At 66.5% G+C, this 57671-nt stretch carries 53 protein-coding genes and 2 pseudogenes (1 of these 55 running past the window's edge); 36 read left to right on the top strand and 19 right to left on the bottom strand.

Features of this window, described 5'->3' with window-relative positions; all coding sequences use genetic code 11:
* The coding region (locus AC5Y3Z_RS17055) for a PPE family protein (protein ID WP_500001813.1) at window positions 1–609 on the bottom strand (609 nt) is incomplete at its 3' end.
* Window positions 610–1606: 997 nt separating this feature from the next.
* On the opposite strand from AC5Y3Z_RS17055, the gene AC5Y3Z_RS17060 reads away from it, so the two are divergent.
* Both AC5Y3Z_RS17060 and ctpC read left to right on the top strand, forming a co-directional pair.
* Window positions 1607–1888, top strand: coding sequence for a DUF1490 family protein (locus AC5Y3Z_RS17060; RefSeq protein ID WP_463828108.1), 282 nt, complete (start codon window positions 1607–1609; stop codon window positions 1886–1888).
* 8 nt (window positions 1889–1896) lie between these two features.
* Complete coding sequence (gene ctpC / locus AC5Y3Z_RS17065) at window positions 1897–4134, top strand: manganese-exporting P-type ATPase CtpC (protein ID WP_463828109.1); 2238 nt, start codon at window positions 1897–1899, stop codon at window positions 4132–4134.
* A 272-nt stretch (window positions 4135–4406) separates the two neighbouring features.
* On the opposite strand, the gene AC5Y3Z_RS17070 is transcribed toward ctpC, so the two are convergent.
* The gene (locus AC5Y3Z_RS17070; protein WP_463828110.1) at window positions 4407–5369 is read right to left on the bottom strand and encodes a cation diffusion facilitator family transporter; all 963 of its coding nucleotides are present in this window, start codon (window positions 5367–5369) and stop codon (window positions 4407–4409) included.
* A 386-nt stretch (window positions 5370–5755) separates the two neighbouring features.
* Between AC5Y3Z_RS17070 and AC5Y3Z_RS17075 the strand changes: the two genes are divergently transcribed.
* Entirely contained in the window at window positions 5756–6130 is a 375-nt protein-coding gene (locus tag AC5Y3Z_RS17075; RefSeq protein ID WP_463828111.1) for an ArsR/SmtB family transcription factor, read from the top strand.
* 769 nt (window positions 6131–6899) lie between these two features.
* Here AC5Y3Z_RS17075 and ligD read toward each other — a convergent pair.
* Both ligD and AC5Y3Z_RS17085 read right to left on the bottom strand, forming a co-directional pair.
* Window positions 6900–7865 (bottom strand): non-homologous end-joining DNA ligase, encoded by a 966-nt coding sequence (gene ligD, locus AC5Y3Z_RS17080; RefSeq protein ID WP_463828112.1) that lies wholly within the window; start codon window positions 7863–7865, stop codon window positions 6900–6902.
* Between the two features lie 525 nt (window positions 7866–8390).
* The gene (locus AC5Y3Z_RS17085) at window positions 8391–8603 is read right to left on the bottom strand and encodes a hypothetical protein (protein WP_463828113.1); all 213 of its coding nucleotides are present in this window, start codon (window positions 8601–8603) and stop codon (window positions 8391–8393) included.
* Between the two features lie 194 nt (window positions 8604–8797).
* Between AC5Y3Z_RS17085 and AC5Y3Z_RS17090 the strand changes: the two genes are divergently transcribed.
* Window positions 8798–9226, top strand: coding sequence for a hypothetical protein (locus tag AC5Y3Z_RS17090; RefSeq protein WP_463828114.1), 429 nt, complete (start codon window positions 8798–8800; stop codon window positions 9224–9226).
* 60 nt (window positions 9227–9286) lie between these two features.
* On the opposite strand, the gene AC5Y3Z_RS17095 is transcribed toward AC5Y3Z_RS17090, so the two are convergent.
* Both AC5Y3Z_RS17095 and AC5Y3Z_RS17100 read right to left on the bottom strand, forming a co-directional pair.
* A complete protein-coding gene (locus AC5Y3Z_RS17095; protein ID WP_463828115.1) occupies window positions 9287–10111 on the bottom strand; it encodes a ParB/RepB/Spo0J family partition protein in 825 nt (274 codons plus the stop codon).
* Window positions 10111–10827, bottom strand: coding sequence for a nucleotide-binding protein (locus AC5Y3Z_RS17100; RefSeq protein WP_463828116.1), 717 nt, complete (start codon window positions 10825–10827; stop codon window positions 10111–10113). Before AC5Y3Z_RS17100 ends, AC5Y3Z_RS17095 begins: the two co-directional genes overlap by 1 nt.
* 849 nt (window positions 10828–11676) lie before the next feature.
* Here AC5Y3Z_RS17100 and AC5Y3Z_RS17105 point away from each other — a divergent pair.
* A complete protein-coding gene (locus tag AC5Y3Z_RS17105; RefSeq protein WP_463828117.1) occupies window positions 11677–12471 on the top strand; it encodes a ParA family protein in 795 nt (264 codons plus the stop codon).
* The gene (locus AC5Y3Z_RS17110) at window positions 12464–12850 is read left to right on the top strand and encodes a hypothetical protein (protein WP_463828118.1); all 387 of its coding nucleotides are present in this window, start codon (window positions 12464–12466) and stop codon (window positions 12848–12850) included. Before AC5Y3Z_RS17105 ends, AC5Y3Z_RS17110 begins: the two co-directional genes overlap by 8 nt.
* A 206-nt stretch (window positions 12851–13056) precedes the next feature.
* Here AC5Y3Z_RS17110 and AC5Y3Z_RS17115 read toward each other — a convergent pair whose 3' ends face one another.
* The 3 genes from AC5Y3Z_RS17115 to AC5Y3Z_RS17125 form a co-directional block, all read right to left on the bottom strand.
* The gene (locus AC5Y3Z_RS17115; protein WP_463828119.1) at window positions 13057–14976 is read right to left on the bottom strand and encodes a hypothetical protein; all 1920 of its coding nucleotides are present in this window, start codon (window positions 14974–14976) and stop codon (window positions 13057–13059) included.
* A gap of 6 nt (window positions 14977–14982) precedes the next feature.
* Window positions 14983–15681 (bottom strand): WhiB family transcriptional regulator, encoded by a 699-nt coding sequence (locus tag AC5Y3Z_RS17120; protein ID WP_463828120.1) that lies wholly within the window; start codon window positions 15679–15681, stop codon window positions 14983–14985.
* A gap of 659 nt (window positions 15682–16340) precedes the next feature.
* On the bottom strand, window positions 16341–16502 hold the full coding sequence (locus tag AC5Y3Z_RS17125) for a hypothetical protein (RefSeq protein WP_463828121.1): 162 nt from the start codon (window positions 16500–16502) through the stop codon (window positions 16341–16343).
* Here AC5Y3Z_RS17125 and AC5Y3Z_RS17130 point away from each other — a divergent pair.
* The 5 genes from AC5Y3Z_RS17130 (at window position 16497) to AC5Y3Z_RS17150 (ending at window position 20557) form a co-directional block, all read left to right on the top strand.
* Window positions 16497–17795 carry a DUF4226 domain-containing protein gene (locus AC5Y3Z_RS17130; protein ID WP_463828122.1) on the top strand — a complete coding sequence of 433 codons (1299 nt, stop codon included), beginning with the start codon at window positions 16497–16499 and terminating at the stop codon, window positions 17793–17795. The genes AC5Y3Z_RS17125 and AC5Y3Z_RS17130 overlap by 6 nt on opposite strands.
* On the top strand, window positions 17796–18107 hold the full coding sequence (locus AC5Y3Z_RS17135) for a hypothetical protein (protein WP_463828123.1): 312 nt from the start codon (window positions 17796–17798) through the stop codon (window positions 18105–18107).
* Window positions 18108–18188: 81 nt separating this feature from the next.
* Window positions 18189–18494 (top strand): type VII secretion target, encoded by a 306-nt coding sequence (locus AC5Y3Z_RS17140; RefSeq protein ID WP_463828124.1) that lies wholly within the window; start codon window positions 18189–18191, stop codon window positions 18492–18494.
* Window positions 18495–18510: 16 nt separating this feature from the next.
* Complete coding sequence (locus AC5Y3Z_RS17145) at window positions 18511–20235, top strand: PPE domain-containing protein (RefSeq protein ID WP_463828125.1); 1725 nt, start codon at window positions 18511–18513, stop codon at window positions 20233–20235.
* A complete protein-coding gene (locus tag AC5Y3Z_RS17150) occupies window positions 20222–20557 on the top strand; it encodes a hypothetical protein (RefSeq protein WP_463828126.1) in 336 nt (111 codons plus the stop codon). The genes AC5Y3Z_RS17145 and AC5Y3Z_RS17150 overlap by 14 nt, the downstream gene beginning before the upstream one ends.
* A gap of 713 nt (window positions 20558–21270) precedes the next feature.
* Here the strand turns inward: AC5Y3Z_RS17150 and AC5Y3Z_RS17155 are convergent.
* Window positions 21271–21684 (bottom strand): WhiB family transcriptional regulator, encoded by a 414-nt coding sequence (locus tag AC5Y3Z_RS17155; protein WP_463828127.1) that lies wholly within the window; start codon window positions 21682–21684, stop codon window positions 21271–21273.
* Window positions 21685–21912: 228 nt separating this feature from the next.
* Here AC5Y3Z_RS17155 and AC5Y3Z_RS17160 point away from each other — a divergent pair, with 228 nt between their 5' ends.
* From AC5Y3Z_RS17160 to AC5Y3Z_RS17185, 6 genes are all read left to right on the top strand, one after another.
* Entirely contained in the window at window positions 21913–22533 is a 621-nt protein-coding gene (locus AC5Y3Z_RS17160; RefSeq protein WP_463828128.1) for a helix-turn-helix domain-containing protein, read from the top strand.
* 107 nt (window positions 22534–22640) lie between these two features.
* The gene (locus AC5Y3Z_RS17165) at window positions 22641–23285 is read left to right on the top strand and encodes a hypothetical protein (RefSeq protein ID WP_500001814.1); all 645 of its coding nucleotides are present in this window, start codon (window positions 22641–22643) and stop codon (window positions 23283–23285) included.
* A gap of 20 nt (window positions 23286–23305) precedes the next feature.
* Complete coding sequence (locus tag AC5Y3Z_RS17170; protein WP_463828130.1) at window positions 23306–24403, top strand: hypothetical protein; 1098 nt, start codon at window positions 23306–23308, stop codon at window positions 24401–24403.
* A 198-nt stretch (window positions 24404–24601) separates the two neighbouring features.
* On the top strand, window positions 24602–24871 hold the full coding sequence (locus AC5Y3Z_RS17175) for a hypothetical protein (RefSeq protein WP_463828131.1): 270 nt from the start codon (window positions 24602–24604) through the stop codon (window positions 24869–24871).
* A gap of 182 nt (window positions 24872–25053) precedes the next feature.
* Window positions 25054–25521, top strand: a complete 468-nt coding sequence (locus AC5Y3Z_RS17180; protein ID WP_463828132.1) for a hypothetical protein — start codon at window positions 25054–25056, stop codon at window positions 25519–25521.
* A gap of 46 nt (window positions 25522–25567) precedes the next feature.
* A complete protein-coding gene (locus AC5Y3Z_RS17185; RefSeq protein ID WP_463828133.1) occupies window positions 25568–27868 on the top strand; it encodes an EspK C-terminal domain-containing protein in 2301 nt (766 codons plus the stop codon).
* A gap of 68 nt (window positions 27869–27936) precedes the next feature.
* Here AC5Y3Z_RS17185 and AC5Y3Z_RS17190 read toward each other — a convergent pair whose 3' ends face one another.
* The 3 genes from AC5Y3Z_RS17190 to AC5Y3Z_RS17200 form a co-directional block, all read right to left on the bottom strand.
* Window positions 27937–28161 (bottom strand): hypothetical protein, encoded by a 225-nt coding sequence (locus AC5Y3Z_RS17190; RefSeq protein WP_499919643.1) that lies wholly within the window; start codon window positions 28159–28161, stop codon window positions 27937–27939.
* A gap of 151 nt (window positions 28162–28312) precedes the next feature.
* A complete protein-coding gene (locus AC5Y3Z_RS17195; protein ID WP_463828135.1) occupies window positions 28313–28741 on the bottom strand; it encodes a PIN domain-containing protein in 429 nt (142 codons plus the stop codon).
* Window positions 28738–29010: a hypothetical protein gene (locus tag AC5Y3Z_RS17200; RefSeq protein ID WP_463828136.1), complete on the bottom strand. Its 273-nt coding sequence runs from the start codon at window positions 29008–29010 to the stop codon at window positions 28738–28740. The genes AC5Y3Z_RS17195 and AC5Y3Z_RS17200 overlap by 4 nt, the downstream gene beginning before the upstream one ends.
* A gap of 96 nt (window positions 29011–29106) precedes the next feature.
* Here AC5Y3Z_RS17200 and AC5Y3Z_RS17205 point away from each other — a divergent pair, with 96 nt between their 5' ends.
* Complete coding sequence (locus AC5Y3Z_RS17205) at window positions 29107–30255, top strand: transglycosylase SLT domain-containing protein (RefSeq protein WP_463828137.1); 1149 nt, start codon at window positions 29107–29109, stop codon at window positions 30253–30255.
* Between the two features lie 174 nt (window positions 30256–30429).
* On the opposite strand, the pseudogene AC5Y3Z_RS17210 reads toward AC5Y3Z_RS17205, so the two are convergent.
* A pseudogene (locus AC5Y3Z_RS17210) lies at window positions 30430–30621 on the bottom strand (hypothetical protein); the annotation flags it as partial.
* Window positions 30622–30758: 137 nt separating this feature from the next.
* Window positions 30759–30926, bottom strand: a complete 168-nt coding sequence (locus AC5Y3Z_RS17215; RefSeq protein ID WP_463828138.1) for a hypothetical protein — start codon at window positions 30924–30926, stop codon at window positions 30759–30761.
* A gap of 616 nt (window positions 30927–31542) precedes the next feature.
* On the opposite strand from AC5Y3Z_RS17215, the gene lpqS reads away from it, so the two are divergent.
* The 4 genes from lpqS (at window position 31543) to AC5Y3Z_RS17235 (ending at window position 34531) form a co-directional block, all read left to right on the top strand.
* Entirely contained in the window at window positions 31543–31908 is a 366-nt protein-coding gene (lpqS, locus tag AC5Y3Z_RS17220; RefSeq protein WP_463828139.1) for a putative copper homeostasis (lipo)protein LpqS, read from the top strand.
* Between the two features lie 214 nt (window positions 31909–32122).
* The gene (locus AC5Y3Z_RS17225) at window positions 32123–33556 is read left to right on the top strand and encodes a P-type ATPase actuator domain-containing protein (protein ID WP_463828140.1); all 1434 of its coding nucleotides are present in this window, start codon (window positions 32123–32125) and stop codon (window positions 33554–33556) included.
* Between the two features lie 406 nt (window positions 33557–33962).
* Window positions 33963–34172 carry a CbtB domain-containing protein gene (locus AC5Y3Z_RS17230; RefSeq protein ID WP_463828141.1) on the top strand — a complete coding sequence of 70 codons (210 nt, stop codon included), beginning with the start codon at window positions 33963–33965 and terminating at the stop codon, window positions 34170–34172.
* A 110-nt stretch (window positions 34173–34282) separates the two neighbouring features.
* Window positions 34283–34531 (top strand): CbtA family protein, encoded by a 249-nt coding sequence (locus AC5Y3Z_RS17235; protein ID WP_499919637.1) that lies wholly within the window; start codon window positions 34283–34285, stop codon window positions 34529–34531.
* 364 nt (window positions 34532–34895) lie between these two features.
* Here AC5Y3Z_RS17235 and AC5Y3Z_RS17240 read toward each other — a convergent pair whose 3' ends face one another.
* Together AC5Y3Z_RS17240 and AC5Y3Z_RS17245 are read right to left on the bottom strand one after the other, a co-directional pair.
* The gene (locus AC5Y3Z_RS17240) at window positions 34896–35522 is read right to left on the bottom strand and encodes a cation efflux transmembrane domain-containing protein (protein ID WP_463828143.1); all 627 of its coding nucleotides are present in this window, start codon (window positions 35520–35522) and stop codon (window positions 34896–34898) included.
* Between the two features lie 98 nt (window positions 35523–35620).
* Window positions 35621–35995 (bottom strand): ArsR/SmtB family transcription factor, encoded by a 375-nt coding sequence (locus AC5Y3Z_RS17245; protein WP_463828144.1) that lies wholly within the window; start codon window positions 35993–35995, stop codon window positions 35621–35623.
* A gap of 581 nt (window positions 35996–36576) precedes the next feature.
* Between AC5Y3Z_RS17245 and AC5Y3Z_RS17250 the strand changes: the two genes are divergently transcribed.
* The 14 genes and pseudogenes from AC5Y3Z_RS17250 to AC5Y3Z_RS17315 all read left to right on the top strand — a co-directional run bounded on the left by AC5Y3Z_RS17250 (window position 36577) and on the right by AC5Y3Z_RS17315 (window position 55059).
* On the top strand, window positions 36577–37065 hold the full coding sequence (locus tag AC5Y3Z_RS17250) for a DUF4226 domain-containing protein (RefSeq protein ID WP_463828145.1): 489 nt from the start codon (window positions 36577–36579) through the stop codon (window positions 37063–37065).
* Between the two features lie 85 nt (window positions 37066–37150).
* Window positions 37151–38239 (top strand): VldE C-terminal domain-containing protein, encoded by a 1089-nt coding sequence (locus tag AC5Y3Z_RS17255; RefSeq protein ID WP_463828146.1) that lies wholly within the window; start codon window positions 37151–37153, stop codon window positions 38237–38239.
* A 33-nt stretch (window positions 38240–38272) separates the two neighbouring features.
* The gene (eccB, locus tag AC5Y3Z_RS17260) at window positions 38273–39802 is read left to right on the top strand and encodes a type VII secretion protein EccB (protein ID WP_463828147.1); all 1530 of its coding nucleotides are present in this window, start codon (window positions 38273–38275) and stop codon (window positions 39800–39802) included.
* Window positions 39799–44010: a type VII secretion protein EccCa gene (gene eccCa, locus AC5Y3Z_RS17265; RefSeq protein WP_463828148.1), complete on the top strand. Its 4212-nt coding sequence runs from the start codon at window positions 39799–39801 to the stop codon at window positions 44008–44010. Before eccB ends, eccCa begins: the two co-directional genes overlap by 4 nt.
* Window positions 44011–44066: 56 nt before the next feature.
* Window positions 44067–44363, top strand: a complete 297-nt coding sequence (locus tag AC5Y3Z_RS17270) for a PE family protein (RefSeq protein WP_463828149.1) — start codon at window positions 44067–44069, stop codon at window positions 44361–44363.
* Between the two features lie 23 nt (window positions 44364–44386).
* Window positions 44387–45553 (top strand): PPE family protein, encoded by a 1167-nt coding sequence (locus tag AC5Y3Z_RS17275; RefSeq protein WP_500001815.1) that lies wholly within the window; start codon window positions 44387–44389, stop codon window positions 45551–45553.
* A gap of 119 nt (window positions 45554–45672) precedes the next feature.
* Window positions 45673–45969 (top strand): WXG100 family type VII secretion target, encoded by a 297-nt coding sequence (locus tag AC5Y3Z_RS17280; RefSeq protein ID WP_463828152.1) that lies wholly within the window; start codon window positions 45673–45675, stop codon window positions 45967–45969.
* Window positions 45970–46010: 41 nt separating this feature from the next.
* Window positions 46011–46301, top strand: coding sequence for a WXG100 family type VII secretion target (locus tag AC5Y3Z_RS17285; protein WP_463828153.1), 291 nt, complete (start codon window positions 46011–46013; stop codon window positions 46299–46301).
* Window positions 46302–46380: 79 nt separating this feature from the next.
* Window positions 46381–47289 (top strand): ESX secretion-associated protein EspG, encoded by a 909-nt coding sequence (locus AC5Y3Z_RS17290; RefSeq protein WP_463828154.1) that lies wholly within the window; start codon window positions 46381–46383, stop codon window positions 47287–47289.
* Window positions 47290–47431: 142 nt separating this feature from the next.
* Window positions 47432–48886, top strand: coding sequence for a MinD/ParA family ATP-binding protein (locus AC5Y3Z_RS17295; RefSeq protein ID WP_499919669.1), 1455 nt, complete (start codon window positions 47432–47434; stop codon window positions 48884–48886).
* On the top strand, window positions 48883–50400 hold the full coding sequence (gene eccD / locus AC5Y3Z_RS17300) for a type VII secretion integral membrane protein EccD (protein WP_463828156.1): 1518 nt from the start codon (window positions 48883–48885) through the stop codon (window positions 50398–50400). The genes AC5Y3Z_RS17295 and eccD overlap by 4 nt, the downstream gene beginning before the upstream one ends.
* A 32-nt stretch (window positions 50401–50432) precedes the next feature.
* On the top strand, window positions 50433–52100 hold the full coding sequence (gene mycP / locus AC5Y3Z_RS17305) for a type VII secretion-associated serine protease mycosin (protein ID WP_463828202.1): 1668 nt from the start codon (window positions 50433–50435) through the stop codon (window positions 52098–52100).
* Complete coding sequence (gene eccE / locus AC5Y3Z_RS17310; protein ID WP_463828157.1) at window positions 52097–53689, top strand: type VII secretion protein EccE; 1593 nt, start codon at window positions 52097–52099, stop codon at window positions 53687–53689. The genes mycP and eccE overlap by 4 nt, the downstream gene beginning before the upstream one ends.
* A gap of 51 nt (window positions 53690–53740) precedes the next feature.
* A pseudogene (locus AC5Y3Z_RS17315) lies at window positions 53741–55059 on the top strand (EccA family type VII secretion system protein).
* Window positions 55060–55099: 40 nt separating this feature from the next.
* Here AC5Y3Z_RS17315 and AC5Y3Z_RS17320 read toward each other — a convergent pair.
* Entirely contained in the window at window positions 55100–55906 is an 807-nt protein-coding gene (locus AC5Y3Z_RS17320) for a tyrosine-type recombinase/integrase (RefSeq protein ID WP_463828158.1), read from the bottom strand.
* A 15-nt stretch (window positions 55907–55921) separates the two neighbouring features.
* Window positions 55922–57671: the 3' portion of a hypothetical protein gene (locus AC5Y3Z_RS17325; RefSeq protein ID WP_500001816.1), read on the bottom strand. 305 nt of this gene lie beyond the right edge of the window; only the last 1750 of its 2055 coding nucleotides appear in the window; its start codon lies off the right edge, out of view; the stop codon is at window positions 55922–55924.

Genomic DNA, 57671 nt, shown 5'->3' on the forward strand with positions numbered 1-57671 from the left:
CACTGCGGAGAAGGCTTGCTGGATAACGCTTTGCGCGATGCCGGTAGTCTGACCGGCCACGGCCTGGTTGGCCAAACCGCTCGGGTTGGTGTTTTGCTGCGGTGGGTTGAACGGCGTCAGTGCCGTCGCCGAGGCAGACGAGGCTGCATAGCCGTACATCGCCGCGGCGTCCTGGGCCCACATCTCTGCGTAGTGAGCTTCGGTGGCCGCGATCGCCGGGGTGTTTCTTCCGAACACATTGGTCGCGACCAGAGTCATCAGCTGACTGCGGTTAGCCGCCACGATCGTTGGCGGAACCGTCGCCAAAAACGCGCTTTGGTAGGCTGCGGCAGCGGATTTGGCTTGAGCGCCGGTCTCTTCGGCCTGGGCGGCGGTGGCTCGCAACCACGCCACATACGATGCTGCCGCAGCGCTCATCGCCGCCGACGCCGGCCCCAACCAGGGACCAGCGGTCAATCCCGATACCACCGCCTGGTAGGCATTCGCCGCCGACTGCAGGTCGGCGGCGAGCACATCCCACGCCTCGGCCGCGGCCAACAACGGTCCTGACCCGACACCGGTATACATACGGGCCGAGTTGAGCTCTGGCGGATAGCTCGCGAAATCCATCTCGTTGCTCCTTATAATGCAGTGCGGTCGTGTTGAGGAACGGCACCGCTTGTGCTACTGCGACCCGAATTTGCGGCGCTGAACCGCCGCGGCGCTACGTGGTTATGTGTCAGTGGCGGCGCCGCGACCGCCCCCGTGCCAACCCCCGGTAGCACCCGGCAGCGAACAAGCCGCTCCTTGTTTGACGTGACCCTCCGATGCACCCCGGCTGAGCCGCATACTGCTGCGGGGGGGATAGGCCACCGGTAGCGCCTGGGGCTGCTGGACCGCATCAAACTTCGCGTCGGACTTCGAAAGTTGCTCGGGCTCGCTGCCGCCGCATTCAACGCGTTGATCGACCGTTACTTCATGCCGCTGCACCGGCACGCGCGACACACAGCGCCGACACAGCAGCACCGACACCCCGATCACCGTTGCCCCGCGCTCATCCATGAGCCCTCCCTGCATCAGCGGCAACCACCCCTGCCGTCGGTGAATTATAGTAGCATGCGCATGTGTGAATCTGAATGGGTTCCGTAGTGGCCGTGTTTTTCCTCGGCACGGGCGGGTTGCTGGGATGGCGGACACTTCATGTCCGCCCACGGGCCGTTTCAGCTGTCCATTGACAGACGACGACGCCGCGCTTCGGCTTGTTCCTTCGCCAAAGACGGCGCGCGCCACCCCCAATCGTCGCCAACAGCAGGCTGGTTTTGTGGTGTGTCAGCGCGCTGCTGTGGACATGGCATTCAGGTGATCGACGCGACCATCACTGTGTCGTTGTCATAGTTCGGTACGCGGACTGGCAGGGCGAGGCGCCACGGCAGGCCGAGAACCGCCAGCAGCCGCGATTTCAAGTAGTCGGTGTGTTAGCCGGGGTCGCAACGACTCCGAATGCCGCGTGGTTGCGGGGCGGGCCTCCCGACTCCTATCCATGGCGGTATTGCAATATACTTATGTTAAGATCAAACGCAGATAAGACGACTTCAGTGTCAACGAGGACCGAACAGGAGGGGTATTGATGCTTCCGCAGGCGCTAGTGGCCAAGGCGGCAGGAACGGTGTTCACCGGGCTGGTGGGTGTGGGCGCCTATGAGGTGCTGCGAAAGGCGGCAGGAAAGGCTCCTGTGCGTCGAACCGCGGTAGCGGTAACCGAACTGGGTCTGAGGGGAACCCGACGCGCCGAGGTGGCAGCGGAGTCGGCGCGGCTCAAAATTGGCGATGTGGTCGCCGAGGCCCGTGAACGCATCGGTGAGGAAGTGCCACCGCCGGCTGCCGCCGAGGTCCACGACCACGATCACTGACCGCTGACATGACTGTTGCCATCAACGCTGTGGAGGTCGTCTCGGACGCTGCAGGACGAATGCGGCTCCTCGTTCCTTGGGTCCGCTCCAATTCGCGCCGTGCGGTCGCGGTCGAAGATGCTGTGAACAAGCAGACTGGTGTGCGGGTGGTGCACGCATACCCGCACACCGGGTCTGTGGTCGTGTGGTACTCGCCGAAACGTTGCGATCGCTCGGCCATCGTGGCGGCTATCGCAGAGGCTCGTGAGGTGGCGGCTGAGCTGATTCCTGCGCGCACACCTCGCTCGGCCGACATCCGTAACGCCGAGGTGCTGCGCCTGGTGATCGGAGGGGTTGCGCTGGCGCTGCTCGGTGTGCGCCGCTACGTGTTTCGGCGACCGCCGCTGCTGGGCCCGTCTGGTCAGTTGATTGCCACTGGCGCAACGGTGTTTATGGGTTATCCGTTCTTTCGCGGCGCGCTGCGCGCTCTGCGTTCCGGTCGCGCTGGCACCGACTCGTTGGTGACGGTGGCCACGGTGGCCAGCCTGGTGTTGCGGGAGAACGTGGTCGCCCTGACCGTGTTGTGGTTGCTTAACATCGGTGAGTATCTGCAGGACCTGACTTTGCGGCGCACCCGCCGCGCCATCGCCGATCTGCTGCGCGGTACCGCCGACACCGCGTGGATTCGGCTAGACGACGGTAGCGAGGTGCAGGTGCCTATCGATACGCTGCAGATCGGGGACCAGGTCGTGGTTCACGATCATGTGGCGATACCTGTCGACGGCGAAGTGGTCGACGGCGACGCAGCTGTCGACCAGTCGGCGATTACCGGGGAAACGCTGCCGGTCAGTATGGAGGTCGGGTCCCGCGTGCATGCCGGATCGGTGGTGGTACGCGGTCGACTGGTAGTGCGCGCCAGCGCTGTCGGCAACGAAACCACGATCGGGCGCATTATCGCCCGCGTCGAAGAGGCGCAGCTCGATCGGGCGCCGATACAAACGGTCGGTGAGAACTTCTCGCGCCGCTTTGTCCCTATTTCGTTCATCGTGTCCGCGGCCACCTTGGTGCTCACTGGCGATGTTCGCCGCGCGATGACGATGCTGTTAATCGCGTGTCCGTGCGCGGTGGGATTGTCCACCCCGACCGCGATCAGCGCCGCGATCGGCAACGGGGCGCGCCGCGGCATCCTGATCAAGGGCGGTTCCCACCTGGAACAAGCCGGCCGGGTGGACGCCGTCGTGTTCGACAAAACCGGGACTCTGACCGTTGGGCGCCCCATCGTCACCAACGTCGTTGCGCTGCACAAAGACTGGCAGCCCGAAGAGGTTCTGGCCTACGCGGCCAGCTCAGAAATCCATTCTCGTCATCCGCTGGCCGAAGCGGTGATTCGCTCGACCACAGAACGCCACATCACCATTCCCCCGCATGAGCAATGTGAGGTGCTGGTGGGTCTGGGCATGCGGACCTGGGCCGATGGTCGGATTTTGCTGTTGGGAAGCCCGTCGCTGTTACGCGCCGAAAAAGTGCGGGTTTCCAAGAAGGCGACGGATTGGGTGACCAAACTCCGCGGCCAAGCCGAAACTCCACTGCTGCTGGCCGTGGATGGCAAGCTGGTGGGTCTGATCAGCCTGCGCGACGAAGTTCGGCCCGAGGCCGCCGAAGTCGTGCAGAAGTTGCGGGCCAATGGAATCCGGCGCATCGTCATGCTCACCGGCGATCATCCCGAGACCGCCGAGGTGGTCGCTCGAGAGATGGGTATCGAAGAGTGGCGCGCCGAGGTGCTGCCGGAAGACAAACTTCAGGCGGTGCGTCAACTTCAGGACGAAGGCTACGTCGTGGGGATGGTCGGCGACGGCGTCAATGACGCCCCGGCACTGGCTACTGCCGACATCGGGATTGCAATGGGACTTGCGGGCACCGACGTTGCGGTCGAAACAGCCGACATCGCACTGGCCAACGACAACTTGCAGCGCCTGCTCGACGTACCGGATCTGGGCGCACGCGCGGTCAAAGTGATCCGGCAGAACTATGGCATGTCCATCGCCGTCAACTCCACGGGTCTGTTGATGGGTGCTGCGGGTGCGCTATCACCTGTGCTCGCCGCGATACTGCACAACGCGTCGTCGGTGGCGGTAGTCACTAACAGCTCCCGGCTAATCCGCTACCGCTTGGCCAACGGGCAATCACCGAACGGTACTGGGCTCCCGTCGACGACACCTGCAGACATCGACAGCAGGGACTTGATGCCATCCGCTGCTGGTGAATGAAACGAAACTGCGTTCCGATCGATTGCTGGCTGCTCTCAGGACGAAGCCTCGATCATCGAGATGGGCGCAGCCGAGGAAGTTGCGCAGCCGCCGGTGCTGAGGGCCGATCCGCGAACACGCACGAGTTTCACCAATGCAATGAAGAGCGGCCGCAAGGCCTGGGTGGTTTCGGAGCTCCGGGCCGCGATTAGGGTCCCGTGTCGTGACTGATGTGGATATCCCCTCGCAATTACGAAACGACACAGCCCAATCGTAATGAGGTTTTTCGCGCACTACGCGGTGGTGGAGCGATGTGTTGGACCATGGGGGTCTTCACAATGCGCAGAGGCTTCGTGTGCGCCGGGCTCGCCGTACTCGGATCGCCGATAATCAAGCTGCAACGTACTGTGCGAAATGCCGTGCTGGTGGGACAGTAAGTGCGCAAGGTCGACCCGGGTGGTGTGGCAATCCTGGCCGTCAGCGACGATCACGTGTGCGGATAGGGCCGGTTGCCCAGAGGTGATTTCCCAGATGTGCAAGTCGTGGACCTCCACCACTGAATCGTGTGCAGCCATCGCTTGACCGATCGCGGCCGGCTCCACCCCCTGGGGAGCGGCCTCCAGGAAGATAAGGCTGGCCGCACGCACCAACCCCACTCCGGCCCTGATCATCAGGGCCACCACGATCAGCGTCGCGATCGCATCGGCTCGCGCGAACCCGGTGAAAACAATCACCACGCCGGCCACCGCAGTAGCGATGAATGCGAATAAGTCGTTGAGTATGTGCTGAAAAGCGCCTTCGACATTGAGGCTGGACCGGTCAGCTCGACTGATCATCCACGTCGCAGCCACGTTGACAACCGCCCCGGCCAGCGCGGTGATCAGCACCAGCACGCCGGTGACGGGCGGCGGATCGATCAGGCGACCGATTGCCTCGTAAGTCAGCCACGCCGCCAGCACCAGCAACGTCACCCCGTTGGCCTGTGCCGAGAGGATCTCGACGCGCTTCCAGCCGTAGGTCATCCGCCCCGCCGCCGGCCGCACCGCCAGCCGAATCGCCCACAACGCCAACGCAATCGAGGCCGCGTCGGTGAGCATGTGCGCCGCATCCGAGATCAACGCCAATGACCCGGCGAGTACCCCGACGATCACTTCGCCCAGCATGAACGTCGTAATCACCGCCAACGCTGCGCCCAGCCATCGCCGGTCAGCATCCGCCGAGGTGTGCCCATGTGCATGGCTGTGGCCGGCGCTCACGGCCGTGCCCTTTTCGACCAGACCATCTCCATAAGTTATGCGTACATTGCGATATATGCAATACCCCGGTAGCGATCGGCTGCACGCGCAGGACCGTGCCGTGCAAGCGCCGAGAGCCAACGCTTATCGTGCCCCGGTAAGTCCTCCCACTACGTGAGGCACAGGCCACCGGAATTGGCCTGCGGCGGTGGTACGCGCAATGCCTCGTCGCGCATCTGCCTGCCTGCCGATGAGGAAGATCTAAGCCGCGGCTCGACCCAGCCTGCACTTGCAACGCCGAGCTTCGAACCAAACTCCGAGCCAGCACCGACGGCCGATGAAAACGAGCCGCGTAGGGTTGGCCGCCGCGCCTTCATTGCTATATAGACGACCGTTAGTATGCCAGCATGGGCACGCGGCGGGTGGACTCTTGCGACCTGGTGTGCCTGAATTTGCATGATGCAGAGTCCATTCGAACGTCACTGCCCGGGTCGGGCCCGTGTCAACGGGCCGCATCCCAGGCGCGGGCCTTCGGTGACCCCACCCGGTTGACGATCGCGACGGCGCTACTGCGTGGCGACGAGTTGTGCGTGTGCGATCTGGCGTGGGTGGTCGGACAGGCACAAGGCTTAGTGTCCTATCACCTTCGCCAACTCAAGACCGCTGAGCTCGTGTCCTCCCGTCGGCAACGGCAGTTGGCGATGTATCGGCTCACCGAGCGCGGCCGCACATTGATTCAGGCGTTGGTCGGTGCCGACGCCGCTGCGCTCGACACGGAGTGAGCATGTGTGACACCTGCTGCGGCCCTTAGACCCCCCCGCCCGCGACCGCAATCAGGACCTTAGGCGAGTCTGGTAACTTCGCGAACTGCGACTCGCGGCGCTGCCCTCCTCCGTCTGACTTGGGGCGGCGTCGGCCCAATTAGGCGCGTCAGTCGCTGGAGGGTCATCTAGGGCAAGCCGTGGATTTTGCGAGCGGTTGCAGCGGCGGGCCTCGCGAGTGGTACGCCACGTCTTTGGACTTGACCGTCGGAGCAGTGCTCGACTGAGCTGCCCAGTGGCCACCTGTAGCGGGCAACACCGCGCGGTCGTGCCGCCCTCGGCCCGGCAAGGGGACTCCGTTTGTTCGATCGCCGCACGCTCGTCCCTGGCTTGACCTCACGCGGTCGGGATTTTGAGCAGGATTTCCGCAATCACCTCCTTATTCGAGCGATGTTTGCCCGGTTCGTCCCTACAAGCCTTTTGAGCGGTCTAGCATGACCGGAATCGGACCCCGGTGTTACGCGTTTGAGCCATTTCATCATCGCGAAAGCATCGTGGATAACTGGGATTATCCGTGTGCCCAGGCAACGGGGAAATTCTGACTCCCTGATTACAGCAGCCCCTGCATCAGTTTCGTTGCAGCACAGTGGGATTCGAGATGGAGTGTCCGTTGAGGCATAAATGAGCGACCGCGATCGAGGAAGTGCATTCGGGTCGCACAAGCCGGGATATCTGCCATTCGCAGTCGTTTCATCACAGTGACGGTCCGGCGCGGCCGCGGCAGCAACGGTCAGCTGTGTGGCGGCAAACCGACTTCGGAGGGCTTGCGCGTGGTAAGTCCTTTCCAGGCGGGATGGCGCAGGCGTCCGGGGAATTCGCGGTATTCGACCAGACCCACCAGCGAGGGCCGCACCCAGTGGGCGTGGCCCGACAGCGCATGGCCGGGTGGGCACGAAAGTGGTGGAGTGCGAGTTTCGATCTGCTGCAGCTGCGCGTAGATGGCTCGGTTGGCTGGCCGGCTCAGTCCGGAGCTGACCGCCCCGCAGTACAACAGTCGCCCGTCGGTGTCGTGGGCAGCGAGGAGCAACGCGCCGATCGGGTTCGCGCGGCCGTCGACCCAGCCGGCGACGACAAGCGGGGCTTTGCGTCGGATGACGGTCTTGATCCAGGAGCGAGACCGCCGCCCGGGCTGGTAGGTCGATGCCGCGCGTTTGCACACCACACCTTCGAGCGCCAGATCCGTTGTGGCGTCGAACAATAAGCGCCCGTCGAGGCCATGCCAGCACGGCGGTACGACGACGGTGCCATCGCGGGGCAATCTGAGGCCCTCGAGCGCTTCGCGTCGTTGCACGTAGGGCAGGCCGGTCAGATCTGTTCCGTCCAAGTGCAAGATGTCAAAGAGCAGGTAGCGCGCCGGCACCGTCGTGCGCAGCCGAGGGTCCGGTCGGGTGACGCGCAGGCGACGCTGCAGTCTGCTGAAGTCTGGTCGCCCGTCGTGGGCTAGCGCCACGATCTCGCCATCGAGGATCGCGGTGTGTCCGCCCATTGCGGTGTGTAGGCCGGCGAGAACATCGGGGAAGCGTGCGGCCAAGGTGTTTCCGGGGCGGCTCACGATCTCGATGTCGTGGCCGTGGATGCGGGTCAGGGCCCGGGCGCCGTCCCATTTGGCCTCGACGATCCAATCCGGTCCGCTGGACGGCGGGCCCGGCGTGGCCAGCATGGGCCCTGGCGGCAGGGCGGGAAGGACGATGCTCACCCTGCCAGTCTGCTCCCCTCTCGATCCGGGCGCCTGCAGAGGTGCAGCGACGCAACGCTTAGCGTCTCTGGGCGGGGCTGGGTGCGTCCCTGCACAGTAAAGCCGCTGAAAGCGGCCCCTCCGCGGGATTGACTGGTGGTGACGGGGCCATCGAGTGTGCGCTGGTTTCGCCAGTGCCGCGCCGTGCGCACCGTCTGCAGTTCGTCCGCGACCTGCAGTTGTGGGATCTGCTGCCCGTTGAGGGGAGCATCTCCGTTGGCCCAGACGGCCGGGTGCGGCATCAATCCTGGGGCTGTGCCGGTATGTGCGCGATCGGCGGTGGCGTGAGGCGCCTTGCCGTTCGCGCGTGTGTCTCGGCTCTCCGCCACGGGACGGCCGATCGAAGAGACCCGGTCCGATCGGCACGTTACGGGTTACGAAGATTGCGCCGTGCGCGTGTGGCCGGCGAGAGCGGCCCGGTGGGGGCGTCGGCGGATTGCTTGAGGAACTGACTTTGATCGGCGAAAGGGCTTTGGGTACGCCGGTCTAGGCGCTAAGCGATTCGCCGGGTAGGGGGGTCGCTAGGAGGTCCGCAACGGTCGATTCGAAGAGTGCGGCGACGTTGACGCCACGGAATTGGGCGAGGCGGGTCAGCTTTTGGTGGTCCTCGGGGCGCAGTCGCAGGCCGACCATTTTGGTGCGTTGCCGCGTTTCGGTGCCTTTGCGGGTGTGGGCGCGTCGTTCGGTGTGTAATGCCACGACTGTTCCTCTCAACAACCGGGTGGTGGGCTCGACCACCGTAATGGCGCTAGCTGTTGCCGTTAGTTTATGGCATCGATGTCGTTATTAGCGACATTGGCGGCCTGTGGCGGATCGTGATGCCGTTAATATGCCATTAGTTAACGGCATTGTGTTGTAATGGGACGATACGCTCGCGAGCGCGAATCGAGGCGATGGCAGAGCTCAAGCAGGTGCCTGACGGTGTGGAGACCACGCCGTCAGGTCCGCATGTGTCGTTGCGGGAGGCCGCGGCGGCATTGAATAAGGACCCCCGCACGCTGATCCGGGCCATTACCGCCGGGGAATTGCGCGGCGGCGCGATCCCCCGTCCGGAACGGCTGCGCTGGTATGTCTACCGTGATCAGCTACCCGGTGAAGCCGGGCCCTCCCCTACCCCCGCGTCGAGCACAGAAGTTGATGACTTGCGTGCCCGGCTGGTGACCCAGGTGGAGGTCAACCGGCTGTTGATCGCGGCGCAGCAGAACATGCTGGCCGGAGAAAGCACCGCGGAGCGCTATCGCGCGGTGGCGCAGAATTATCTGGATGCCCTCGCCCAGTTTGTGACGCCGGGGCATTTGGGTCAGTTGGCCGATCAACTCTGATCGCCCCCCGCATACAGTCCGCTGACCGATCGACGGGATGCGGAGCGCCGCGGCCGCAGCCTAGAGCAGTGCGCGGAGCTGCTTCATCCCCTCGTCACCGAGGTAGTTGCGTAGGGCGTCGACGAGTAAGTCGGGGCGGCTGTCGAATTGGGCTAAGGCGGCAGTGAGTGCCCGCGACTTCGGGGGGCCGGGTCGAGGTGCGGGGACATCGGTGTCGTTGTTCTGCTTGGCTAGGGCTGCGCGCCAGCGTGCGACTTGTTGTTCGCGCGGGACCTGCGCCAGGGCGCGGGCCTCGCGGATGGCGAGTTCGCCCCGACGCAGCGCGGTTTGGAGTTGAGGGTCAAGTTTGAGCAGGGCGCGCCGCTGCGATACCCAGCCTTCGGTGCGGTGTAGCCGCTGTGCGGCCGTGACGGCGCGCCCGCATTCGGCAACGAGTGCCTCCACGGCGCGCGCCTCTTCGATGACGTCGAAGTCTTCGCGGTCGACGTTCTCGGTAATGGCCGCGGCGACCAGGGTAATGCGGTCGCGCGCGAGAGCGTCGTTGACGACGATGTCGAGGTCGGTGCGGCCGTATTTGTGTGCTGCGGCCAGACGCCGGCAGCCGTTGATGACCACGAAGCGGGTGGCGATGGCGTCGTCGGGGTATAGAGCGCGGTAGGCGGCGGCGGTGACGACCACCGCCGGTTGCAGTTGCAGGTCGGCGATCGAGGCGAGGTTGGTCAGGTCGCCGACGTCTTCGCGCGGGTTGCGGGGGTTGGCGGTCAGATCCGCCAGCGCGACGCTGCGCGCCGGCGCCTCGCTCGCCGGTGGACGGTCGACGGGCGAGTTGTCGCCGACGTCGCCGGCCAGTTCGGCCAGGCTGGTGCGTCGTCCGCGTGGGGCCATCAGCGTCCTCCCCCGATGTTGAGTTCGAGTGCGAAGCGGTAGAAGTCTTCGCGTGCTTGCAGCGCCACGCGGTTAGTCGGGTATTCCGTGACCACCTGCCCGTCGGCGCTGGCCCGGGAGTGCAGTTTGTAGTGGCGGATAACAGTATTGGCCAGCGGCCATCCGTTGCGTTTGATGAATTCTTTGGTCTCGTTGAGGTCGTAGTGGCCGTCGCGCGGGTCCCAGTTGTTGATGACCACGGTGTAGGGCAGGCCTCGTGGTCTAACGACCTTGTTGATGGTTCGGGCCGTCGGATCGAAGGAGAGCGGTTCGGTCTCGATCGGGATGATGACCTGGTCGGCGACGTCGAGCACGGCGCGTAGGGCGTCTGCGGCGGGCCCCCTGCCGAGCGGGTCGGCGGTGGTGCCGGCGCCGGCGTCGAGGTCGATCCAGCCGGGGGTGTCGATGTAGACGTGCTTGATGGTCGGCAGCTCTTTGATGCGCGCTAGTCCGGCGAGGTCGTCGTGGGCCTGCACGATGTGAAACGGCAGGTCGTCGATTCGTGATGCCCACCAGACGGCTGAGCCTTGGGGGTCTACTGAGATGGCGGCGACCGGCGAGCTAGCGTCCGGATCATCGCGGTGATTGAGGACGTCAGCGGTCACGGCGGCCAGGTTGACCGCGATGGTGCTTTTGCCGACGCCGCCTTTCTGGTTCAAAAGGACGTGCACAGCCATCGAATGGCCTTCCGTATGCTTCCCCCGCACAGCGGGGTACTTCGGATGGGTCGCCATGATGCTAGTGGCACCGCCGCGATCTGGGCTGTCGGACACGCGGCCGGCGAGCGAGCATACGCACATCGCATGCAATTCCGCGCCCTCTCCCCCGGCGCTTCGCTGTCTCAAGGCAGAAACGAGCCGTTGGATCTTTACCGCGGTAAAGATCGGGCAAGTTCCGTCGCACCCGTCCGCCTGGCACGCTCACGCGATCTGGTTGGAATTCGGCTCTGACCTCGGCGCCTCGCGTCCCCCGCCAGCGTCGTCCGGTGATTGTGTGATCTGGCGACGCCGTCACGCGGTCATCGAGGCATCCGCACACCCGGCCGATGCGGTGACGGTGCGATCGGGTGAGTCGGTCACCGCGTCACGTGGTTATCGAGTAACGCGGAGATCTGGTGGCGGTGCGACTGAGTGATTCCCTGATCCGTTGATCGCATCACGGGATCGCCGGATCACGTGGTGCTGCGGTGTTTGGGCAACGGGGTCACTATGCGACCAGATCACAGGGTGCGGCGATGATCAGGTCACCGCGTGTTCGTGTGATCGGAACACGGGGTCGCGACGTCGCGGCATCACAGGATCACCAGTTGATTCGATCGCGGGGCGATGTCGTGAGCAGATCACCTGATCACTTCATCATTGCGTCACGGTGACACTACGCAACCCGGTGTTGCAAACACAGAATCGCTCACTTACTGCGTTGCTGCATCACCGAGTCACCGCAACACGCCGCGACCGCATCGCGCGAACACCCGGCGACCCCGTGTTGTAATCACAGGTGTGACGAATGGGACTTAAGGGGTCAAAGTGAAAGCCGATGTCATTGCTATTGCCAACCACAAAGGTGGGGTCGGGAAGTCGTTTACCGCGGTCAGCCTCGCGGCCGGGTTGGCGCACGGTGGTTGGCGCACTCTGTTAGTGGATTGCGATGCTCAGGCCAATTCCACGTCCATGTTCGATCCGGATGACGACGTGGATCTGGATCTGTATGACCTGATCGCCCAGCGGGCGCCGATCGCCGAGGTGATACGCAAGACGCGCATTCCCAACCTGGAGTTGATACCAGCCACGTTAGCGGTGGCCAAGCTCGACCAGGAACTCGTCATGATGCACCGCCGCGAGTACCAGATGGCGATGCGGTTGCAGCCGGTGTTCGACGACTATGACGCGATCGTCCTAGATCTGTCCCCGAACCTGGGGCAGCTGGTGATTTCGGCGCTGAATGCGGCCGACTGGCTCATCGTGCCGACCGACGCCAGTAAATGGGGCAGAAGAGGCGTGCACATGTTCTTGGAGTGGGCCGCCTCGCTGCGCGAACACGAGGTGTTGTCCGCAGAGCTGCTCGGCGTGTTATTGACCAAGTACGAGCCCGCGACATTGATCAGCCGCGAGACGTTAACCGCGTTAGGCGAAGACGGCTTGCCGATGTTCGATGCCCTGATCCCTAAGCGCACCGCGGCGGAGCGGATGGTCAGCGGGGGATTCGTGCTCGGCGACGCCGAGGCCGACCCTGATCTGGCCCAGGCATACGCCGCGTTCACCGTGGATGTGATGAAACGTGTCAATGAGGGCCGCGCCAAGCGAGGGAGACACCATGGGTAAAAAGACCTCCGAAGTCGTGATGGGCATGCTCTCTGATGCCGGTTCAGCCACGCGTCCCCCTGCGGTGGTGGCTGCACCCGCATCGCCCGCGCAGGCTCCGGTGCAACCCCCGGCGACCGTGCCGGCCCGCCCGGCTCCACCAGCGAATGCTCGCGTGGTTCGCTCGCGAGCCCCGGAACCGGCCGTCTCCGAACCGGACGCTCTGGGGGCTCCCCGCACATTGCGGTTGCGGTCCGAGGCCGCCGGCCACCTGCGGGCGGCGTGGTTGGAGGCCAAGCGCGACGATGTGTTGCTGACCGCGCAGGACTTCGCCTCCAACCTCGTCGAAGAGGCGCTGGCCGCTCGGCAGCGTCGCCGCCGCACGGCTTCTTCCGCCTAAGCATTTTCCACCGGCACCCCCCTTTCTTTCCGGCGCCCTGCACGTCGGTGGCGCAATCAGTCCGGGCAGCACCCGCTTCTTTACCGCGGTAAAGGAGCGGTTCGCGTCCTTATCTCGTCGTCTAGTTGTCCAGCCCTGCCGGAGTCAGGGTGGGGCAGCCCGCACCCTGGGGAGTCTCCCGGGGACGCGGATCCGGCTGCATTGATCTAGTTCGGGGCGCCGCGCGCATGGCCGGCGAGGATGCGCGCGCCGACGAGTTCAGCGAGCAGTTCAAGGGAGTGACCTTCGTCGTCGAGGGTGGGGGGCCCGGTGGCCAGGACAGCGCTGAGGTATTCCTGGCGATGCCGGTCATAGGGATCGGCGAGCACGCTGACTGGTGCCGTGTCCCCGATGTCATCGGGCGGGTTGCGCAGCTCTTCGCGCAGGGTGAGCCAGTCATGCCAGCTCTGCCGTTCGCGGCGGTGGCGGGCGATCCGCTGGGTTCGCAGGGCGTGGAGCTGGTGCGCGGCACCGATCTGATCCAGTGTCACCGTTCCGGGCCCCAGGCTTCCGCGACCGCGTGCGATGAGTCCCGCGGTAACCAAGGCCCCCAGGCTGGCGTATCCGGTGCTGGGGGAGACGTGGGCGGCCGCGAAGACGTCGCGGGGATCGGTGAGCCCTCGGTGGACGATCAGTTCGTAGATGCGTCGGTGCCGGTGACCGATGACTTTCCACGCCAGGTGGACATCTTCGATGCGGGCCGCGGCGATGGCCTCAGGGGCCCGATCCAGGCAGTGCTGCTGGGTCAGGGCATAGAAGTCAGGTTGGCGTCCTTGGGCAACCCGGGTACGGACCAGCGGTGACCCGGGTTGATCGCGGGTCTCGCGCAGGAATTGCCAGACCATTGTCTCGCTGAGCAGGCCGGTGGCGATCGAGAGCGAGCGGCCGCCCACTCCGACCACCGGGACCCCGTTGATGACCTCTCCGGTGCGCACGGCGTGCACGGCCAGCGCCTGATAGACCGCTGCTCCGATCCAGCGGTAGGGGTGAGCCGGGTAGTTCTGCTCCACCCAGGCCACGGCGTTGGTGAGCCACTGCCGGTGCAGGAGCGGTCCACGGGTGCCCCCCCGTGTGTGTAGTTCGTATTCTTGTGCACCGGCTGGTCGGAAATACTGGGCGTTGTCGGCCGCCCACTGTAAAGCCTTCGCGAAGTCGCGGCGCAGCGCGGTCTCGGCGCTGCGCTGATAGCGGGCATAGGCGCGGGCCAGCCCGCTACTCCAGGGGCGGCCCGGGGCGATGAGTGCGCGGATGGTGGTCAGGGTGTATCCGTGCAGGACTGCGTGGGCGAGCACGGACTGGCGGGCTTCGGAGTGGCTGCGCCAGGTGGTGTCTGTGGGCAGCACACCGGTGGTGGCATAGGCGGTGATTCGGGCCGGCAGATCTCCACTGCGGGTGTAGTCGGGCCGTAGCCGGGTGTCCTCGCCGCTACCGGTCAACGCGTCGCCGTCGGGGGCTGAGGAGGTGCGCGCCGACGGGGGCGGGGTCGACGCGCTCAGCGCGCCGAGCAGGACGTTGAGCCGGGGTAGCAGGGCCGGATGGGACCGTCGCGTGAGGGTGTCCACGGCGGTGTCCAGGGGGCCGTCGAGGATGCGGTGGCCTCCTTCGCGGCAGGCGGACCCGGGTACCGTGATGCATCCGGTCTTCGGGTTGGTCATCGGGGTCTTGTCGAGGCTGGGCAGCCGCGCTTCTAGGAGCCGCAACAGTGGGCTGAGCTCCTCGGCGGTCGCGGCGGTGCCGACCGCCAGCGGCACCAGCAGGTGCCGACCGCCGCTGGTGGAGCGATCGCTGATGGCGATGCCGCCGCAGTCGGTGATCCACCTCAACGCGCGCGTGAAGTCGGCGTCCACCGTGTGTTGCCCGTGGCGTTTGGTGTCGAAGTCCAGCACCAGGTACTGGGCTCGTCCGCGCAGGTAGAGCGGCACCGCGGCGGGGAGTCGGGGTAGTCGGGTGCTCAGCGCGGCGGTGCGATCGAATTTGGCGGTGTCGGGGTTGCAGACCCGTACGGTGGGGCGCGCCGCGATGAGATGGGCCAGCGCTTTCCAGACGACCGCAGGGGTGGCGGCAGGCGCGGCGGCGAGGGCTGTCATCGCGGGCTAGCGGGTAACGGGCTGCGCGGCGCCCTGGCACCGATGCAGCCGGCCGCGGGTGTCGAGGTAAACCCAGTGGTGTTGGCGCCACAGCAGCGCGACGGTGCTGGTGCAGCTGCGGGGGTCGACGATGTAACCGAGGTCCAGAGCTGTGGGGGTGGCGGTGTGCTCGATCAATTCAATGCAGTTGCGGCAGGCGGCCAATGCGTCTGCGGGGCTGCCCAGCGGCGTGCGTGACGCGGCGCGGCGGCGCGCAAAGATCGCCGACTGCTGATAGGTGCAGGCCGGCGCCATAATTTCGCAGTGCCCGGCGGCCCGGGCGGTGATCAGCGCGGCTAGCTGCGGTGGGGGAGCGCTGGTGCACAATGTGCCGACTCGGCGGTAGCGCGCGGGGCCGGGCGCTCGCGGCGACGGTCGCACCGGCGGGGTTTTTTGCGGTGGCGCGGTTTGCAGCGCCGTCGGCTCCTCTGTGGGGTTTTGACAGCCCAGCAGGTGTTTTTTGGCGGTGAAGTCACCGTTGATCCAGACGCCGGCCCACATGCCGTAGTCGGGGCGCTCGCGGTGGGCGGCCTGCGCGCACGCCTGGAGGCCCGGGCAAGTTAGGCAAAGCCGTCGGGTGAGGCCCGTACGGGTGGGGTCAAGCCAGTCGACAGGATGTCGCTGACAGGGAGTTAACGGCACCAAAATGCCAGTCTTGTGATTCACGAAGGCGTCCTCTATCGTGAAACCAGCCCGCTAGGCATGGTTTCTGAGTTCAGAGGCCAGAACCGGAGTCGCTAGCTCCGGGGCAGGTGTCCCCGCTTCGGCGGGGATTTCTGCGTTTGGGCCTGTATGCGGTTGTGCAATCTCGCGGCGCCCGCGAGCTCGGGCTGGGTTCGGGGGATGCGCTCCTGATTGTCGGGTCGGCTGTGTACTTGTGGGACAAGAGTGACACGAGTGCGCGGTTGAACCGCGCACGACACGCCGCGCGGTTCAACCGCGGCGTACTGCTGTGTGGCTTCGGCCAATCGTCGGCGTTGTCCTTAAGTCCGGCCGTCGATGCCGTTGGTGGAGCCGGTTCTCACACCGTAAGCGCGCCGCACCCGCCCCGACCACATCCGCGCCCGACAAATATTTCTAGCCACCGAGGGGGACCGCAGCGGTGCCGTCGTCAGCGTTCTGGGTCGGCGGCGGCCCGGCTGATTTCTTGCGACTCCCACCCGTACCTGCCGTGCTGGGCGATGCCGCCTGCGGGAGGAACGTCGGTGAATTGGTGTGCCTCGCCCGTCGCTTTGGGGTCGATCCCGGCGGTAGCGTTTTTTGCAGTGAGTGCTCGGGTTGTGTGATCGGCGGAAGTAGGGGAATCGGTGGGATTTCTGGAGGAACTAGAGGATCTTCTCCGCCCGGTTCTTGCTGGCGTCGACGCAATTTTCGGCGGCGACGACGATCGGCGGCCGCCACGTGAGCGGGCCCGGGATGTAGTGCCCCCAGCGCCGTGGCAGGGCGGGCCCCCGCGCGTTGTAGGGCCGTCTTGGAGTGGCTTGCATTCAGGCGCGGATCAGGCCGGGGGCACCTACCGCCAAACTAGCGGCGAGGTAGCGGCTACCGATGAGAAATTGGCCGAGCTGCTCAAAGAGATCTTCACTACCAACGACGAAACACGGGCTCGGGTCGGTGAGCTGGTCGCGGGCATCCAGGCTGCTCACCAGCAGATCATGACCGACCCGACGATGTCGAAAGACCCGCAGGCGCTGTCCTTGTTCAACACGATGCTGGATCACAATTTGGCGGAGATCCAGCGCCTGCTCAACAGTTCCAAGGTGGACAGCAAGAGGCAGGCCGAATTGCTGGCCGCGCTGAGCACTGAATACCGCGAGAGCAGTGGCGAGCATCACAAAGGCCCCGCCGATGCCGCCGGGTCCGGTGGCGCCGGGTCCGGCGGCGGTGGGTCCGGTGGCGGCGGAGATGGTGGCGGGGCTGGCGGCGGAGGCGGTGGTGTAGACCCAGGCGCCGGCGCCACCGGCGGGGTGACTGATCCTCTGGCGGGAATGGGTGGATTGCCCGCGATGACGGGTGATCCGACCTCAATGCTGGGTCCGGCCCTGGGGGCATTGGGTTCATTGCCCGGGATGTTGGGCAATGCAGGGGGTTCCTTGCCGATGGATGCGCTGGGTGCGTTGGCACCGCTGACCGGCGCAATGGGCAGCCACGGCGCAGGCGGTGAGGGGTTCAACGACGGCGAGGCCCGTGAGCGCGGTAAGCCTGCTGATTTCGTCGATGACCGTCATGGTCGCGACGAGTCGTCCGAGGCCGCAGAGGGCCGCGGCAAAGGCGACAGCGAAGCCAAGCCCGACCCCGCGGCTGCGGGCAGCGCGGGTGCGCAGCCGGTGGCCGCACAACCCGCTGCCGCGGCGGCCGCACCGGCCAGCGCACCGGGCGGGGATGCGAGCCTGGTGGTGCAAATGCCTGATGGCACGCCGGTGACCACGACCTCGGCCCAGCACGCCGCGGCGGTGCGGGCGGTACTCAACGGGGCTTCGGTGACGGATGCGTGGAAGCCGTATGCGCAGCTACCGCCTCCGGGGACGCCGGTCACCGTGCCGGTCGATCCCAGCCACCTGGTGCCCGGTCAGATCGCGCAGTGCAAGAGCCGCGAACCGATCATCTTCATGGGGAATGGCAAAATTTGGCTCGATGGCCAGCTTCAGCCGCAAAGCGCACTGCCCGCCGCGGAATTCCTGGGGTGGGAGGACCCGGCCCAATTCGGCGCGACCGCGCACGTCCCCGCAGCGGCGGCGCCGAGTAGTGTGTCGCCGCCGACTGTTGCCGCAGGCGCCTAGATGCATGTCGACGGAGCGGGGACCACGGTGATAAACGAGGTCGTCGAGTGGTCCCGCGATGGTGCGCTGATGGTCAAGATCGCCGACGTGTCGGGCCTTGATGTGCAGGTCCAGCTGGAGCCGGCGGTGGCGTCGTGGCCGGCTGAGGTGCTGGCGGATCGCATTGCGCGGCTGCACCGGTTGGCGCTGATGCAACTGCGCGCCCAGGTGGGGGTGCGCAGCGGTGAGGAGTCCGGCGCACAATGGTCGGTGACCGCGGGCTTTCCGAGTCTGGCCGAAGTGCAGCAGTACCGGCAAACTATCGATTTTTGAGTGTTCGCGGCCCGGACATGGGGCGGTGCGGCGCTTTATGGTTGATGAATACGCAGTTCAGAGCTCGGGAGGCAAGTTTCAGTGGCCAAGAACGTGTCGGTGAATTTCGACGAGTGGGACCAGCACGCGCAGTGGTGGGAGGGCGAAGCTCCCCGGGTACGGGAAATGCTGGACGCCTCCCCGGAAACCTTGGAGCGGGCCCGCTCGATGTTTGGGCGGATCGGTTCGTCGACGGTGGGGGCGGCGTTGCAGGAGGTGCTCCAGGCCCGCGCGCAGGCCGGCCACGCGCTGGGCCGCTACTGCGAGGATGTGGCCGGGCACATCCGCAGCAGCCTCGCCACGTACCGCGACGCTGAGGAGCACAACCAGCGCACGCTGAGCACCTAACCGAGGCTTTTCAGCGGTGGCGAACTCGGTACGGGTAGACACACCGGCGCTCACCGGCGCGGCCGGGCAGGCCTGTGCGGTCGCGCACGCGGCGGTCCCGCACGCTGACCAGGTGCAGCCGTGCGCGCCTGATCATGTATCGGTGGCCGCCAGTTTCCGGTTCAGTGCCGCGGTCAGCCTGGCTCGGCGCTACACCGCGATCGCCAACGCGCTGGCCCAGCGTTACGGGGTGATGGTGCAGACCAGCGCCGCGGACTTCGACGATCAGGAGGCGGTATCGGCGGCGACTTTGAGTGCCGGTGGCGGCGGGGCGATACCGGCACGCACACCGGCGCCGGCGGTGGATATCGATGCTGTCGCCGATCTTCTGGGCGGCGGGGTGTCGGCGCCGGCCGGTGAGGTCCCGGCCGCACCGCGTGACATCGCCCGGCTGATCGATACCGGCCGCGCCGGTGGGGGGACGCAGGCGTGGCAGGCGGTGCAAACCAGCATGCGCACCGAGGCCGCGCAGCTTGAGCGGGCGGGCTTGCAGCTGGGGGCGGTGATCACGGCGATCGAGGCCAGTTGGGATGCGGCCAGCGCACAGGCGGCGACAGCGCGGTTGCGCACGTTGCAGCGCTGGTATGAGGGCCACGCACGCCATGTTGCGGGCTTGGCGCAGCAGGCGGCGACTCACTTGCAGAATTTCCACCGCGCGAGTACCGCGATCCCGACTCACCGGCAAGTGGTGGCGGGGGAGCGCGAGTTGCAGACAGCGGTGCAGGCCAATATCGCCGCGCGCGGGATGCGCCGCGAAGCGGTGGTGCACGCCCAGGTGAAGGTTGCCGGCCTGTATCAGGCGTCGACGGCTGGGTTTAGCAGCTACAGCTTCGCTGAGGCGCTGCCCGGTCTCGGCCCGGGGGCGCCGGCCCCACCGCCGGGAGCCATACCGGACAGTCCTGATGTGCAGCGCGCCAAGGGCCCTGGTGGCACGCCGGTGACCAAACCCGATCCCGCGGCCACCGGCGCGCCGTTAGAGCCGGTGCAGCAAGGCCCGGGGTCGGGGGAGAGCCTGCTCCGTGGCGGGACGACGTGGCCGCCGGCCGACGTGGATTCGACCCCATTCGGTAACCCGTTGCTGGAAACGGTGACCGGTGCTAGTGCGGGAGCAGCGCCGATGCTGATCCTGGGAATCATCGGCGGGGTGGTCGGCGGCCTGGGCGGCGCGATGGGGGGTCTGGCGGGGGCGGGAGCCAAGGCCTTGCAAGGAGTCCAGCAGGCCGCGGCGCCGATGATGAGCGGCTTGGGTCAACACCCCGGCGGCGGAGCACCTCCCGGCGGGGAGTCGCCACCAGAATCTCCGGAATCCCTCGGCGAGCCAACGGCGGGCTCCAACTTCGGCGGCGGCGGGGACGGACAGACCGCGCCGGCCAGTGACGGCGGCGCGATGACCGCGCCCGCGCCGTTGGCTGCAGCCCCGGAGGCGGCCGCACCAGCGGCAGCACTAGCGGCGCCCGCAGCACCGCCGTCATCGGCAGGACCGGCCCCAGCGGTGGGGGCGATGGGACCGATGATGCCACCGATGGGTGGGCGTGGCGGCAGCGGTTCGGGGCCGCAGAATAAGCAGTTGTATCAGGACCGCACGCTGGCGGTGGTGGTGCCGCCGAACAGTGAGCCGGTCAAAAACCGTCGAGAAGGACGCAACAAAGACGATGACAGAGAGCGCAAACCGCGCGGGGAGCAACCCGATGCCCGCAAGTGATGCCCAGGCCGTCGCGGCGATCGAGAAGCAAATCGAGATGGTCCGCGCTGCGCTTGCGCAGTTCAACGCCGACTGCCAGCGCCGCGCCGACGACCTGGGGCCCTTCGGCGAGGAGGTCCAGGTGACTATCGAGCGAGATGGCTACATCGAGGACCTCTACATCGAACCGACCGCTCTTACTCGCTATACCCATATCGAGCTGGAAGATCTGATCACCGATGTGCTGCGCGGCGGCTCCGAACGGATGCTTACCGTCCTTAACGAGGCGTTTGACCAGCACATCGGGCCCGCAGATTCACCAGTGCGCGAACTGTTGCAGTAGCGCGCCAACCGGCAACCGCGCCACGCTGCAATTTACCTCGACAGATACTTCACCAACTATCTGGCGATCTGTCGCGGCCTGGGTGGGGTGCGCCGCGCCGCCACGTGCGCCTCGGACTGCGCGATCTGCGTGGCGATGTCCTTGGAGGCGCCGAGCTGGGACAGGCTGGATGCCTTACGCGGCGGCGTCGGCCTTTACTTCCTCGTAGACCTCTTCAGCGGGGCTGCACATGAGGAGTTTGCGTTGACCTTTGTGCGGCTGAGCCATGGCGCGATCCTCACGCGGCTATCTGATAGCGCGCCTCCGACCGCCGCGTCCCTGAGATGTTGTTGTGATCCGCACGCCTCCTACCAGCGGTTCTCGGTGATGGCGCCGAGACGTGATTTAGCGCGACGTCGCGGGGGCGGTTCCCGCTTCGGCGAGATGGGCGTAAAGGTGCCCGATGAGCCTCAACCATTGGCGGGCCTCTGCGCTCGTTGCGGGAGGCCGCAGCGGCATCTGCGCGGCGCGCGGTGAGCAGGTGCTGGGTGGCATCAGCGTCGCCGGCGAACGACACGGGCCAGGGTGGCACTATGTAGAGCCGCCAGTGGGTGTGGCCGGGCGGCTTGGAGGCCCCGCGCAGCACCGACTCACTCGATCCAGAAGCGTGATCCGTTGCGTGCCGTTCTCATCGACACTCGACACCACCGGGCACACCTTGATCGCCGCGGTACTCACGCCGCACCGGCGATGACTTTGATAGGAAAGTCCTGGACAAGTTGCTCGACGAGGAGCTCGGGTAGCGGCGCCACAGCGACATCGCCGATCTCCCCCCTGCGGCGCGCCTCGAACTGCTCAGCCAGGCGGGCGTAGACCGGCGCGAGCTGCGTTGGATAGTGACCGGGTAGCGACATCCCGCCCCAGATGCCGTGCGTTGCACCAGAGGCCACGGCGTTGTAGCTGCAGCGACCCCGAAATGGGCACTCCGCGCAGCGGGCCACCGCGCGCGACTTGCGGTTCGGATTGAAGAACAACTCCGGATCCTCGCGGCACGCCAGATCCTGCTCAGTGTGAAATAGGCGCACCTCAGCGCGTAGCCGAGACGAATCCGACGGTCGGGGGGTGCGGGCGCTGGGGGTGGTTGTCATGGGAAGTCCTCCTGTGCGTTCGGTGCGGAAGCCCTCCGGGCTCCAGCCGCGGGTTCTTCACCTGACCGTCCTACCGGTGAATTACCGGTAATTTAGCATATAATTACCGGTTGTCACCGCGAAATGCGATAACGTACCGATAGGATCGATCACGACAAAGGACCAGACGCCCGTGGCAACTGCGCGCACACCGACGCCATCGGCGCACGTCAGAAACAAGCTCGGCAGATGAACGCCCACGCGGACACCCGCCAACACCAGGCCCACCTCCTCGACCGACCAGCGGTGAGGATGCAGTTATTTACCGGGAAATCGGGCAAAATATCGCACATGTCTTGGGCCACGCTCGGTATCGCGGTGCGCGATCGCCGTAACGAGCTGGGACTCAGCCAAGCCGACGTCACGACCCAAGGTGGCCCGTCGGTAGAAACGTTGCGGGCCATTGAGAACAACCGAGCTGGCCGTCTGAGCCACAAATTGCGCCGAGCCCTCGAACGCGCCATCGAGTGGGAACCCGGCAGCGTTGAAGCCATTCTCGACGGCAACCCCCCGCGCCCACGGCCAACGGTCGCCGCGGCCGGAGTGGCCACGACATCACCGGCCAACGGACCAACGTCAGCAACCAACGCCGCCGAGCGTTTCACTATGGCCGAACACCTAATCAAAATGCGCCGCACGTTCGCCGCTCACCGCGACAACATGGGAAACACCGCGCGCGCAGCGATCGAGGAAGACTTCGCCAATGCGGCGCGCGAGATGGAAGACGCGTTGGTGTGGATGCTGCCGTGGCTAGGCGATGAGGAGCGGGCCGCGGCGATCCGCATCCTCGGCGAACTGCGCGGCGACTAAAGCGTGTCGGTACATCGAGATACCGTGCGGCCATGAACAACATCCCTGGTATGCCTCCTCCCGGAGGCACACCCAATCTGCCGGCCGCTCGACGCGCTTACGCACTCGTGCACGCTGAGGCCCGCCGTACACCTGGGTGCGCCGACGCGCGGCCACCGCAGGCGTGGCCGCAGTCCCTGTCAGAGCAGTGGTGGCACTACAGTCGCGGTTGCGCGACCGCGCTACGCGCGGGGCGCCCCCCAAGACCGATCGAGGTCTACGGCCCGGTCCTGGGACCGGCCGAGCACGCGCTACTGAGCACCGAGATCGGCTACAGCCGCTACTGCGACACCGACACACGCTATTCGCCGTTTTCGCTGATCGTCGCCGGCCGCCCCGCGCTCATGTTCGGAGCCCTTGCAGTGCAGGGCGCGATCAACCACCGCCGAAAAGCAAACGCGGAGCGAAAAGCCGCGCACCAGTGGCGCTTTCACCAAACCAGCTCCGTCATCGTCACCACCGACCGGCTGATCTGCACTACGGTCCCCCACGGGCAGATGAGTTTCTGGTTCGACTCGTGCACCGAATTCCACCCCGACCTACACCAGTGGACACTCACTCTCGGCTTCGATGAAGCAGCTCCGGTACGGCTGCATGGTCCCGCCGCACCAGCTCTGAGCCTGTGGAGCGCGCACGGCATCTTGGGAGACAGCGGGCTGTCCGACCCGCGTTTGGCGGCGCTGCTCAGCCGAAGCTGGCCCAATCCCGGTTAACTTCCGGGCAAAATGCGCGTATGTTGGTGGTTGTGGAGCTCTGGACGGCGGACCAAGCTGCCCGTCATTGGCATGTAACACCGTCGCGGGCCCGCAGCATCCTGTCCGACCGGGGAATCCGCCGAGTATCGGGCTATCCCGTCGACGAGGTACGTGGCGTGTCCCGCCGCCAGGGCGCCCGCACCGACCTAACACCTTCCGTCCAGGCCCACACCCTTTCCGAAACGGCCGAGGCGATCATTCGCGCCAGCGATGAACGGACAAGGCTTCGGATTTTTTTCGAATTCAGTCGCGGCGCAGACGAATCCGGACCCGCCGCCCTCTCACTGACCAGCAGCGAGCCGCCCCCAACCGGTGACTCCCGCTATGACGCACTGCTGGCTGCGATTGCCGAACACCTCGCCAGCCGCTACGGGTCGCCAGGCCCGCTGTGGAGCTGCACGCTCGAACGCTTCCTCGTCGAGGCGCCCTGGTGGATTTCACCCCTGCCCTCCGGCCGGCTCCACGCCATGTTGTGGACGCCGGCCTCGTTTCGTCGGCGCGGAATATACCTAGACCGCCACGACCTCACCCACGACGGAGTTAGTCCGATGCCTGAGCCGTTGTTTGACCTCAGCGAGCTGCGTCGCGCGTTTAGCGCTTTGGCGGAAAAGCTCGAGCGCCGCCGGATCGTTGGCCATGTCCATGTCCTGGGTGGCGCCGCGATGATCCTGGCTTACGACCAAACCCGCACCGCCACGCGCGATATCGACGGATTGTTTTCTCCCGACGGTCCGATGATCGCCGCGATCCGTGAAGTAGCGATTGAGCAGGGTTGGCCATCGACGTGGCTCAACAATCAGGCTGCGGTTTATGTCTCACGCAGTGCGGGTCAGGGCAGTTTGGTGTTCGACCACCCGCACCTGCAAGTCGCAGCGACCCCGCCCCGCCACCTGCTAGCGATGAAGGTCCTGGCTGCCCGGGCGGTCCGGGACACCGACGACATCCGCTTCCTGCTCGATCACCTGCGGATTACAGGGCGCGCGGAAGTGTGGGCCATTGTTAAACGCTATTTCCCAGACACAGCTATCCCGGAGCGCTCCAAGCAGCTCATTGAAGACCTACTGGACGACGTCTAGGCGGCAGCAGTGCGCTGAAGGGCAACGGGTCAATGGGAGCTACGGCTGGACAACACTAGTTCTGACTGACCGGCGGCACGGCGATCCTCGGTAGTTACCGCAGGAACTGCACAAAGCGTGAATCAAAGGCACGCGGAGCGGCCGAATTAATGCTGGTTGACCCATGTCTTGGGCTCTCATGCTCGGTAGGATCACCGCATGGCGCGAAATTTCGAGATGGATCCGCAGACGACGCAAGTGGGTTTGTCGAGCGCGGATGTCGTGTCCGCGTCACAGCCAAGCGCAACTGCCGGGGTTGTGCGAGTCGGCGGGTACACGACCGCGCTGATGAGCGCAATTAATGGCACGCGAACTGTGCACCGGGTCGAAACTGCAATCCGGGTGGCCGCCAACACGACGAGCCGTGAGACCAGTGTCGCTGCGGTCGAGACCGCGGAGGCAGCCAACCAAGGCGCGCTTAGCACGTAGGAGAGGATTTTGAGATGACGGCTACGACATCGTCGTCACCGTGGTCGCGGGAGGCTTCGCCGTCGGTGACGCTGCCTCCGCCTGCGACGCCGCCTCAGCCTCCGGAGGGATCACCTCAGCATCCACAGCCACAATCGGCGCAAGCGCGAGGCCGGAACTGGGCGTGGGCAATCCTGGCGCTGGTGGTGGTGGCAGTGTCCGGCGGCGTGAGCGCGGCAGTCACCTACTTCGCTCTAAACGGAGCACGGTTGTCATCGACTTCAACGCCACCGTCAGCTGTCGCGCCAGCTTCGCCGACGACACCGCCGCGATTCAGCGTGGCCGAAACATCTGCCGCAAAAGAACGTTTGTGTCAGGTGTTTGATGTGTCGGTGCGCGGCCAACAGGGAACGGGTGGTTTCCGGGTTGAAGGAAATCCCAACGTGCCATTACTCCTACGAGCATTGAACAGCGCGTCGGCCGTCCAGAATGCTCTCGTACCCGCGGTCCCAATCAAGGTCGCGGAGGCGGCACAGAATTACATCCGCAGCACGCTTGACGTGACTACCGCTGCGATGGGAAACACGCCGATCTCTGAGGTTAATCGGCTTACGGACGTGGACTCCGAAGCCATCAACTCGCTGGTGGACGCATGCGGGCTTCCGAGGTGATTAAGCGATGGGAGCAGTAGCCGGGTCCAGCGAAGTTCCGGAGTGGGTGTCTGAGCGCAATAACAAGCAGGCGGCGAAGCTGCTGACGCTGTTCGATCAGTCGGCGGCAAAGCCCTTGGAGCACATGAGCGTGCCGTCGCTTCCTCATGTGGGGGGCGATCATCCGATCCCGCAGGGCATGTTCGTCGGTTTGTTGTTCTCGCCGTTTGTGTGGCCGGTTGACTCGGAGACGGAGCTGGCGATAGAGGCCGAAGCTCTGTGCCGGGAAGAGCAATTCCATGAGCAGCAGGGGAATGAGGTGCACCGGCTTACCCAGCAAGTGTTCAATGATTCTTGGACCGCCGGCGAGGGGGCGGCGGCCGCGGAAGCGGCGTATCGGGCTGCGGCTGCGGCCAAGTTCAAACAAGCTGACGTGGCGGGCTTTGCCAAGAAACTGGTGGCCCGTGTGTCCAGCGATGTCGAGCGCACCAAGCGATGGATGCTTCGAGAAAGCAACGCCGCCCACCAGGAAGTGCAAGCGTTCTTGCGCAGCGGGACTGGTCAGTCAATTGCACAGATAGCGGTAATCCTTAGCAAGCACCGGGCGATGATTCACACGTACTCCGCCGACCTGCACACCGATGTGGCCAATGACACCCTGCTGTTCACGAACAAATTTCCGCCCAGCCACGATGAGGGGAAACGACCGAAGATCAGACAAGCGGGCAATGGGAATGGCTTGACTCCGGACGAGTCAACAGGTCCTCCCGAGAGGCCGGTTCCGGGTAAGCCAGGTGACCCGAGTGCTCGGCCAGGGTTGAACGGGACGAAACCGGACGCATCGTCGCCTAGTCCCGGGCCGAGTCCGCAAGCTCCGAGCGGTCGCCTACCTGAACACTCCACTGACGGTGTTTCTCCTGCACCGCCGAGACCGACTCCGAGTCCATTGTCGTCGCTTGGCGGCGGCGGTTTGCCGGGGTTGCCGAGTATGCCGGGTGGCGGCGGGGGTGTTCCTGGGTTTCCGATGTCGATGGTGCAGGGTTTGGGCAAGTTTCCTGGGGCTGCGGGTTTGCCGTCGACGGGTGGTTTGTCGTCGTCGGTGAGTCCTCCGCCTGCATTGTCGTCTCTTGGTGCCGATTTCGGGCGTGGTTTGGCGGCTGGGACGACAGCTGCGGGGGCGATGCCGGCTGCGTCGCCTCCTTCGGCTCCGCTAGCGCCGTTGATGGCGTCGCCGGTGGAAAGTACTGTTGCCGCGGCCGCGCCGGCGGCGGCTCCTGTTGCCGCGCCGGTATCTTCGGCGCCGGCGGCGGGTGTGCCTGGGATGGCGGCGGGTGGTTTGGCGCCGTACGGGTCGGTGTTGCCGCCGACGATGTCGACTGCGGCACCGGCCGGGGTGGGGGCACCGGCCGGGTTACCGGCGGAGGGTGTGGTTTCTCCGGCAGGGAGCGGGAGTACTGCTGGTTTGGTGCCGGTGAGTAGACGCAGTGTCGCCCGGGTGAGCCGGGATTCCGCGGAGACCGATTTGGCGTTGGCGCGCCTCGCGGTGGCGGATTTGGCCGGGGCGGCGTGTGTGACGGATCCGGGCTTGGATTGGGCGGTTGCTGTTGGCCACAATCGGTCGACGGGAGCGACGTCGCTGTGGGTGGCGAGCAACGATGGGGCTACCTATATTCCACCGGGTGTGTTTGTCCGTAAGACGATGCCGATAGCGGCCGCGTTCAACGATGAGTTTGATACGCGCTGGTTTGGCTGGGTCAATCCCGCCGACAAGGCGGTGCGGGCGGCGCGCGCGCTGGGCGATGAGGTGTCGGCGGTTGCCACGACGTGGGCGTGGCCATCGGAGTATCTGACGGATCATCCTGCGGTGCGTGAGATCGCGACCGGCGTGCCGCCGTCGGGTCTGGATAGCCCCGCTTCGAAGCTTTTGGCATCGCGCTCACACCGTTTGCAGACGGTGGATGCGGCACTGTATGCCAGTGTCAAGACAGCGGATGAGTCGGTGCTGCGCGATTATTGCCGAGAGTTAGTGCGGCGGCTGGTTTTTGGCGGCATCGACGATGAGCTGTCGCCGGTCGCCCAGTCGGTGGCGCGCGCGTTGGTCGGGCGGCAGTGGCCTCGCGTTGACGAGTGGGCGGCGTTGGGTGCGGAATATGACACCGCGGTGGTATTGGCCGGCGCGCAACGTCCAGGTCTCGACGGGCTGGAGAATCCTGACCAGATGACCAGCTATGCAAAGCTTTTCATCAATTGCCGTCGTCTGGAGGTGTTGCTGTGCTGGGAACGCTACGGCGGGGATCTGGCGAATGTGGTGTACGCGGCGTGGGTGTGCGGTGTGCGACTGGCATTGAGTGAGTTTGTCGCGGCCTAGGCCCTACGGGGGAGGGCCGCGAAAGGTGTTTCGGCGGTTAGGGAATCGCGAATCGAGAATACGTGCGTTCATGGTTTCTGTATTTGGTGCCTTCTGCGGCGGGCCGCGGTTAACGATAGGACGCCGTCGTGAGTTTTGGCCTGGTCGATCCCGAGTAGGTGATCGGCAATCTTGACAATGAAATTGTCGGTGACATAGGTTTTGGCGGCCTCTCGGCCGATACGCATCAATTCCGCTGTTGTGTCGAGGTGGTCGGAAATGAGCTGTCGCGCTACGTCTTCGGGCAGCGTCATCTCGTACTCGCCTAGCCGCGCTAGCAGGAGCGTCGTGCGCTCGTTCACCCAGGGGATCGCCGCGCCTTGGCCATCTAAAAAGGTTAACCGCTCGTTTACAGCCTGTTCGGTTCGATGCGGCGAGTGTGAATATGTTCGCATACACCTGGGGTCAGAGGGTGCCGCGTGTAGCTAGCCACTCGCTGGTGAATCGCAGGTCGGTCTTTTCCGCGAGGATGTCGTAGTCGTGGTCATAGTGCAGCACTCCTACGTTGTGCCGATCCGCTAGGGCGGCGATGAGGAGATCGACGGGCGGGAGGCGATGGTGTCCGGCGTGGGCGAGTTGACGCTGCGCGTCGAGGGCGCGTCGCTCAACTTCGGTGTCGATGTGCAGCATCGGCAGCGCCGCGAGCTCACGGAGGAGTTCGGCATGATCGGTGGCATTTCGCGCGGAATACCCAGCCTCGAGAAGGAACGGCAGGCAGGTACCGACGCGGCGCTGCTCGATTGCTTCAGCGATGTTCAGCACCCGGTGCTCGTCCAGCAGGGGGGCTGCGAGGCGCACGAACGCCGAATTGTCGAGCAGCAGTTGGATACTCACGCGCGCGACCATCCGGATCGGCGTACGCGTTCTGCCGCGTCTACCTCGACCGGAAGGCTGCGCGACCGTACCCGGTCGGCCAGTCGTCGTCTCAGGTCTGAGTCGCTATCGCGCTCAGCATGGATCAAGGCGAGCTTCGCAGCGGCGCCGAGGACGACAAGCTCGCCAAGCTCGACGTGATCGGTGCCTAGCTCGCGGCGTAGTTGTTCCAACGCCGCTTCGACGGGCGGTGTTTCGGTGATGGCATGACGACGGCGTTTGGTGGGCACAGACCAAGTGTAACACTGGTGTTGCACCGCTGGTTTCTGCTCAATAGCTCGCGGCGCGTTGTGGTCGGGGGGTTTTTCGGCGGTTAGTTTTGGTGGGTGAGTATTGGGGAGTTTGTGGCCGGGGTGGACCGGTTGCTGACTCGTGGGTATGGGTTGTTTCCTGCTGGCGGTCCGGAGGGTGGCGGGGTGTTCGCCGCGGGCGGCGGGGGTGCTTCGGTGCCTGAGGTCCCTTCTGGCGGTGGCGGTTTGGGCGGCGGGGCGGTCGCCGCTGACGGGCAGTATTCGCGGGCCCGGGCCGCGGTGGTGGGCCTGGATGTGGAGTCGGGGCAGGCCGCCGGTGAGGGCGGGGCGGTGGGTGCTTCCGGCCGCGCTGGTGCGGGGGTGATCCGCGATCAGGCGCGGGTGGCGGGGGCGGCGGCCAGGCCGCTGGCGTCGTCGCCGGCGGGGGTGCGGATGGTCGTGGCGACGATGGATGAGCATTTGGCGGCGATGCAGCGCCAGTTGCAGGTCACGACCGAGCAGAACCGGGTGTTGGCGACGCGGTTGCGGCAGTTGGCGATGGCGTATCGGGGGATGGGCGGCAGCGGGATGGGCGGGGTGTCGTCGATGCTGTCGGGGATGGGTTCGCTGCCCTCCCTTGGCCGCGGGGGTGGTTTGAGCGGTGCGAGTGGCCTGGTCGGGATGCCGACCTCACTGCTGGGCCGCGGGTTCGCCGGCGGTATGGCGGGGACAGGCCGGGGTGGTGTCGGGGCGTCGGGTCGGTTGGCGGCCGGTGCGGCGGGGGTCGCCCAGGCGGCGATCCCGGTGTCTGAGGTGTCGTTTGCGGGCAAGGGTGTGTGGGCCGGCGGTCGGGAGGCGGTCGGCCGCTATTTGGAGGAGGCGTTGGATCGGATGGGGATTTCTGATCCGCGGGCCCGGGCGCATTGGATGGCGGGGATGACGACGATCGCCGAGCACGAATCAGGGTTTCGTACCGATGCCATCAATTTGATCGACGGCAACGCCCATGGTGCGCGCCAAACCGACGGGGGCCCAGAGAATTCCAGCCGCGGGGTGTGGCAGCTGGTGCCGGGGACGTTCGCGCGCTATCACCAGCCGGGGACGTCGAATCATATTTGGGATCCGGTAGCCAATGCGTGCGCATCGATGAATTATCAGATGGCCCGCTACGGGGTAGCTGCGGACGGGCACAATCAGCGGGCGTTGGTGGGCCAGGCCAATCCGGGCATCCACCGGGGCTATTGAAAGCCCGCCCGGCGTTAATGTAGTTGTTGAACTACCCCAGGTTTTGTTCCTAGTCGGTTGCGAGGGCCGGGGTTGGCTGCTCGGCAGGATGTGAGGCGCCGGTCAGGGCGGCCTCGTACTCGGCGGGTGGAATGTAGCCGAGGGCTTCGTGCCGGCGTTCCTGGCTGTACCAGGCCACTCATTGGCGGTGGCGAGTTCGACGTCGTCGATGCATCGCCTCGGTTTGCCGCGGTTTATCAGCTCGGTCTTGTAGGCGGCATTGACCGCCTCGCCGGGGGCGTTGTCATAGCTATCGCCGCGCGAGCCCACCGAGGGTGCAATCCCGAGTTCGGCCAGCCGGTCGGTATAGGCCAGCGATAGGTACTGGACGGATTCAACTGGTTGACGCAACACCTCAACTTTTCGGAGGTGTGTGATGGCGTATGGAAGGCGCCAGTTCCACCGTGAAAACGTCTCGAGTTCGGCCACGAGGCGTTCGGCGGTGATCGAACGCTCCACGATAATCAGCCCTCCCGGGTGTGCTCGTCGATCATCGAGGCGATCTTGATGGCCTTGCCATCGATGGTCGAGTCGAACTGGAAATGGATCGCCCACAACACGTTCGGCGCATCCGCCACCACCGGCGGGACCGAGGACACCGCCATGACCGGCGTCGCCGCGATCCGCGACATCGCCCGACAACGTGCCTAAAGACTGGAGACCGAACAGGAATACCAGGAGCACAGAAAACCCTGCTCTACATCTCTTAAGGGCATCCCTCGCCGGCATAGCGGCACACAGCGGGCCGCTCGGGACAGCACCGGGTGCGCTGTCAGCGGCTGCCGGTCGACGCCCAGCGCCCCGGTCACGGTAGTGCTGCCCTCGGACTGCACGGCCGGATCCACGTACTCGACGAGCCACATTGCAGTGAATTCCATTGTCGTTTGCAGGCATTCGCCGTATGCCGCCGCCGCACTATTCCCGGGAAACCCCCAACCTGCGACTGCACTGCCAGGTGGGCGGCCCACGCATGTTTCGTCAGGATGGTTGCGCGCAACAACATTCCCTCCGCGGCAACCGCATGTTGACAGCGAGCGGTCACCCACAGTCCAGCGCACGGCGATGATGGCTCTGCGCCAGTGAGGTTTGGTGAGCGTGCGCTAAATAGCGGATGAAAAGAGCGAAGCCGCGACGTCAGGACCTGACCAATCTGTCCTGGAGTGCTAGCGTCGAAGAGTCATGAAATGTGAGGCCGTTAATCGAAACTCACGAATGCGCTACCTCGTCGCTGCAATGACAGCAGCATGGATGGCGTTGGCAGTCGTTGTCCTCGGCGCCCATGACGGCACCCACAGCAGCGTGCTTTGTTTGCAGCTCAGCGCCCGCCACGCACCGCAGGCGCCAGCGAGATCCCCGAGTGCTCACTCCGCCTACGGCACCGATAACCAGCATGTGCACAAGAGGTCGCCCACCGACCATCACGAGCCGCTGTCGGTGACGGCGATGCCACGATCGGCTGCGGCGTGGGTGATCGGCGGCGCAGCCGCAGCGCTGGGTGCGGTCGCGGCTGGATGGGCCCGGGCCGGCGCGTTGAGAGGGCGCGGTCCTCATGGCTCGGCGCTCGTGGACGCCGGGCAAGACATCTTGGCGCGGTTCTGCTTGTCGCGTCGCTGACCGGTCAGCGGCAGGTCGTCGTGCCTTGCGCCGACGGTCGGTGATCATTCACTTCTTTACGGACCCCCATTGCGGCGCTGGTGCTTACCGCTGATCCCACGATCGGCCGTTGACCTGGCAGGTCGCTAATGAGGCATCCGGTCAGACAACAAACCGCCTGGGTGAGCTGAATCCCCATCGATGGCGGTCCTATCACCACTCGAAAGGCCTCATGATGTTAACCACCCCAGTTAGTCACCCCGACACCACCAGCACGCACCCCGACCACGCGGTGTCCCTCACCGTGGTAGCGGCTGCCGCCGGCCGAATCCGCCTGCGCTTTAGCGGGTCGCGACTCGACCAGGCCTGCCCACGCAGGATCCAGGACACCGTCGGCAACCTCACCGGAGTACGGGACGTGCAGATTTACACCAAAACCGCATCAATCGTGATCTGGTATTCCTCGGCGCGGTGCACCAGCGCGGCCATCCTGTCCGCCATCGAAGACCAGGAACACATCTCAATCACGTCGGCGCCCCCCCGTGTCCCGCGGTCCGCGGACGACAGTGAGCCGGGGGCCTTAAAGCACCTCATCAACTGGACAGCGCAAGCGCTCGCCGGTCACCGCGATGACCCGACACCGGCCGCTCCTACGGTGCTGAGCAGCACAGCAGCTCAGCGTGACGCCGAGGACAGCACCGACGAGCCGCAATCGCTGTGGAAGAACGTCAAACTGCAGCGAGCCGCGTGCTCTGCGACGCTGTTGACCGCCTCCGCCCTGTCTACGTGGATCATTCCGCTCAAGCCCGTGACGCTGGGATTGAAAGTCCTCGCGCTGGCGCTAGGGGCATCGACGTTCGTGCCTCCTACCCTCAAAGGATTGAGCCAAGGCCGCGTCGGCGTGGACACCCTGACCGTTACCGCTGCGCTCGGTGCCGTCGGACTCGGCGACATCGGCGGCGTCGCCACGTTGGCATGTCTGCTGTCGATGAACGAGGGCTTGGATGAGTACTCCGCCGCACGCGAGCGCCGCAGCCTGCATGCACTGCTCTCGCTGGCCCCCGATCACGCCACGGTCGAGCGGGACGGCATGCAGACGGTGGTGGCTGCCGCGGATTTGCGCCTCGGTGATCAGATGATCGTCCAACCCGGGCAGCGCCTGGCCACCGATGGCATCATTCGCGCCGGGCGCAGCGCCCTCGATCTCTGTGCGGTCACCGGCGAATCGGTGCCCGTCGTCGCCGTCCCCGGGGACCTCGTACGCGCGGGATCGACCAATAGCCACGCAGCGCTGCGGGTCGAGGTCACCGCGACGGCCTCGACCAACTCCCTGGCACGCATCGTGCACGTTCTGGAAGCCGAACAGACCCTGGAAGCTGCAGGCAAGCAGCACGCCGACCGCGCCGCGCGACCGCTGATAGCCGGCCTCGTCGTCGCTGCGGCACTGGTCGCCGTCAGCGGAAGCCTCTACGGCTCCCCGACCGTGTGGATCCGACGTGCACTCATGCTGCTGGCCACTGGGGCGCCCTACGCGCAGGACGCCGCCGGCCTGCTCAGCCGGCTCACCGTGGACAAGATCCACACGCTAGCCGCTTCGCGGCCCATGATCATCGACGCCACCGAGCAGGAACGCCACATTGAGCAGCCCCCAACCGCCGTCGTCGCCTAACCCCCCAACCGAACCTCTGGCGCCCGGCCGCACGACCTCCCAGACGCCGACCTGACCGGCCGCCCCAGGTGCGACAACCAGCTGCGCCGGGGCGGCATGGGTAGGCCCACGCCGAGCCACGCCATGATTGCCAGGGATCACACCCGTGGCTGTAGGGCCACGGGTGCTCCCGCACAGAGCAGTGTGCTCGACGTCGGTGGCGCTGGCGATGGTCGGCAGCAGTGCGATGAAACAGACCTTTGCTCCCCGGCTGGCTCTCGGCGATACATCCAGGCGGACCAGGTCTATGCTCGAACTGTCAAGCGAGGCCGAAAGATTGCGTGCACGGCGCCCGTGTCTGGTTGCGAGGCACCACCTTTGACCCGACCACCATTTGCACGCGAAAGCGATGTAGGGGAACACTGCGGTGACCACATCACATCCGGCCCAGGCCCGTTCGGTCGAGCTGTCCGGCACACGGGCGGCGGTGTGGCTGGCGCTGACCGCTTTTCTGGCGCTGCTGATGCTGTATTTCGTCGATATCGATCAAGGCGTCACGCCGGAGTTCGGCGCCAACACCTACGTCCATGAGTACGTCCACGGCGCCCGACACCTGCTCGGATTTCCCTGCCACTAGTGCCCTCGAAGCAGGATCATCGGGCGTGGACTGGTGGCCGGAGCGCTGGCGGGAACGCTTGACTGTTCCTGAGCCAGTCATGGGGCATGCCATCGAATATGAGGCCGGCCGTGCAGCCGGCGGAGGCCGCACTCCGTGGTACCCACCCCCACGACAGCGAGCTGCTCAGCCGCGACGTGCAGTCCTGGGCCGGCATGGGTTTCGGGGTGCTGGCCTTCAGTGTCGCCATGGGCGGATTGTTCGGGCGTGGCGTTCGTCATCGCCCACTGCCGGTTTCCCGGTCTCTCGGCACGAATCAAGTCAGCTCTGCTGCTGCAGGTGCGTTCGCAACCGTGTATCTGGTGCCTTACCCCAAATAGCCGGGTATCTGGTGCCTCACCTCAAATACCCGGCGGCGTTCGGCGAGGCCGACACCATCGGCGAACGCGCCGAGCTCTAACTGCGACGAACAGCGGCATTCCTGCCACATCGACGGCGAAAGGTGGGGCAGCGGGCAACACGAGGGCGTCCGTCCTGGCATTCGTTCCGGACATGACCCGGATGCCGGCGCGTCAGTGCCCCGGCAGAGGCCACTCATGCCATCGATACCAGCATTGGGCGGAGCATGGCAGCCCATGCTTGCCTCGCCGTCAGCTCCGTAGCCGCGTAAAGGCGTTGCAGCGAGAATGATTCGGAATCAACCGCTCTTGCCCGATGGCCCTGGCCAGAAGTGTGGCGACGGGTTCAGCAGCAGTCGTCGCCCTGCCAGGATCGCCAGCCCTGCCGCACCGCCACCACGGCGATACTGAGGCCAATCACCGGGTCTACCCACCAGCCACCGGGCCAGATCCCGGTGATGGCCAGTCCAGCCAGGACTGCCGCAGCCTGGACAGCGCATAGGTAGTTCTGGGTTCCCTCACCGGAAGTGGCCGCAGATCCGAGTCGGGCGCCGAGTTTGTGTTTGGCCCGCCCCAACAGCGGCATCAGGAGTAGTGACGCGGCGGTCAACACCATCCCGATTACCGTCGTCTCCGATCGGTGATCGCCGAGCAGATCCCGGATCGACTCTGCGGCCACATACGGCGCCAGTAGCCAGAATGAGACCGCCACGGCGCGCCGGGCGGCGCGCTCGGAGGTCTCAGAGAGGGTTCGTGCACCCGTGAACCGCCAGACCACGATCAGGCTGGCCAGACCTTCCACCGCGCTGCCGAGCGCCCACCCGATCAGCGCGATGGAGCCGCTGGCATAGCCTTGCCACAGTCCGACCACACCTTCTGTGACCATCCAGGCCAGGCTGATCCATGCCAGCCACCGCGCCCAACGCGCCGCGCGATGCCACGCGTCGTCGCGCACTGGCGGTGCAGATTCCATGGTGCTGCAACACGAATCCGCCGCGCAGCAGTCATCGCTGGTGGCTGTGTCCGCCGCCGGAGCAAAGAGATTCTGGCGGCCAGCGTGATCAAAATCGCTCACGACGCGGCCTCCGCTGTGCAGGCGTCTGTCCCGCAGCACGGACACAGCACAATGGCGTTGCCCGTCACCCGCAGCACTGTCTCTGCCGCGGCCAGTACGTCCACCAGTTCGGGGTGCGTAAGGCGAAACAGCGAGGCTCGGCCCACTGGATCGGATTCCACCAGGCCGCAATCACGCAGACAGGCAAGATGTTTGGAGACTGTGGACTGGGCCAGTCCCACCGCGTCGACGAGATCCACCACCCTGGCCGGCCCTGAGGCCAACCGGCGCACGATCGCCAACCGCGCGGGATCACCTAACGACCGAAACAACTTCGCCGCCGGAGCCAGCTCGGACCGCGTCACTTCGACGTCCGGCACTATCATCGCCATACAGCGATGATAGTGGTGCCACCCGTCGATGCCAAGTGCGCTGGCGATGCGCCGCCAATTCAAGACGAGTTAATCGGGCGCTGTCGGCACACGGCAGCCTGGGCTTTGCTGCCGACCGAAATACGGTGCAACGGCTGATGGCCCGTTTGAGACAACGCCGGATTGGGCGGTCCGCGGCGGTATCGCCCCGGATGTGTACTGACCGTCGGACGCATGCATACGAGATCACGCAGACCTCGAGCCCGGTGACTGGCGCCCCAGCGCCGACCCCGCGACGGGGTAGCCGGCGCCCTTGACCGGTTCCGAAGAAACGAGCTGACTTGATGAACACATTGAAGTTCACTTAAGGCCCGCTGCCTTGGCCGCTGTGAGCGAGCCTCGCCACGACCCGCAGCAAACTTGGCAACTACCTGCCTAACATCGAGGACCAGCTAACTGCCCATTGCTGCAGAACCGTACAGTTATAGGATCCGCCACTAAGATGAGGAAGTCGCTTCCGCTATTGCGGTGAGAATTTTGCAAGCCTGCAGGTAGAGAGACCGCGATCCGCCAAGATATTTGAGAACCTACAGTGTGGTGGTGTGGCTGAAGTTGATCCGGGTCTGCGGTCGTTCGCCGAGGAGGTGATCGACAGGTTGTTGGCGGCTGGTGCGGAATTGTTCCCCGAGGGCGAGCAGGCCGGTGGGTTGATGACTCCGCTAGCGGGTGCGGCCGCACCGCCGGGTGGCGCGACCGCGGCGGAACGGCTGGGGGATGCTGTGGCCCAGTGGGGGCAGCGGCGCTCAGCGTTGCAGCGCCTGGATGAGCAGAGCGCCCAGATCGTGGCCAGGGCGGCCGCCGGGGCCGTTGAGGGGCGCGCGGCGGTGCAGCGATTGCGTGAGCGGGCGCGCGCTCAGGTGGAGGCGATCATGCCGGTGGCCGATACGCCGGCGGGTGCACGATTGTTGGTGGCCACACTGGATCAGGCCTTGGCCGAGCTTCAGCAACACGTCGCTGTCAGCAAGCAGGTCAACGCCGCCGCGGCAGCCCAGTTGCGCGATCTGGCGACCGCCTACCAGGGCAGCGTCTAAGCGCGCGCCATCGCTGCCTGTGGCCACCGCAAATTGGTGTTGTTGCGTTGTGGTCGGGGGTTTTTCCGGCGGTTAGTTTTGGTGGGTGAGTATTGGGGAGTTTGTGGCCGGGGTGGACCGGTTGCTGACTCGTGGGTATGGGTTGTTTCCTGCTGGCGGTCCGGAGGGTGGCGGGGTGTTCGCCGCCGGCGGCGGGGGTGCTTCGGTGCCTGAGGTCCCTTCTGGCGGTGGCGGTTTGGGCGGCGGGGCGGTCGCCGCTGACGGGCAGTATTCGCGGGCCCGGGCCGCGGTGGTGGGCCGGGATGTGGAGTCGGGGCAGGCCGCCGGTGAGGGCGGGGCGGTCGGTGCTTCCGGTCGCGCGGGTGCAGGGGTGATCCGCGATCAGGCCCGGGTGGCGGGGGCGGCGGCCAGGCCGCTGGCGTCGTCGCCGGCAGGGGTGCGGATGGTCGTGGCGACGATGGATGAGCATTTGGCGGCGATGCAGCGCCAACTACAGGTCACGACCGAGCAGAACCGGGTGTTGGCGACGCGGCTGCGGCAGTTGGCGATGGCGTATCGGGGGATGGGCGGCGGCGGGATGGGCGGGGTGTCGTCGATGCTGTCGGGGATGGGTTCGCTGCCCTCCCTAGGTGGCGGCGGGGGTGCTTTGAGCGGTGCGAGTGGCCTGGTCGGGATGCCGGCCTCGCTGCTGGGTCGCGGGTTCGCCGGCGGTGTGGGCGGGCTCGGCGGCACCGGCTCGGTGGGTGGTGTGGTCGGCCGTTCGGTGGGTGGTGAGCTGGGTCCGGGTGTGGCCTCGGAGAAGGGGCTGCAGCGGGACACCATTTTGGCGGCGCGCGCGGTGTCGGCGGCGTTTCCGGAGATCCGCACGATTGGCGGGGTCCGCCCGGATTCGCTGAAGTGGCATCCCAATGGCCAGGCGATCGACGTGATGATTCCCGATCCGACTTCGGCGCATGGCAAGGCGCTTGGTGATGCGGTGATGCGGTTCGCGATGGCGCACCGCGGCCCGTTCAACATCAATCATGTGATTTGGCAGCAGACGATCCACAACCCGGATGGTTCGTCGAGTCTGATGGAGAATCGGGGTTCACCGACGCAGAACCATATGGACCATGTCCACATCGCGACCAACGGGGGCGGGTTCCCGCACGGCGGGGAGTCCTACCGGCTGTGACTGTGTCGGAAGTGATCGAAAGGCGTTGCTGGGATGGCTGATTCGGCCGATGAAACGAAGTCGGCGGCTTCTGCGCGTGGCCGCGGGTTAGGGCTGTCGACACGCCTTCAGGTCTCGGGGCACATGTTCTTCGCGCGTCGCGCGGTGTCGGCGCTGACGCGCCGCCAGGTGCGCATGGAGACCGAGCCCGGCCGCCGGCAGTCGATGGCGGTGCTGGCGGGATTGACGTTGACGGCGGTGCTGTGCCTGGGGGCGCTGTTTTGGTCGTTTGTGCGTCCGGCGAGCTCGGCGGGGACGTCGCAGATTGTGGCGGATCAGAATTCGGGCGCTCTGTATGTGCGGGTGGGCGAGAAGCTGTATCCGGCGCTGAATTTGGCGTCGGCGCGTCTGATTGCGGGGGAGCCGGCGACGCCGGACCGGGTGCGCCGCAGCGAAATTGATGCGCGCCCGCGTGGGGCGCTGGTGGGTATTCCGGGTGCGCCGCAGGAGATGTCGCCGGTGTCGCCGACGCGTTCGTCGTGGCTGGTGTGCGATGAGATCACGAAGGCTTTCGGCGCCGGGGCGCCTGAGCCGGTGACGGTGACGGTCATTGATGGGCAACCGGATCTGGGTGGGCGGCGGCATGTGCTGGGAGCTGAGGAGGCTCTGGTGCGCCGCTACGGCGATCAGGTGTGGCTGATCCGCGACGGGCGGCGCTCGTTGATCAATCGCAGCGCGCGGGCGGTGTTGTTAGCGCTTGGGCTGGGCGAGGATGCGGTGTTGGCGGCGAGGCCGATGAGCCGGGCGCTCTTTGATGCGGTTGCGGTGGGTCCTGAGTTGTCGGTGCCGGTGATCCCGGCGGCGGGGTCGCCGGCGCGGTTTGCTGATGCGCCGGGGCCGGTGGGTGCGGTGGTGGCTACTCCCCAGGTGGGCGGTCAGACAGCGTATTCGGTGGTGCTGGCCGACGGCATTCAGGCGATCTCGCCGGTGGTGGCCCAAGTGCTGCAGAACGCGGGGGCTTCGGCGCCGGTGGTGGCCGGGACGGTGTTGGCGAAGTTACCGGTGGTGACGTCGCTGGATTTGTCGGCGTTTCCGCCGGCACCGCCGCATGTGGTGGACAGTGCGCTCAATTCGGTGGCGTGCTGGCAATGGCAGAAGGTGAGCGGGGAGTCCGCGGCGAGTACGTCGGTGATGACGGGGACCAGTATCCCGGTCGCTGAAGGGCGCGCGGATCGGGTGGTGGAGTTGGTGAAGGGTCCGGAGTCGGCGGTGCAGGCCGATCGGGTGTTCTTCGGGCCGGGGTTCGCCAATTATGTCGTGTCGACGGGTAGTGCGGTTTCGTCGTCGACGGCGGAATCGCTGTGGTGGGTCTCGGAGTCGGGGGTGCGGTTCGGGATACCGCGCGAAGAGGACACGTTGCGGGCGTTGGGATTGGACCCGAAAAGCTTTGGCCCCAGTCCGGCGCCGTGGCTGGTGCTGCGGCTGCTGGCCCAGGGTCCGGTGCTCTCACGCGCGGACGCATTGGTGCGCCATAACAGTCTGCCGGTCGATCTGAGTCCTGGACAGTTGGAGGTCCCGAAGTGAAGTTCGCGTTCGCGCGTCAGGAGCCGGCCACACCGCCCGTGCTGCAGCCAGTACCCATCGAGTTACCGACGCCGCTAAAAGTTCCTGCCCCGCAGGGCAAGCCGTTGTGGACGGTGGCGCTGATCATCGGGTTGATGGCGCTGGTGGGTGGCATGGTGTGGATGAGCTTTGCCAGCGGGGCGCGCTCGTTTACTGGTGCGGGGTCGCTGTTTCCGATCGTGATGGTCGGCGGGTTATTCGCGATGTTGTTCAGCGGTCGGGGCTCTGGGGACATGTCACGCGCGAAGCTGGATGCGCTGCGGGCCCGGTTCTGCCTGATGATCGATGGGCTGCGGGCAACTGCGGCCTCCGCTGCGGACAGCCTCGATGAGCATTACCGCTGGTATCACCCGGCGCCGGCGACATTGGAAGCCGCCTTGGGCGGGGTGCGGATGTGGGAACGCAAGGCTGATGGCTCTGATGGCTGGTTCGGGGTGGCCCGGGTCGGTGTGGGGATGACCAGTCTCGCCGAGGCGGGCGCCGCTCAGTTCAGTGAGCCTGCGGATATGCCGACCGATATCGAGCTTGAGCCGGTCACCGGCAAAGTCCTGCAGGAGTTCGTGCGGTATCAGACGGTGGCCTATGGGGTCCCGGCCTTGGTGTCGCTGATGGTCGAGCCGGGCTATGAGCTGCGCGGCCCGCGGGAGCGGGTGTTGGCGTTGATGCGAGCGATCCTGTGCCAGTTGGTGTTTGCCCATGGCCCTGATCATCTGCGGGTGGTGGTGGTCACTGGTGATGTCCACGAGTGGGATTGGGTGAAGTGGCTGCCGCACGCCGGGGATCGGCTGATCGAGGACGGTGCCGGTCCGGTGCGGATGGTGTACGGGTCGGTGAGCGATTTCGTGGAGGCGCAGGCTGATGCGATGGGGTTGCGGTCACGCGGAGAATTCGCGCTCAGACATGGCGCTGGCAAGGCCCCGATCGACCCGCTGCCGCACACGGTGATCGTGTGTGATGTGGCCGACGGCTGGGAGATGTTCGGCAGCTCCGGGGGGGTCAATGGGCTGACGTTCTTCGACATTTGCGGCTGCGGCCAGATTCCGGCGTGCGCGCAGCCCGCCAGGGTGCTGCATGTGCGCGCCGATGCGGTGGTGGCGGCGGTTCCGCGTGACCCGATGACCTGGGAAGCCGAGCCGGCTGCGGCCCGGTTTTTCGCGGTGGCCGATCAGATGAGCCGCGATGAGGCTGAGGTGTTCGCCGAGCGGATGGCGCGGTGGCGTCTGGCTGAGGCCTATGAGTCGATCGAGGTGAATTCGGGGGCCCGGTTCATGGCCCGAGACATCCTGTCCTACTACGGGATTGACGATCCGGCCAGCATCGATTTCGAGCAGTTATGGGGCGCGCGCAGCGATATTAATTCCGCCGGGCGGCTGCATGTGCCGATCGGTAACCGCACCGACAACAATGAGCTGCTGTTCGTCGACCTCAAGCAGGAAGCTGAGGGTGGGATGGGTCCGCACGGGGTGATGGCGGGCTGGACCGGTTCGGGCAAGACGACGATGCTGCGCACCCTGATCGAGTCGTTAATGCTGGGCCATCCGCCGCAGAACCTGCAATTTCTGCTCGCCGACCTCAAGGGCGGTGCCGGTGTCACACCGTTTGCCGGGGTCCCGCATGTCGCGCAGATCATCACCGACCTCGAGGAGGACCAGAACCTGCTGGACCGCTTCGTCGAGGCGCTGTGGGGTGAGATCGCGCGTCGTAAAGCGTTGTGCGCCAAGGCTGAAGTTGATGACGCGAACATGTACAACCGCAAGCGTGCCGATCAGCTGGCACGCGGGGATGCTGATGCGCTACCGCCGTTGCCGGTGCTGATGGTGGTTATCGATGAGTTCACTGAGTTGTACCGGATGTCGGTCGAGGTCGAAGAAGCGTTGTGGCAGATCTGCCGCCAGGGCCGCTCGCTGTGGATCCATCTGCTGATGGCCAGCCAGGAGATCGGTAACCGTGCCGAGAAGTTGATGGGACAGATGGGCTATCGGCTGGCACTCAAGCTCAAGACGACCAGCGCGGCGGTGCAGATCGGTGTGCCGAACGCCACGCGTCTTAAAGGCAATGGGCAGTGTTATCTGTCGGTCGGCGATGACGGTTCTCTGACGAAATTTCAGGGTGAGTATTTGTGGCGGGAGTACCGTAAGCCCGGCACCGAGGATTTCACCGACGACAGCGACGCCGGGCCATCAGAGGTGAATTACTTTGCGCCGCAACTGTTCGGCACCGACTTCACCCCGTTACCGCTGCCCGATGACCTCGACGACGAGGCGGCGGGCCCCGACGCCGATGAGGGCGAGCCGGCCCAGCCCGCACACGACGCCGCCGTCGAGGGCGTGCTGATGCGCCCGCAGGTGGGCACGGTCATCATCGATGCGCTGCGCCGGGTCAGCTTTGAGCCCTACCGGTTGTGGCAGCCTCCGCTGGATGCGCCGTGGAGCATCGAGCGGCTCGTTGATGCGTACCTGGGGCACCGGTGGGATAACCAGTACGCCGCGCGCCCGAGTTTGGTGTTCCCGATCGGGGTGGTGGATCGCCCGTTCAAGCATGACCAGCATCCGCTGCTCGTCGACGTCTCGGGGGCGGGTGCCAATGTGGTGATCCTCGGCGCTCAGGGGTCGGGGAAAACGACAGCGGTACAGGACTTGATCTGCGCGGCGGCGATGACCCATACCCCTGAGCAGGTGCAGTTCTACTGCTTGGCGTTCTCCTCGGCCGCGCTGGGCACGGTGGCGGGTCTGCCGCACGTCGGTGGGGTCGCGCCGGCTCTGGACAGCGACGGGGTGCGGCGCACGGTTGCGGAGATGGCCGAGCTGCTCGCGAGACGCAAACGCAGCTTCGAAGCGGCCGGGGTGATGTCGATGGAGGTGTTCCGACGCCGCAAATCCGGTCAGGAAGCCGGGAAGGTCCCCGACGACGGCTATGGTGACGTGTTTTTGGTCATCGACAATTATGCGGCCTTGGACAGTGCGTATGAGGCGCTGATGGACACGGTGGACCGGCTGATCGCCGAAGGCCCGACCTTCGGCATCCACGTGGTGGCCGCGGTGAGCCGGCTCGCCGAGTTGCGGGTCAAGGTGCGTGGCGGTTTCGGTTCGCGAGTGTGGCTGCGCCCCAACGATATTCACGATGTGACCGATTTACCCAAACCGCGGTTGGCTGCGGCCATTCCCGCGGACCGACCGGGACGCGGGATGATCGCCCAGAACTATGTGCGGGCCGGTGTGGAGCCGGTGGGTTTGCACACGCTGATGGCGCGTCCGGCGATACAGGCAAGTGCGGCAGAGAATTTTGATTCGCGTAGTGTCGCCGAGGCGGTGAGCCGGGTCGCGGCCGGGTTCACCCCGGCGCGCAGAGTGCGCCGCCTGCCGACACGGTTGGCGCCGGCCACACTGGGGGCGCTGGCGCGGGGCGATGACCGCTCGTCGACGTCGATCGTGTGGGCGCTCAGCGAGACCGAGCGTCCGGTGTTTTTGGCCCCGGACCGGCATCTGCTGGTCGCGGGCAAGGGTCAGTGCGGGCGCACGACGGTGTGTGCGACGGTGCTGGCTGAGATCGCCCGCCTGTACGACCTGGAGGACGCGGGCGTGGCGCAGGGACGGCCGGGTGCACAGGTATGGCTGGTCGATCCGCGCCGCCAGCTGCACGCCGTGCTGGGCCCTGCCGGTGTGCACCGCTTCGCCTCCACCGTGGACACCGTCAAGGCCAGGATGGTGGAGCTGGCGGGTGTGCTGACCGCGCGGCTGCCCCGCGATGATCCCGACGGCGGGGGCCAGATTGCGCAGCGCAGTTGGCAGGGGCCCGAGATCTTCCTGGTGATCGACGACGGGGAGCGCTTGCCGGGCGGATTTGATTCGCCGTTCGCCCCGATCGAGCCGTTTGTGCAGGCCGGCCGCGATGTCGGTTTGCACATCATCTACACCCATTCGTTCGGAGCGTTCAGCACGCAAATGGGAGCCAATCCGGTGCTGCGGATGTTGCGCACAGCGTTCGAACCGATGCTGATCATGGATTCCGATCCCGACCCCGGTTATGTGCAAGGCAGGTGGAAGGGTCACCCGATGGTGGCGGGCCGCGGATTCTTGATGAATAGCGCCGAATCGGGCGAAACGGGAATATACGTGCAGGTCGCGGACACTGACGTGCCTGGAATCGATTCTCGCCTGACCCGGACATAAGGCCAGGGGCACCGTTAGACTCAAGCCACTAGATTGGTCGCGTTTCGGGAGGGTGCATGTTTGTCACGGCGTTACCGGGGGGGCTGGAGTCCTCAGCCTCGGGACTGGCCTCGATCGGCTCGGCGGTGGCCGCGGGAAACGCCGCGGGCGCGGCCCCGACACTTGGCGTGGTGCCCCCTGCACCGGAGCCCACCTCGGTGCTGCTGGCCGCCGCGTTCGGTACCCACGCGGGTGTCTATCAGGTCACCCAGGCGATCGGCTCGGTGATTCACGAGATGTTCGTGGCCACGATGGGCACCTCCGCGGCCACGTACGCGGCTTCTGAGGCCCTTAACGCCGCGGCGATGATTTAAGCGCTGTTCGCGCCGTAGCACTGATGGTCGATTACGGGGGACCGCCTGAGTACAACTCGGGGCGCATGTATGCCGGCGTCGGTTCGGGGCCGTTGATGGCCTCTGCGGCGGCCTGGCAGTCCCTGGCCGCCGAGTTGGGTTCTGCCGGCGGCGCGTTCCAAGCGGTGATCGAGGCCTTGACCAGCACGGCATGGCTGGGTCCGTCGTCAATCTCGATGGCGTTGGCCGCCGCCCCGTATGCGGTCTGGATGATGGCCACGGCCGGACAATGCGAGGCGGCGGCCGCGGCGGCATCGGCGGCGGCGGGCGCGTTCGAAGCCGCCCGCGCCGGTGTCGTTCCCCCGCCGGTCATCGCCGAGAACCGGGCCCAGTTGGCCACCCTGATCGCCACCAACTTCATGGGCTTCAACACCCCGGCGATTGCGGCCAACGAAGCTCACTACGACCAGATGTGGGCCCAAGACAGCACAGTGTTGTACGGCTTCGCCGCCGACGCCGCCGGCGTGACCGCCACGCTGGTGCCGTTCACCCCGCCGCTGCCCAATTCCGACCCGATCGGGCTGGCCGCCCAGAGCGCGGCGTTGGGCCAGTCGACGGGCAACGCGGCGGGCCAGCAGCCGATGAATCTGCTCAGCAATGCCGCGGGTCTCCCCGCGGGACTGGACGGGCAGACGATGCTGTCGATGGGTCCGCAGCTGGTCAGCACCATCCCTCAAGTGCTGCAAGGGTTTTCCTCACCGTTGAGCAGCGGGATGTCGCCAGCCTCGGGTTTGGGCCAGTTCCAGTCGTTGCTGAGTCCGTTTATGTCGGTGCTGAGCAATCCCGGCATGCTCGGCGGCGCGACCGGGGCCGCGAGCAGCTTGGGCGGACCCGGCCTGGCGGGTTTGGGCGGGGCTTCGTCGGTGGAGGCACAGGTGGAGGCAATGGCCGGGCGGGCCGGATCACTGGGCGGATTGTCGGTACCGGCGACCTGGACGGCGGGCACCGCCGAATCGGTCGGTTCGGCGCGGGCGGTGACACCGGTGGCCGCGCCGGGCGGGGCGGCGGCTTCGACGGCGGTTCCCGCCTCAGCCCCCGCCGGCGGCATGTACGGGGGCGCTCCGATGGCGGCCGGGATGGGTGCGCGCGGCACCGACGCAGCCGGTGGTCCGCGCTACGGGACGCCGATCAAGGTGCTGCGCCGTCAATAATTCGCGTCGGGCAGAAATTGCTCACCGCCGCCGTTGCCGGAGGCTAAAAACCGCTCATAGAATTAGTGTCGCAGTGACCGCAGACCAATTCACACAGCAAATATAAGGGGATTCCCAATATGGCTTCGCGATTCATGACCGACCCGCACGCGATGCGTGACATGGCGGGCCGATTCGAGACCCACGCCCAAACGGTGGAGGACGACGCCCGCAAGATGTTCGCGTCCTCACAAAACATCTCCGGTGCCGGCTGGAACGGTCAGGCGTCGGCGACCTCGCTGGACACCATGGGCCAGATGAATCAGGCCTTCGGCAACATCGTGACCATGCTGCACGGAGTTCGCGACGGCCTGATTCGCGACGCCGCCCACTACGAAGAGCAAGAGCAGGCCTCTCAGCAGGTCCTGAGCAGCTAGCCCCACGAACGCTTCCATCAAGATCAGGAGAAACTTTCACCATGTCGATCAACTACCATTTCGGCGACGTCGACGCCCACGGCGCCACGGTTCGGGCCCAGGCTGCGGCGCTAGAGGCCGAGCATCAGGGGATCGTGCGTGATGTGCTGGCGGCCGGTGACTTCTGGGGAGGTGCTGGATCAACGGCCTGCCAAGAGTTCATCAACCAGCTCGGCCGCAATTTCCAGGTCATCTACGAGCAAGCAGGCGCCCACGGCCAGAAGGTGCAGGCCGCAGGCCACAACATGAACAGCACCGACAGGCAGGTCGGCTCCTCGTGGATGTCGACCTAGGCCGGTCCCGAGACGAGCGCGGCACTCGACGGTGCCGCCGCGCTGTGGTGAGGCGACCGCGACGAGGCCATAGACCGCGATGAGCGCCGCGAACACCTCACCGACCGACATCACCGTCAACGTGGACGGCCTGTGGTTCCTGCAGGCGCTACTGGGTATCGAACGCCTGGCGCCCGAACTGCGGGCCCACCCCTACGGCCAGCCTCGTTCGCTGGATTGGCTGAGCACACATCCCGGGCTGGATGTGCTGGTCGGGCAGGGCATCTGTGACGAGGCCGCGGTGGTGCGCGCCGATATCGCCGCCCGAATGAGAGTGCTGGCCGACCCCGACGTCGAGGTCGTCGTATTGGTGTCGCGCGGGCCGATGAACTGGGCGCCGACGGTGGTGCTGGAGGACCCCTCAACGTGGCGGGCGATCCCCGACGAGCAGCTGCGCATCGTCGCGGCACGCTGCGGTGGTCGCTGGGCCTCGGCGGTGCGCGCCGGCGGACACATCACTATCGACGATTGCACGCCGGTGGACGAAGACTCCTTAGCGCACTTGGTCATCGGCGCACTGGACTCGGTGCACCAGGTGGCGCCCGCGCGCATCAACGCGGTGAATGTGCCCCTGGAAGACATGGTGGCAGCGGTCAGCGCGCACAGCCAGGCGCCCACGGCGGTGCGCAAACAGGCCGCGCTGCGCGCGGTGGGGCTGCGCGGTGCGGCGCTGACCGAGCTGGAGCACGCCCTGGCCGAGCCGGTGGCCGAAGCGGTGGTGTACGCGAGAGCCTATGTGGATGCCAGCACCACCAACAGCGAGTCCGTGCTCAACCTGCGCGACACCACCGCGGGGCGCGTCGCGCTGTATCGGCTCAACCCGGCGGCGGGCAGCCGCCAGGAGTGGATGGCGATCGCCCCGGCCGGTCCGGCGCAGATCCGCCACGGGCTGGCCACGATGCTGGCCAGTGTGGCGATACGCTCCTGGGCCACCCACGAACGAATGTAGACAACGCCTTTTACGGACCGAGAGAATGTCACTCGCTTCTACAGCAAACATCGATATTGTTTCCATAAAAATGTTGATTGGGCGTGGTTCAGCGAGAAGTTGGCCCTAGGATAAGAAGAACGAGACCCACGAAAAGGCCAAAATGACGGACAATTCCGATTTCCGGTCGCGCTATCTGTCGCCACCCGCCAGCGAGCACCCCGAGCCGGCCCCACCGGCCTCCGATCCCGGCAACGCGGTATGCCTGCCCGACCCGCAACTTCCCGAGCCAGACGTCTTTCCGCCGCCGCGCGGACCTCAGCCGCCCAACGATTACGCCCCGCCCGGGCGGCCCCCGATGTTCGCGCCTCCGCCCGTGTCGCACCATGCCCCGCCGCCGACGCAGGCCTCAGCACCACCGAGGCCCTCAGGAGCGCCGTCCTCCGGCGCTGGGGCTCCGTATGCGGCCCCTGACAGTGCCCCGTTGGGTTCAGACGGCGGCGGGGGGACATGGAACGCACCGCAGCCACACCGACACATCGGCGAGCTGCCCGCCGCTCCGGCGCCGATCCCGCCCATGCCGCGCCTAGAAGAGCGCTTCGCGCCGCCGCCACCGCCGCAGCAGTGGACCCCGGCGGTCGACCCCACGGAACGGTGGACGCCGCGTGCAGATCCGCACGCGCCGAGCGACGCATTTCGCCATATCGAAGCCCGCCAGGTCGTCAAGCCTCGCCGCGAACCGGCGACGATGGGGTGGCGCAAGGCCGTGTATACGGCCACCGGGACGCTGGTGAACCTGGGTGCGGGGAAACACGAACGCAACCTGCGGGGCTGGAAGGCCCGGATCACCGCCAACATCCCTGGCAACTATCAGATCACCGCGATATCGATGAAGGGCGGGGTCGGCAAGACCCGGCTGACCGCAGCGGTGGGGTCGGTGTTTGCCTATCACCGCGGCGGCGGGGTGATCGCGATCGATGCCGATGACACCGCGGGCCGGCTGGGTGAGTTCATCGATCCCGATACGACGGTCGGGGTGCGGGAGTTCCTGGCCGATGCTGAGGCAGTCACTCACCCGAAGGCCCGGCCCTACACCGGATGCAACCGAGAACGCCTGGAAGTGCTGGCCAGCCATCAAAACGTCGCCGCAGATTTCCCTTTCGACGAACAAGCGTTCTTCGACACCATCAGCCGCACCCGCTGGATCTACCAGCTGGCGATGGTGGACTGCGCAGCGATGAAAGGCGATGCGTTCAAAGCGGTGTTGTCGTCCTCGGATGCATTGATGATCATCGGATCGTGCACCGTCGAAGGCGCAAAGATGATCGAAAGGACGCTGAATTGGTTGGCGGCCCGGCGCGGCCATGAGCTGCTCAAGCGGTCGGTGATCGTGCTCAACGACGCCAACCGCAGCGCAACACCGAAGTTCATCGCCTACGTGAAAGAAACCCTGGGTGAGCGCGTCAAGGCGGTCCTGACGGTGCCCTGGGATCCGCACCTGCGCGACACGTCCACCCTGAATTTCCCGGCGTTGCGCAAGGGCACCCAGGAAGCGTTGATGGAATTGGCGGCCGAGTTGAGTGATGGTTTTGCGACCGCCGGAGCGCTGCACAGATGACGGTGGAACGGGCCCGGGAGGCGACGTCGGGGGCCTCGGCTGGCGCGGCGCTGCCTGACCGGATCCGGGTGGCGATCATCGCCGAAGCCACCAAGATCGGGGTGGTCCTCGACGCCGGTGCGCCGGTCTCGGTGCAGCTCTCGGCATTGGTAGATCTGATCAGCGCGCGCCTGGAGGAACTGGGACAGCCGCGGCTGGTAGCGCCGTCGCGGGGCCGGTGGACCTTGTGCCGCATGGATGGCAGCGCGCTCAAACCGGCCCTGTCGCTGACCGAGCAGGGCGTAGTCGACGGTGGGCGGCTGTGGCTGCGCTATGCCGCCGACACCGAGGCCCGCATCAACGTCGTCGAGCACGTCACGTCCGCGCTGTCCGGGGAACTGCGTGCACGCTGGCCCGGGGTCACCGCCGCGTGGGCGACGCAGGTGGGATCGGTCATCGTGGTCGCCGGTGTGGCGGTGGCTTCGGCACTGATGGCCCGGTGGCGCTACGGGCATCTGGACTGGGTGGCGGCGCCCTACTGCGCGGCGCTGGCCGCAATGTTGATCATCGCTGCGGTGATCGTCGTGGTCCGCGGGCGCGACAGCGCCTCTGCTCGCGCCGTAGGGGACACGCTGCTGTGGACGGGAACAGTGCCCGCCGCGGTGGGCGCTGGCGCGGCGGTGCCGGGCCCGGTGGGGGCACCGCATGCCGCATTGGGTCTGGCCGCAGTGGCGGCCGCCGCGGTCTTGATCATGCGGTTCACCGGCCGCCATATCGCGCTGGGCACCGCAGTCCTCACGATGGGGCTCGCCGGCGCGGTGGTGGCCGCGGTGCGCATGACGCTGGTGACCTCTGCGCCGATCCTGCTGGCGGTGCTGCTGCTGGTGTCGATCGTGGCGATGCATCTGGCGCCCACCGCCGCGCGGCTGGCCGGCGGGATCCGGTTGCCGGTGTTCCCCTCGGCCACCGGCCGCTGGATTTTCGAGACCCGCCCGGACCTGCCGGCTGAGAAAGTGGTGGCCAGCGGCGAGTTGGCCACCCTGGACGGTCCGGCCTCGGTGCGTGACATCGCCGTGCTCACCGACCGCACGCGCGCATATCTGAGCGGGCTGTTGGTCGCCACCGCGGCGCTGATCGTGCTGAGTTGTGTGGGGTTGTGCGATCCGCACGCGCCGCGACGGGCACTGCCGCTGGTGGTGGCGGGCCTGGTCGCGGTCGCGGTCCTGCTGCGGGGCCGCTCCTTCACCGACCGGTGGCAGGCGACGATCCTGGCGCTGGCCTCTGTCGCCGTGGCGATTGGTGTGGCCGGACGCTACGTGGTGGGTCTGTGGTCGTTGCCGGCACTGCTGATCGGGGTGTCGGTGATTGTGGTCGTTCCGGTCGCCGGTTTGATCACCGCGGTGGTGGTGCCCCGGCGCTTTTACACCCCGACGTTTCGCAAGGTGGTGGAGTGGGTCGAGTACGTGTGTTTGACCGCGATCTTCCCGTTGGTGTTCTGGCTGATGGGAGTCCTGGCCGCGATCCGGTACCGGTAGCGGTGGAGGTGAGATGGTTGAGATCCGACACGATGATCGCGGGGGCCGCGGCCTTGGCGGTGGCAGGTATGGCGGCATTGTGGGTGGCCCCGCCCGGTGCAGCGGTCGCACCGCCCGAGATCGACCTGGGGGCGCTGCCCGGCGATGGACCGCCGGGCCCGGATCAGCCGATGCGCCAGGGCACCTACTGCACACGGGTCGGCACCCTGCCCGGCACCGACTACCGGGTGCAGCCGCATTTCCTGGACATGCTCGATGTGGCCGAGTCGTGGCGCTTCGGGCGCGGTGCCGGGGTGAAAGTGGCAGTCATCGACACCGGTGTCAGTCCGCATCCGCGGCTGACCAACCTGACCGGCGGCGGCGACTACGTGGAGCCCAGCGGGGACGGGCTGACCGACTGTGACGCGCACGGCACCATCGTGGCTTCCCTGATCGCCGCCCAGCCCGCCGACGGCAAAACCCCTCTGCCGCCGCCGCGCCAGCCTCGCCGCCCTGACACGGTCCCGACTATCGAAGCGCCACCGCCTCCTCCACCGCCGCAGACGGTGACGGTGCAGCTGCCTCCGCCGCTGCCTCCGCCGGAAGGGGCCGCCTGGCGGCCGGCACCAGCGACAACACCGGCCCTCGTGCCGGCCGGTGTCGGCACCCGCACCATGCCGGGCGCCCCGGCACCCCAGGACCCGACGCCGACCCCGGGACCGCCCGGGCCGCCGCCCCCACCGGCGCCGCCGGCGGCGGATGGTTTCTCCGGTGTGGCCCCCGATGTTGAGCTGATCTCGATCCGACAGAGTTCCAGAGCGTTCAGCCCCAAGGATGCGTTCGCCGGCAACCAGGACCCGGCCACCCGGCGCAAGGCCGGGGATATCCGCACGATGGCGCGTGCAATCGTGCACGCAGCCAACGCGGGCGCCCAAGTCATCAACATCTCCGAGGTGTCCTGCATGCCGTCGACCAACATCATCGACCAGCGTGATCTAGGTGCGGCGATCCGGTATGCGGCCGTGGAGCGTAACGCGGTGATCGTGGCCGCGGCAGGCAACGTCGGAGAGGAGGGCGGCAACGATTGCAAACAGAATCCGATCTATAACCCGTTGACTCCGGGCGATCCTCGCGACTGGGCGCAGGTCTCCACCGTGGTGGCCCCGGCGTGGTTCTCCGATTACGTGCTGACGGTGGGTGCGGTGGATTCCAGCGGCGCGCCGGTGGGATCCAGTGTGGCCGGGCCGTGGGTGTCGATCGCCGCGCCGGGCACCGACATTGAGAGCCTGTCGGCGCGCGACGACGGCCTGATGAACGCCCTGGAAGGCCGCAATAATTCACTGGTGCCGCAAGCGGGGACCTCGTTCTCGGCGGCCATCGTCTCCGGTGTGGCCGCCTTAGTGCGCGCGAAATACCCGCAGCTGACCGCCCATCAGGTGATCAACCGGCTGCTGGCCACCGCGCGGGCGCCGGCGCGCGGGGTGGACAACCAGATCGGCCACGGCATCGTCGACCCGGTGGCCGCGCTGACCTTCGATATCCCTGCGGGCGAACCTGTTGGCCCGCAACGCTTGTCGGCGCCGCTGGTGCTGCCACCTCCGAAGGTGGGCCGCGATTTGACCCCGGTGTGGGCGGCTGCTGCAGGGATGGCCGGGATTGCGATGCTGTGTTCGGTGATCCTGGGTTCGGCGACGCTGATCCGCAAGGGGCCGCGGTCATGACCCCCACGTTGCCTGTAGGGCTGGCGCTGGGGTGGGGTCGGCTGGTGTGTGTGTTTGTCGTCGACGTGGCCCTGTTGGGCGCTGGGGTGGCCGCTGCGGGCCGGCCCGGCTGGTGGACAGCTTTGGCGGTCGCAGTGCTGGCCAGTGTGGCGGCGCTGCTGTGCTGGCGCGGAGCCCCACTGTTGACCTTGGGGTGGCGGGCGCTGTGGGCGCACCGGACCCCCCTGGGCGCCCCGGCGGGGCAGCTCGACGATCACGAACGCACTTTTGGTGGCGGGCCGGTCGGAATCCGCGCGGTGGGAACGCATCTGGTTGCGGTGATAGCTGTTGACGGGCAGCCGCACAGTCCCTCGGTCTTGGATTATCCGCGTGCGGTGTCGATGACGTCGCTGCCGCTGGCAACACTTGCCGGCGCGCTGCGCCAATTCGATGTCACCCTAGCCGGCATCGATGTCCTGAGCGCGGGATCGCGGCGCGCGGGCAAAACGCATCACCCGTACGCCGAGGCGTATTCGGGTCAGGTGGGCGATCATCCCGCTGTCGGGCAACGCCAGACTTGGGTGGTGGTACGCCTGGACGCCACCGCGAGCGCGCGCGCGATCCTGTCGCGGGAGTCGGTGGCCGCCACCCTGGCGGCCGCGGCGGAGTGGGTCGCCCACGAGCTGGGCAATCTGCGCATCGGCGCACGAGTACTGAGCGCCGAGCAAATCCGGGCCGCCGATGAGGCGCTGCTGGCCGGGGCCGACGCCGCGGCGCTGCATTCCGGGTGGCGCCGGTTACATCACGCCGGCGGCTACGTGCACACCTACTGGATGTCACTGGCCGACATCACCACCGCCAGCATCGACCGGCTATGGGCTCCGGACAGCGAGGCGACGGTCGTCAGCATTCAGCTGCGGCTGACTCCCGAGGGCGCCCCCACCGTGGGTGTGGCGGTGCGCTACCACACCGGCTACCCGCTGGCCGAGGCGCCGCTGACGGGTTTGAACCCGTGGACGGGGCGCCACGACCTCGCACTGGACACCGGACTGCTCATCGCGACCTCGCCGGCCGCGGTGCCTGCCCGAACGTTGTCTGCCGACGAAGAGTTGCGCGCCCCGATCGGCGCCACCGGCATCATCATCGGCGCCACGGCCACCGGTCATCCCCTCCTGGTCGACCTGAACGCCCCAACCGGGACAGCGACGGTCACGCTCGCCGGGGAGCCGGCGTTGACGGTGGCGATCGCGCGCCGCGCGGCCGCTACCGGATTCCAGGTTCTGGTGCGTACCTCGCACCCGCAGCGTTGGCAGGAAGTCACCGCCGCGGGCCTACAGGTCATCGACGCCGCTGCGCTAATGCAGCGGTCCTGGTCGCCGGGCCGGCGTGTCCTGGTCATCTTCGACGACGTCGACGAGCCGGCACCCGAGGGCGCTGCGGTCGTGGTGTCCACGGTGTCGGCGGATTCGACAAGTAGCGCCGACGTTCATCTCAAACAGGACGGGCCCGATCATGCGGTGCTGCGCACCTGGGCGATCGCTGACCGGCTGCGCATCGACATCACCGGCGAGCGCCGCCTGCTCAGCCCATGGCCGAGGCGCGCCGCCTAGCATTGACTCGCCCCACATCACCATGCCCCCATACCCCCGCGGGAGCCCCCGATGACAGCGACTGAGTCAGAGACGGCGGCGCGCAACGCTTTTCGCCGCGGGCTGCTGGCCTCCGGTATCGCCGTCGGCGGGTTGGTGCCCAGCCATAACGCGACGGTGGCCGCGGAGATGTTCCGGTCCGCGACCCAGGCCGACCCCGGCATTTGTGACGGCTGGCTGGGCCGACGGCTGGCCGGTGAGGACAGCCTCGACGTGCTGGCCGGGGCGTGGGCGGCCGCGGAAACCTTCGGCTGGGAGGTGCGCCGCCTCGGTGTGCTGGGGGCCTGATTTCCGGCCGGCGGTCTTCGAGGGCTGTTCCTGCAGCTGCGGTGTCTTAGGTGTTCTCGCTGCGCTGCGCCTACGCCGCCGCGCTGATCGGTGCCCAGCACTACGGCCAGGCCGATGAGCTGCTCAGCGCGGCACGGGTACCGGCCGATCCGTTCGAGGCGAACACCCACACCTATGTGGCGGGGTTGCTGTACTTTCGCACCCAGCGCTGGACCGATGTGCTGCACCTATTCCCGGTCGAAAACGGTGGATGCTCCCGGCATACGAGTGCGCGGCCACCGCGATGGCCACCACGGCGCTGGCATCTCTGGGGGTGTTCGAGGACGCCTTTCGGCGCGGACAACAGGCTGCCGCCGAGGACCGGGTGCCCGCCGCAGCCACGGTGGTGCTCTACACCCAGGCGATGTGCCTGCGCCATGTGGGCCGCGAGGACGAAGCCTCACAGCTGCTGCGCCGGGTGTATTCACGCGACCCGAAGTTCGCGCCCGCCCGCGAGACGATGGACGACCTTACCCGGCGGCTGGTGCTGACCGACCCCGAAACCATCGAGGCACGCACCGATCCGTGGGACCCCGCCAGCGCCCGGAACCGGGTCGACGCGGAGATCGCCCGCGACGCCGAGAAGGCCTCGCAGTACACGCTAGAGGGCCAGGGCGGTGATCGAGTTCCACAGCTACACCCCGCCCGAGTTGGTCGAACTGACCAAACTGATGGTCGCCGAGGACGACGACACTACTACCGACGCGGCGGTCGAGGTCCTGCGCGGCGACTTCGAACGGTTCTACACCGACGAAAAGCTCACCGAGGACGGTGATCTCATCCGCGGCATCGACGTACTCGGTAATGCCGGATTCGTGCGCAAACTCGTGGAAAAGGCGCGCGATCACCGCAACGACCGCCTGGACAACGCCGAACTCGATGAGCTGCTGGCCGCCGAGGACCTCGACGTCACTGATGAGCAGCTGCAACGGTTACGCGAGTTGACCGCGCAGGATCTTGCCGAAGGGTTACGGGCGGCGGTATCGGAAAAGCGGAGCGACTGAGACGGCGGCCCGCGTGCCCCTCAGGGTCCATGGGAACGGGTCAATGGTCGTCCAACGTGGCGGATTGGTATAAATCGCGCACCCGCAGGCCTGGGCGGCCGACGCTGGTGCGGGCTAGGTGGAACATCGAATCAAGCTTGGAGACTGGCAGGTATTCGTCGCGGTCGTGGACGCAGGGAAACAGCAGCGACTCGGGCCATGCGTGAACGTGAGTGCGCAGATGCGCGGTGATCGTCGGCAGTAGGTGAGCGGGGATGGCAATGTCTCTGATGCCTTGGGGGCTTGTGGGCGTTGTCGCAATATAAGTGCCGCTGTGGGTGCGCGCGACGGCGCGCCGCACGCGGACGACGCGCCGCGCGAGATCGATGTCTTTGCGGCGCAGTTCACGCAGCTCGCTGAAAGGCATGGCCAGCCATGCGGCCATCAGGATTACCAGCTGGTACGCCTCAGGCATTGCCGCGGTGATGGCCGCGATTTCGGCGCCGGTGATGAGGTGCGTGTGCGGGTCGGGGTGCGAGGCGGCGTTGGTGATTTGACAGGGATTCGTCTGAATGATTTCCGCGGCCGCGGCGGTACGCAAGATCGAGCGAAGCACCGAGTAGGCCTTGGTGCGGACCGTTGGTGTCGCCAGCGTTGTGGTGTCGTACCAGGCTTGGACTGCGCGGGGCGTGATGTCGCGAAGGCGGGTGGTGCCGAACGTGGGCAGCACATACCTGTCGAGGAGCCGGCGGTAGTTGGCGCGAGTGGCGCGTTGGAGAGCGCGCCTGGACAGCCAGATATCGGCATACTCACCGAAAGTCGGATTCGGGTCGTTGGGGTACCAGTCCGTGGCCACCTCGTCCTCCAAGCACCGGATCGTATCTCAGCGACCTTTGACCGGAGCCTGGTCGGGTCCGGGCCCATTCGGTGCGCTGCGGGATTGCTCCGCGTTATTGGGGGTTGCCGCCGCGGGCGGCGGGATGGGTCTGGGGTGGCGTCCGTTTGCGGGTGGCGGCTGGAATTTGGGTTGGCGCGGCGCAGCGCGTGCTGCCGCGGGGCGGGGCTGGCCGGGGTTGGGCTGGCCATTCGGTCGGTGCAGTTTGCGCGCGACGTGGGCGGCGACGGCCGCGCCGGCGACGACTTCGGGGGCGGCCACGGTGGCGGCGGCTTCGCCTGCGGTGGCCGCGGTTGCGGCGACGCGTGCGGTCGTGCTGCCGGCGCTGGCGGTGCGGGCCGCGGCGGTAGCGCTTCGGGCCGCGGATGTGGTGGCTGGGGGGGCGGCGGTGGGGGTTGGACCGTGTGGTGGGGTCGGCGGGTTGGGTCTGCGTCCGCGCCCGCGTGTGGGGGGTCGGCCGCCCGGCGGGCGGCCGCCTGCGGGGGTGCCGGTGCGGGGTTTGCCGGGGTCGCCGTCGGAGGTGTTGTTGGTGTTCCAGGGCGCGCGAGCGTTTAGGTCGCGGCCGCGGTCGTAGGTGTCGCGGCCGCATTGGTAGCCGTCGCGACCGTGGCGGGCCAGTTCGGTCAGGGTGTGGGTGAGTTCGTGGCGGGTGTGGTCTCCGAGTTGGTGTTTGAGCCAACGGAAGGCGCCGATGGCGGCGGCGGAGAACAGCGCGAGCATGATGAGCCGGGCCAGGGGATGGGTCATGCCGACTTGGTCGGCGTAGCCGCCGCGGGCGGCCATTTTCAGGACGATCAGTGCCGCTACGGAGATGTAGAGGGTGTAGGCGAACAGCAGGGCGGCGTGTTTGAAGAACAGGGTGAGTCGGCGGGTGGCGCGGCGGCGGGGTGCGCCGTGGATCATGGCGGGCCCGGCGGCGATGACGGAGAGCAGGGCGTTGAGCAGGGCTGCGCAGCAGGCCATGACGTAGCTGTAGGTGACGTAGCAGATGAACAGGGTGAAGATGAAGCCCAGCAGGCCGTAGAACATGCCCAGTGCGAGGTTGGAGCCGTCGAGGTGTTGGGCGAAGCTCAGCGCCTGTGGTGCTCCGCACCGGGTCATGGCGTGCGCGGGGCCGGCGAGGTCGCTGGGGTCGTGCGGGGTGAGCATCGCGGCGGTGTAGGCCTGGCCGCAGTTGCCGATGTTGTCGATGGGTTCGCCGAAGTTCATCAGCTGCAACGGCATTCGCACGGTGGCATCGGCGATGAGCCCGGTGAGGTGGTGCAGTTGGGCTCCGCCGCCGCCGGGGGTGATGGCGCCGTTGTTCAGACCTACTTGGGCGACGGTGAAGCCGAGGTTGCGTCCTTGGGCCAGCAGCCCGTCTTCGCGGTAGAGGTCGGAGAGTGGGTCGCCGATGAGGATGATTCCCAGGACGCCGATGGCGACGGTGGACAACATGATTCCGGCGCCGAACCCTTTGCGGCCGTGCCAGAGCAGGTGGTAGGCGCCCACCCCAAGGCCCAGGGTCAAACAGATGGGGAAGACCCACAGGTCGGCCAGGATGGTGCGCAGTGTTTCGAACATCGGGCGCAGCCAGGTGGTCAGCCAGTAAAGCCAGGTGTTGGACATGGCGAAGCGCATCAGCCACAGCGCGAGGGTGATCATAAAGATGTAGGCGGCGGCTTGGGCGCAGAGCAGTTCGGCGACGGCTTCGTGGGTCAGGCCGGTGTTGAGCGCGTTGGCTAGCCAGCGCGCCCAG

This window comes from Mycobacterium sp. NGS61 (assembly GCF_059812325.1).

Coding starts and splice junctions, on each gene's coding strand:
- AC5Y3Z_RS17115 (WP_463828119.1), bottom strand. CDS start 14,976: ATGACAGCCCTCGCCGCCGCGCCTGCCGCCACCCCTGCGGTCGTCTGG.
- mycP (WP_463828202.1), top strand. CDS start 50,433: ATGATCGCGGGGGCCGCGGCCTTGGCGGTGGCAGGTATGGCGGCATTG.
- AC5Y3Z_RS17155 (WP_463828127.1), bottom strand. CDS start 21,684: ATGACAACCACCCCCAGCGCCCGCACCCCCCGACCGTCGGATTCGTCT.
- lpqS (WP_463828139.1), top strand. CDS start 31,543: ATGGCGTTGGCAGTCGTTGTCCTCGGCGCCCATGACGGCACCCACAGC.
- eccB (WP_463828147.1), top strand. CDS start 38,273: ATGGCTGATTCGGCCGATGAAACGAAGTCGGCGGCTTCTGCGCGTGGC.
- AC5Y3Z_RS17290 (WP_463828154.1), top strand. CDS start 46,381: ATGAGCGCCGCGAACACCTCACCGACCGACATCACCGTCAACGTGGAC.
- AC5Y3Z_RS17190 (WP_499919643.1), bottom strand. CDS start 28,161: ATGACGCTGCCCGAAGACGTAGCGCGACAGCTCATTTCCGACCACCTC.
- AC5Y3Z_RS17125 (WP_463828121.1), bottom strand. CDS start 16,502: ATGCAAGCCACTCCAAGACGGCCCTACAACGCGCGGGGGCCCGCCCTG.
- AC5Y3Z_RS17110 (WP_463828118.1), top strand. CDS start 12,464: ATGGGTAAAAAGACCTCCGAAGTCGTGATGGGCATGCTCTCTGATGCC.
- ctpC (WP_463828109.1), top strand. CDS start 1,897: ATGACTGTTGCCATCAACGCTGTGGAGGTCGTCTCGGACGCTGCAGGA.
- AC5Y3Z_RS17170 (WP_463828130.1), top strand. CDS start 23,306: ATGTTGGTGGTTGTGGAGCTCTGGACGGCGGACCAAGCTGCCCGTCAT.
- AC5Y3Z_RS17135 (WP_463828123.1), top strand. CDS start 17,796: ATGCATGTCGACGGAGCGGGGACCACGGTGATAAACGAGGTCGTCGAG.
- AC5Y3Z_RS17150 (WP_463828126.1), top strand. CDS start 20,222: ATGCCCGCAAGTGATGCCCAGGCCGTCGCGGCGATCGAGAAGCAAATC.
- eccD (WP_463828156.1), top strand. CDS start 48,883: ATGACGGTGGAACGGGCCCGGGAGGCGACGTCGGGGGCCTCGGCTGGC.
- AC5Y3Z_RS17215 (WP_463828138.1), bottom strand. CDS start 30,926: ATGTCGCGGATCGCGGCGACGCCGGTCATGGCGGTGTCCTCGGTCCCG.
- AC5Y3Z_RS17090 (WP_463828114.1), top strand. CDS start 8,798: ATGGCAGAGCTCAAGCAGGTGCCTGACGGTGTGGAGACCACGCCGTCA.
- AC5Y3Z_RS17245 (WP_463828144.1), bottom strand. CDS start 35,995: ATGGCGATGATAGTGCCGGACGTCGAAGTGACGCGGTCCGAGCTGGCT.
- AC5Y3Z_RS17270 (WP_463828149.1), top strand. CDS start 44,067: ATGTTTGTCACGGCGTTACCGGGGGGGCTGGAGTCCTCAGCCTCGGGA.
- AC5Y3Z_RS17280 (WP_463828152.1), top strand. CDS start 45,673: ATGGCTTCGCGATTCATGACCGACCCGCACGCGATGCGTGACATGGCG.
- AC5Y3Z_RS17225 (WP_463828140.1), top strand. CDS start 32,123: ATGTTAACCACCCCAGTTAGTCACCCCGACACCACCAGCACGCACCCC.
- AC5Y3Z_RS17275 (WP_500001815.1), top strand. CDS start 44,387: ATGGTCGATTACGGGGGACCGCCTGAGTACAACTCGGGGCGCATGTAT.
- AC5Y3Z_RS17095 (WP_463828115.1), bottom strand. CDS start 10,111: ATGGCCCCACGCGGACGACGCACCAGCCTGGCCGAACTGGCCGGCGAC.
- AC5Y3Z_RS17175 (WP_463828131.1), top strand. CDS start 24,602: ATGGCGCGAAATTTCGAGATGGATCCGCAGACGACGCAAGTGGGTTTG.
- AC5Y3Z_RS17075 (WP_463828111.1), top strand. CDS start 5,756: ATGGGCACGCGGCGGGTGGACTCTTGCGACCTGGTGTGCCTGAATTTG.
- AC5Y3Z_RS17240 (WP_463828143.1), bottom strand. CDS start 35,522: ATGGAATCTGCACCGCCAGTGCGCGACGACGCGTGGCATCGCGCGGCG.
- AC5Y3Z_RS17160 (WP_463828128.1), top strand. CDS start 21,913: ATGAACGCCCACGCGGACACCCGCCAACACCAGGCCCACCTCCTCGAC.
- AC5Y3Z_RS17295 (WP_499919669.1), top strand. CDS start 47,432: ATGACGGACAATTCCGATTTCCGGTCGCGCTATCTGTCGCCACCCGCC.
- AC5Y3Z_RS17285 (WP_463828153.1), top strand. CDS start 46,011: ATGTCGATCAACTACCATTTCGGCGACGTCGACGCCCACGGCGCCACG.
- AC5Y3Z_RS17060 (WP_463828108.1), top strand. CDS start 1,607: ATGCTTCCGCAGGCGCTAGTGGCCAAGGCGGCAGGAACGGTGTTCACC.
- eccE (WP_463828157.1), top strand. CDS start 52,097: ATGACCCCCACGTTGCCTGTAGGGCTGGCGCTGGGGTGGGGTCGGCTG.
- AC5Y3Z_RS17100 (WP_463828116.1), bottom strand. CDS start 10,827: ATGGCTGTGCACGTCCTTTTGAACCAGAAAGGCGGCGTCGGCAAAAGC.